This window comes from Paenarthrobacter sp. NPDC090520 (assembly GCF_044769205.1).
Taxonomy (GTDB): Bacteria; Actinomycetota; Actinomycetes; order Actinomycetales; family Micrococcaceae; genus Arthrobacter.
In genome coordinates this window covers 1-56,495 of sequence record NZ_JBIVXM010000015.1, presented here as the reverse complement: position 1 = coordinate 56,495, position 56,495 = coordinate 1, and the positions used below count along the sequence as shown (strand labels likewise).

General features: G+C 64.8%; 54 protein-coding genes (1 of these 54 running past the window's edge). 19 read left to right on the top strand and 35 right to left on the bottom strand.

The features are described 5' to 3' along the window. The 3 genes in view from ACIQTZ_RS17175 to ACIQTZ_RS17165 are tightly spaced (each overlapping or abutting the next) and all read right to left on the bottom strand, a layout consistent with a single transcriptional unit that may run on beyond the window. Positions 1-1,407: the 5' portion of a molybdopterin-dependent oxidoreductase gene (locus ACIQTZ_RS17175; RefSeq protein ID WP_402982472.1), read on the bottom strand. It extends 141 nt beyond the left edge of the window; only the first 1,407 of its 1,548 coding nucleotides appear in the window; it begins with the start codon at positions 1,405-1,407; its stop codon lies off the left edge, out of view. Next, positions 1,404-2,594, bottom strand: coding sequence for a sensor histidine kinase (locus ACIQTZ_RS17170; protein WP_402982470.1), 1,191 nt, complete (start codon positions 2,592-2,594; stop codon positions 1,404-1,406). Before ACIQTZ_RS17170 ends, ACIQTZ_RS17175 begins: the two co-directional genes overlap by 4 nt. After that, on the bottom strand, positions 2,581-3,315 hold the full coding sequence (locus ACIQTZ_RS17165) for a response regulator transcription factor (protein ID WP_400331466.1): 735 nt from the start codon (positions 3,313-3,315) through the stop codon (positions 2,581-2,583). The genes ACIQTZ_RS17170 and ACIQTZ_RS17165 overlap by 14 nt, the downstream gene beginning before the upstream one ends. A 180-nt stretch (positions 3,316-3,495) precedes the next feature. On the opposite strand from ACIQTZ_RS17165, the gene moaA reads away from it, so the two are divergent. Continuing rightward, entirely contained in the window at positions 3,496-4,617 is a 1,122-nt protein-coding gene (gene moaA / locus ACIQTZ_RS17160) for a GTP 3',8-cyclase MoaA (protein ID WP_402982468.1), read from the top strand. 4 nt (positions 4,618-4,621) lie between these two features. After that, on the top strand, positions 4,622-4,888 hold the full coding sequence (locus ACIQTZ_RS17155) for a MoaD/ThiS family protein (protein WP_400331460.1): 267 nt from the start codon (positions 4,622-4,624) through the stop codon (positions 4,886-4,888). A gap of 3 nt (positions 4,889-4,891) precedes the next feature. On the opposite strand, the gene ACIQTZ_RS17150 is transcribed toward ACIQTZ_RS17155, so the two are convergent. The 8 genes from ACIQTZ_RS17150 to truB form a co-directional block, all read right to left on the bottom strand. Next, positions 4,892-5,383 (bottom strand): DUF1579 domain-containing protein, encoded by a 492-nt coding sequence (locus ACIQTZ_RS17150; protein ID WP_400331458.1) that lies wholly within the window; start codon positions 5,381-5,383, stop codon positions 4,892-4,894. Positions 5,384-5,475: 92 nt separating this feature from the next. Then, entirely contained in the window at positions 5,476-6,819 is a 1,344-nt protein-coding gene (locus tag ACIQTZ_RS17145) for a M16 family metallopeptidase (RefSeq protein WP_402982466.1), read from the bottom strand. 76 nt (positions 6,820-6,895) lie between these two features. Next, positions 6,896-9,145: a polyribonucleotide nucleotidyltransferase gene (locus tag ACIQTZ_RS17140; RefSeq protein WP_402982464.1), complete on the bottom strand. Its 2,250-nt coding sequence runs from the start codon at positions 9,143-9,145 to the stop codon at positions 6,896-6,898. 236 nt (positions 9,146-9,381) lie between these two features. Next, the gene (gene rpsO, locus ACIQTZ_RS17135) at positions 9,382-9,651 is read right to left on the bottom strand and encodes a 30S ribosomal protein S15 (RefSeq protein WP_387433932.1); all 270 of its coding nucleotides are present in this window, start codon (positions 9,649-9,651) and stop codon (positions 9,382-9,384) included. Positions 9,652-9,808: 157 nt separating this feature from the next. Continuing rightward, positions 9,809-10,792 carry a bifunctional riboflavin kinase/FAD synthetase gene (locus tag ACIQTZ_RS17130; protein ID WP_402982462.1) on the bottom strand — a complete coding sequence of 328 codons (984 nt, stop codon included), beginning with the start codon at positions 10,790-10,792 and terminating at the stop codon, positions 9,809-9,811. A gap of 105 nt (positions 10,793-10,897) precedes the next feature. Further along, positions 10,898-11,344: a hypothetical protein gene (locus ACIQTZ_RS17125; RefSeq protein WP_402982460.1), complete on the bottom strand. Its 447-nt coding sequence runs from the start codon at positions 11,342-11,344 to the stop codon at positions 10,898-10,900. Positions 11,345-11,346: 2 nt separating this feature from the next. Beyond that, positions 11,347-11,700, bottom strand: a complete 354-nt coding sequence (locus ACIQTZ_RS17120) for a hypothetical protein (RefSeq protein ID WP_400331445.1) — start codon at positions 11,698-11,700, stop codon at positions 11,347-11,349. 2 nt (positions 11,701-11,702) lie between these two features. After that, on the bottom strand, positions 11,703-12,650 hold the full coding sequence (gene truB / locus ACIQTZ_RS17115; RefSeq protein WP_402982458.1) for a tRNA pseudouridine(55) synthase TruB: 948 nt from the start codon (positions 12,648-12,650) through the stop codon (positions 11,703-11,705). Between the two features lie 34 nt (positions 12,651-12,684). Here truB and ACIQTZ_RS17110 point away from each other — a divergent pair, with 34 nt between their 5' ends. Continuing rightward, a complete protein-coding gene (locus ACIQTZ_RS17110; RefSeq protein ID WP_402982456.1) occupies positions 12,685-13,839 on the top strand; it encodes a pyridoxal phosphate-dependent aminotransferase in 1,155 nt (384 codons plus the stop codon). Positions 13,840-13,880: 41 nt separating this feature from the next. Here the strand turns inward: ACIQTZ_RS17110 and ACIQTZ_RS17105 are convergent, their stop codons facing one another. From ACIQTZ_RS17105 to rimP, 6 genes are all read right to left on the bottom strand, one after another. Then, positions 13,881-14,363, bottom strand: coding sequence for a nucleoside deaminase (locus tag ACIQTZ_RS17105; protein WP_402943907.1), 483 nt, complete (start codon positions 14,361-14,363; stop codon positions 13,881-13,883). Between the two features lie 75 nt (positions 14,364-14,438). Beyond that, the gene (gene rbfA / locus ACIQTZ_RS17100; RefSeq protein WP_402982454.1) at positions 14,439-14,942 is read right to left on the bottom strand and encodes a 30S ribosome-binding factor RbfA; all 504 of its coding nucleotides are present in this window, start codon (positions 14,940-14,942) and stop codon (positions 14,439-14,441) included. Between the two features lie 78 nt (positions 14,943-15,020). Next, positions 15,021-17,879 carry a translation initiation factor IF-2 gene (infB, locus tag ACIQTZ_RS17095; RefSeq protein ID WP_402982452.1) on the bottom strand — a complete coding sequence of 953 codons (2,859 nt, stop codon included), beginning with the start codon at positions 17,877-17,879 and terminating at the stop codon, positions 15,021-15,023. A 152-nt stretch (positions 17,880-18,031) separates the two neighbouring features. Continuing rightward, a complete protein-coding gene (locus tag ACIQTZ_RS17090) occupies positions 18,032-18,448 on the bottom strand; it encodes a YlxR family protein (RefSeq protein WP_402982450.1) in 417 nt (138 codons plus the stop codon). 77 nt (positions 18,449-18,525) lie between these two features. Continuing rightward, the gene (gene nusA, locus ACIQTZ_RS17085) at positions 18,526-19,506 is read right to left on the bottom strand and encodes a transcription termination factor NusA (RefSeq protein ID WP_397323982.1); all 981 of its coding nucleotides are present in this window, start codon (positions 19,504-19,506) and stop codon (positions 18,526-18,528) included. Continuing rightward, on the bottom strand, positions 19,506-20,117 hold the full coding sequence (rimP, locus tag ACIQTZ_RS17080) for a ribosome maturation factor RimP (RefSeq protein WP_400271339.1): 612 nt from the start codon (positions 20,115-20,117) through the stop codon (positions 19,506-19,508). Before rimP ends, nusA begins: the two co-directional genes overlap by 1 nt. Positions 20,118-20,222: 105 nt before the next feature. Here rimP and ACIQTZ_RS17075 point away from each other — a divergent pair, with 105 nt between their 5' ends. Genes ACIQTZ_RS17075 through ACIQTZ_RS17065 form a run of 3 tightly spaced genes read left to right on the top strand, consistent with a single transcriptional unit; the run spans position 20,223 to position 23,097 of the window. Then, positions 20,223-21,275, top strand: coding sequence for a DUF4439 domain-containing protein (locus tag ACIQTZ_RS17075; RefSeq protein ID WP_402982448.1), 1,053 nt, complete (start codon positions 20,223-20,225; stop codon positions 21,273-21,275). Between the two features lie 51 nt (positions 21,276-21,326). Further along, entirely contained in the window at positions 21,327-22,055 is a 729-nt protein-coding gene (locus ACIQTZ_RS17070) for a VIT family protein (protein WP_402982446.1), read from the top strand. A gap of 49 nt (positions 22,056-22,104) precedes the next feature. Next, complete coding sequence (locus ACIQTZ_RS17065) at positions 22,105-23,097, top strand: aminoglycoside phosphotransferase family protein (protein WP_402982549.1); 993 nt, start codon at positions 22,105-22,107, stop codon at positions 23,095-23,097. Between the two features lie 3 nt (positions 23,098-23,100). Here the strand turns inward: ACIQTZ_RS17065 and ACIQTZ_RS17060 are convergent, their stop codons facing one another. Beyond that, the gene (locus ACIQTZ_RS17060) at positions 23,101-23,895 is read right to left on the bottom strand and encodes a sulfite exporter TauE/SafE family protein (protein ID WP_402982444.1); all 795 of its coding nucleotides are present in this window, start codon (positions 23,893-23,895) and stop codon (positions 23,101-23,103) included. Further along, entirely contained in the window at positions 23,892-25,703 is a 1,812-nt protein-coding gene (locus tag ACIQTZ_RS17055; protein WP_402982442.1) for a proline--tRNA ligase, read from the bottom strand. Before ACIQTZ_RS17055 ends, ACIQTZ_RS17060 begins: the two co-directional genes overlap by 4 nt. Before the next feature lie 472 nt (positions 25,704-26,175). On the opposite strand from ACIQTZ_RS17055, the gene ACIQTZ_RS17050 reads away from it, so the two are divergent. The 3 genes from ACIQTZ_RS17050 to ACIQTZ_RS17040 are packed head-to-tail and all read left to right on the top strand — an operon-like array spanning position 26,176 to position 28,318. Continuing rightward, entirely contained in the window at positions 26,176-26,967 is a 792-nt protein-coding gene (locus ACIQTZ_RS17050; protein WP_402982440.1) for an ABC transporter ATP-binding protein, read from the top strand. 8 nt (positions 26,968-26,975) lie between these two features. Continuing rightward, a complete protein-coding gene (locus ACIQTZ_RS17045; RefSeq protein WP_402982548.1) occupies positions 26,976-27,719 on the top strand; it encodes an ABC transporter permease in 744 nt (247 codons plus the stop codon). Beyond that, positions 27,716-28,318 carry a TetR family transcriptional regulator gene (locus ACIQTZ_RS17040; protein ID WP_400331410.1) on the top strand — a complete coding sequence of 201 codons (603 nt, stop codon included), beginning with the start codon at positions 27,716-27,718 and terminating at the stop codon, positions 28,316-28,318. Before ACIQTZ_RS17045 ends, ACIQTZ_RS17040 begins: the two co-directional genes overlap by 4 nt. A gap of 67 nt (positions 28,319-28,385) precedes the next feature. On the opposite strand, the gene ACIQTZ_RS17035 is transcribed toward ACIQTZ_RS17040, so the two are convergent. The 6 genes from ACIQTZ_RS17035 to dxr all read right to left on the bottom strand — a co-directional run bounded on the left by ACIQTZ_RS17035 (position 28,386) and on the right by dxr (position 34,189). Beyond that, positions 28,386-29,132: a hypothetical protein gene (locus ACIQTZ_RS17035; RefSeq protein ID WP_402982438.1), complete on the bottom strand. Its 747-nt coding sequence runs from the start codon at positions 29,130-29,132 to the stop codon at positions 28,386-28,388. A gap of 88 nt (positions 29,133-29,220) precedes the next feature. Beyond that, positions 29,221-30,099: a DUF4081 domain-containing protein gene (locus tag ACIQTZ_RS17030; RefSeq protein WP_402982547.1), complete on the bottom strand. Its 879-nt coding sequence runs from the start codon at positions 30,097-30,099 to the stop codon at positions 29,221-29,223. Beyond that, positions 30,062-31,228, bottom strand: a complete 1,167-nt coding sequence (gene ispG / locus ACIQTZ_RS17025) for a flavodoxin-dependent (E)-4-hydroxy-3-methylbut-2-enyl-diphosphate synthase (protein WP_387433889.1) — start codon at positions 31,226-31,228, stop codon at positions 30,062-30,064. The genes ACIQTZ_RS17030 and ispG overlap by 38 nt, the downstream gene beginning before the upstream one ends. Positions 31,229-31,274: 46 nt before the next feature. Further along, complete coding sequence (locus tag ACIQTZ_RS17020) at positions 31,275-31,568, bottom strand: YciI family protein (protein ID WP_397323971.1); 294 nt, start codon at positions 31,566-31,568, stop codon at positions 31,275-31,277. A 59-nt stretch (positions 31,569-31,627) separates the two neighbouring features. Further along, a complete protein-coding gene (locus tag ACIQTZ_RS17015) occupies positions 31,628-32,959 on the bottom strand; it encodes a M50 family metallopeptidase (RefSeq protein WP_402982436.1) in 1,332 nt (443 codons plus the stop codon). A 45-nt stretch (positions 32,960-33,004) separates the two neighbouring features. Next, the gene (gene dxr, locus ACIQTZ_RS17010; RefSeq protein WP_402982434.1) at positions 33,005-34,189 is read right to left on the bottom strand and encodes a 1-deoxy-D-xylulose-5-phosphate reductoisomerase; all 1,185 of its coding nucleotides are present in this window, start codon (positions 34,187-34,189) and stop codon (positions 33,005-33,007) included. A 100-nt stretch (positions 34,190-34,289) separates the two neighbouring features. On the opposite strand from dxr, the gene ACIQTZ_RS17005 reads away from it, so the two are divergent. Then, positions 34,290-35,741 carry a lipase maturation factor family protein gene (locus ACIQTZ_RS17005; RefSeq protein ID WP_402982432.1) on the top strand — a complete coding sequence of 484 codons (1,452 nt, stop codon included), beginning with the start codon at positions 34,290-34,292 and terminating at the stop codon, positions 35,739-35,741. 16 nt (positions 35,742-35,757) lie between these two features. Here ACIQTZ_RS17005 and ACIQTZ_RS17000 read toward each other — a convergent pair whose 3' ends face one another. From ACIQTZ_RS17000 to ACIQTZ_RS16990, 3 genes are all read right to left on the bottom strand, one after another. Further along, a complete protein-coding gene (locus ACIQTZ_RS17000) occupies positions 35,758-37,134 on the bottom strand; it encodes a hypothetical protein (protein WP_402982430.1) in 1,377 nt (458 codons plus the stop codon). Positions 37,135-37,187: 53 nt separating this feature from the next. Continuing rightward, on the bottom strand, positions 37,188-37,550 hold the full coding sequence (locus ACIQTZ_RS16995) for a hypothetical protein (protein WP_402982428.1): 363 nt from the start codon (positions 37,548-37,550) through the stop codon (positions 37,188-37,190). Positions 37,551-37,732: 182 nt separating this feature from the next. Continuing rightward, on the bottom strand, positions 37,733-38,791 hold the full coding sequence (locus ACIQTZ_RS16990; RefSeq protein WP_402982426.1) for a LacI family DNA-binding transcriptional regulator: 1,059 nt from the start codon (positions 38,789-38,791) through the stop codon (positions 37,733-37,735). Between the two features lie 210 nt (positions 38,792-39,001). On the opposite strand from ACIQTZ_RS16990, the gene ACIQTZ_RS16985 reads away from it, so the two are divergent. From ACIQTZ_RS16985 to ACIQTZ_RS16955, 7 genes are read left to right on the top strand one after another with little or no spacing between them, the layout of a single operon-like run. Next, entirely contained in the window at positions 39,002-40,330 is a 1,329-nt protein-coding gene (locus ACIQTZ_RS16985) for an extracellular solute-binding protein (protein WP_402982424.1), read from the top strand. Next, complete coding sequence (locus ACIQTZ_RS16980) at positions 40,327-41,256, top strand: carbohydrate ABC transporter permease (RefSeq protein ID WP_402982422.1); 930 nt, start codon at positions 40,327-40,329, stop codon at positions 41,254-41,256. Before ACIQTZ_RS16985 ends, ACIQTZ_RS16980 begins: the two co-directional genes overlap by 4 nt. A 1-nt stretch (position 41,257) precedes the next feature. After that, entirely contained in the window at positions 41,258-42,163 is a 906-nt protein-coding gene (locus ACIQTZ_RS16975; protein ID WP_402982420.1) for a carbohydrate ABC transporter permease, read from the top strand. Between the two features lie 12 nt (positions 42,164-42,175). Continuing rightward, on the top strand, positions 42,176-43,420 hold the full coding sequence (locus tag ACIQTZ_RS16970) for a Gfo/Idh/MocA family protein (protein ID WP_402982418.1): 1,245 nt from the start codon (positions 42,176-42,178) through the stop codon (positions 43,418-43,420). Next, the gene (locus tag ACIQTZ_RS16965) at positions 43,417-44,421 is read left to right on the top strand and encodes a sugar phosphate isomerase/epimerase family protein (RefSeq protein WP_402982416.1); all 1,005 of its coding nucleotides are present in this window, start codon (positions 43,417-43,419) and stop codon (positions 44,419-44,421) included. The genes ACIQTZ_RS16970 and ACIQTZ_RS16965 overlap by 4 nt, the downstream gene beginning before the upstream one ends. Positions 44,422-44,455: 34 nt before the next feature. Next, the gene (locus ACIQTZ_RS16960) at positions 44,456-45,157 is read left to right on the top strand and encodes a ThuA domain-containing protein (RefSeq protein WP_400331373.1); all 702 of its coding nucleotides are present in this window, start codon (positions 44,456-44,458) and stop codon (positions 45,155-45,157) included. After that, the gene (locus tag ACIQTZ_RS16955; protein WP_402982414.1) at positions 45,142-46,263 is read left to right on the top strand and encodes a Gfo/Idh/MocA family protein; all 1,122 of its coding nucleotides are present in this window, start codon (positions 45,142-45,144) and stop codon (positions 46,261-46,263) included. Before ACIQTZ_RS16960 ends, ACIQTZ_RS16955 begins: the two co-directional genes overlap by 16 nt. An 83-nt stretch (positions 46,264-46,346) precedes the next feature. Here ACIQTZ_RS16955 and ACIQTZ_RS16950 read toward each other — a convergent pair whose 3' ends face one another. From ACIQTZ_RS16950 to ACIQTZ_RS16920, 7 genes are read right to left on the bottom strand one after another with little or no spacing between them, the layout of a single operon-like run. Further along, positions 46,347-47,186 (bottom strand): HpcH/HpaI aldolase/citrate lyase family protein, encoded by an 840-nt coding sequence (locus ACIQTZ_RS16950; protein ID WP_402982412.1) that lies wholly within the window; start codon positions 47,184-47,186, stop codon positions 46,347-46,349. Positions 47,187-47,214: 28 nt separating this feature from the next. Then, positions 47,215-47,727, bottom strand: coding sequence for a MaoC family dehydratase (locus ACIQTZ_RS16945; protein ID WP_402982410.1), 513 nt, complete (start codon positions 47,725-47,727; stop codon positions 47,215-47,217). Next, complete coding sequence (locus tag ACIQTZ_RS16940; RefSeq protein ID WP_400331653.1) at positions 47,724-48,470, bottom strand: CoA transferase subunit B; 747 nt, start codon at positions 48,468-48,470, stop codon at positions 47,724-47,726. The genes ACIQTZ_RS16945 and ACIQTZ_RS16940 overlap by 4 nt, the downstream gene beginning before the upstream one ends. Positions 48,471-48,478: 8 nt before the next feature. Next, entirely contained in the window at positions 48,479-49,261 is a 783-nt protein-coding gene (locus ACIQTZ_RS16935) for a CoA transferase subunit A (RefSeq protein ID WP_402982408.1), read from the bottom strand. 20 nt (positions 49,262-49,281) lie between these two features. Beyond that, complete coding sequence (locus tag ACIQTZ_RS16930) at positions 49,282-50,445, bottom strand: acyl-CoA dehydrogenase family protein (RefSeq protein ID WP_402982406.1); 1,164 nt, start codon at positions 50,443-50,445, stop codon at positions 49,282-49,284. Beyond that, a complete protein-coding gene (locus tag ACIQTZ_RS16925) occupies positions 50,442-52,571 on the bottom strand; it encodes an acetyl/propionyl/methylcrotonyl-CoA carboxylase subunit alpha (protein ID WP_402982405.1) in 2,130 nt (709 codons plus the stop codon). The genes ACIQTZ_RS16930 and ACIQTZ_RS16925 overlap by 4 nt, the downstream gene beginning before the upstream one ends. 2 nt (positions 52,572-52,573) lie before the next feature. Further along, positions 52,574-54,184 carry a carboxyl transferase domain-containing protein gene (locus ACIQTZ_RS16920; RefSeq protein WP_402982403.1) on the bottom strand — a complete coding sequence of 537 codons (1,611 nt, stop codon included), beginning with the start codon at positions 54,182-54,184 and terminating at the stop codon, positions 52,574-52,576. A 150-nt stretch (positions 54,185-54,334) separates the two neighbouring features. Here ACIQTZ_RS16920 and ACIQTZ_RS16915 point away from each other — a divergent pair, with 150 nt between their 5' ends. Both ACIQTZ_RS16915 and ACIQTZ_RS16910 read left to right on the top strand, forming a co-directional pair. Beyond that, positions 54,335-54,985 carry a TetR/AcrR family transcriptional regulator gene (locus ACIQTZ_RS16915; protein WP_400331650.1) on the top strand — a complete coding sequence of 217 codons (651 nt, stop codon included), beginning with the start codon at positions 54,335-54,337 and terminating at the stop codon, positions 54,983-54,985. A gap of 195 nt (positions 54,986-55,180) precedes the next feature. Beyond that, positions 55,181-56,473 (top strand): HNH endonuclease, encoded by a 1,293-nt coding sequence (locus tag ACIQTZ_RS16910; RefSeq protein WP_402982546.1) that lies wholly within the window; start codon positions 55,181-55,183, stop codon positions 56,471-56,473. Positions 56,474-56,495: the final 22 nt, after the last annotated feature.

The window sequence follows — 56,495 nt, the reverse complement described above, 5'->3', positions numbered from 1 at the left end:
CAGTTGCCACTGGTACCACGTGTCGTTGGAGATGCCCGCTGCGAGCGTTGCCTGTTGCCAGGCTCCCCTGTTGACGCGCAGTTCCACGCGGCTGATCCCGCGATGTTGTGCCCACGCTACGCCGCCAAACCGGACTGTTCCGGCCTTGGCCGTCCGGCCGCTGCGGGGTACGTCGATCCGTGATTGCGTCTTGATGGGTCCGTGGTCGCTCCACCCCCGCGTGGACCAGTATGCGGTGTCGTCGGCGAAGCGGGTCACTTTGAGTTCCGTGAGCCACTTGGTCGCCGAGACGAATCCGTAGAGTCCCGGCACGATCATGCGGACGGGGAAGCCGTGCTCCAAGGGCAGCGGCTCGCCGTTCATGCCGACGGCCAACAAGGCGTCCCGGTCATCGGTGAGGACCTCGAGCGGCGTGCTCGCGGTCCATCCATCATTGCTCGTGGAGAGCACCATGTCCGCTCCGGGTTGGGGGCCTGCCATGGCCAGGAGTTCACGGACCGGCCAGCCGAGCCACAGTGCGTTGCCGATCAACTCTCCCCCCACCTCGTTGGAGACGCACGCGATGGTGATGTGCCGGGCCGTCATGGGTTTGGTGAGCAGCGTGGCGAAGTCGATGTCGACTTCCCGCTCCACCATTCCCGTCACTTTCAGCTTCCAGGACGGTGGATCAATGGCCGGGACGGTCAAGGCAGTGTCGATCCGGTAGAAATCCTCGTTGGACGTAACCAAGGGGCTGATGCCGTCAACGGCCAAGGAGGCTCCAGCGGGGACCGGCTGCGGTGCGGTCACGGCGGACGGCAGCGTCAGCGAGCCACGGAAGCCCGAAGCGACCGCGGTGGCCCGGGTGAGGACCACTGTGGCGACGCCCGCCACGGCAGCGGCTATGGAGGTCACGGCCATGGCATTGAGGAAGCTGCGGCGCGCCAGCGGTCCAGGCTCTCCGGCAGGCTCCTTCCGGTCCTCCGGCGGCGCCCATTCCAGCAGCCGCCGCACGAGCGTCCGGAGCAACACCATGGTCACCACGGCGGCAACGATCGGGGCAAACCCGGCTTGCGGAGTGGATTGGGCCCGCGTCAGGACGGCCGTGAGCCCGGCGATGCCCGCCAGGCCCGCCAAGGCCAGTCCCAGGCCCTTCCGACGGCGTTCCAGCACGCCTGCCACCGCGGCAAGGACCGCAGCCACGAGCACAATCGAGGCCACCAGCACGATTTTGTCCGCCGTTCCGAAGAGCTGGATCACCACGTCCTTCACTCCCGGGGGAACGGCGTCGATCACCGCGCCGCCCAGGGCAGTGACCGGCGAGACCAACGGACTCAGCAAGCCTGCAGTGAGCTCCCCTGCGGCAATCCCGGCGGCACCGGCAACAACTCCTGCCCCGGCGGCCCACCTTCCGGCCCTTCTTCTCATGATGTCCCTCCCTGGACGTTGTTCGCCGCAGTACCTCCGCCAGCCGGCAGTGAGAGTGCGAAGCGGCAACCGCCGTCGACGTTTTCCACGCTGACCCTTCCACCGTGGGCTTTCACGATCCCTGCCACCATGCTCAAACCGATCCCGGCCCCGCTGTAACTCCCCTGCAGTCCGGCTGCGCTCCCCCGGGCGGGGTCCTTCTGCCAACCGGTCTCGAACAGATGTGGCAGGTCATCGGCCGGGATTCCCCCACAACGGTCCTGCACGGCGACCACCGCGTGGCCGTCGTCCCGACCCACGGTCACATGCACGTCCGTATGAGGCTTGCTGTAGATGATGGCGTTCAGCAGGACGTTCCGGAGCGCCCTTGCCACGCTCGGACCGTCAGCGACCGCCATGCATTCCCGGTCGCCACCGCCGTCCAGCGTTATGCCGCGTTTCGCCGCCAAAGGAGCCACATCGGACAAGGCATCGCTCACGAGGTCGTAGAGGTCCAGTGGTTCGGCACGCAACTGGAGCGAGCCGGCCTGGATTTTCGACAACTCGAGGAGGTCGTTGACCATGGCAGTCATCTGCTCGGTTTGGCCGATGATCTTCCGGTAGTAGGCCGAAACGTCCGAGGCCATGCCGTCCTCCAGGGCTTCGGTCATGGCGCGCATGCTGGCGAGCGGGGTCCGCAGGTCGTGGGAAATCCAGGAGACCAGCTCCCGGCGGGCGGTCTCGATCGCTGCTTCGCGTTCCCGGGACTCCGCCAGGCGCCTGCTGCTGGCCTCCAATTCCTGCGCGAGCCCGGCCAGCTCGGACGTCATGGCCGGGGCGGCCTTCTGCTGGTTGTCCGCGGTCTCCAGGGTTTCCCCGCGGCCCAGCCTGCGGGCGGCGTCCACCAACCGGGCCGCGTTCCGCGAGACTCCGGCACCCAGCATGAGGGACAACGACACCGCGACCACCGAGGCCATGGCAAGGATGTACCACATGACTTCGAGGTCCCTGGCGGAGATGAACATGGCATTGAAGGCGCTGACCATCCCCGCCACGAGCACGGCGACGGTAGCCACCACCACCAGGCAAATCTGAACCAGGACCGAGGCCCGCCGCAGGGCGCGGAGCAAGAACAGGGTGGCCGTCCCGATCACCACCGCCCAGAGAAGCACCCATGCGAGGATGGTGGCCAGGTCATTGCCCTGCAAGGCCGTCTCCTGAATCGAACCGGTAGCCGACGCCCCACACCGTCTTGAGCAGTTCGGGTTTGGTGGGATTGTCCTCGATCTTTTCCCGGAGCCGGCGCACATGGACCGTCACCGTGGAGAGGTCCCCGAAGTCCCAGCCCCACACGGCTTTGATGAGCTCCTCGCGGCTGAAGACCTGGTTGGGCCTCCGGAGCAGGAACGCCAGCAGGTCGAATTCCCGCACTGTCAACGTCAAGGCTGTCCCATGGTGGGTGACCGTTCGGGATGCCGGGTCCAGGACGAACCCGGCCAACTCCACGGTGGGTTCGGGCGCGTACTCCTTGACGCTTCGGCGAAGCACTGATTTCACGCGGAGCACGAGCTCCCGCGGCGAAAACGGCTTGGTCACGTAGTCGTCCGCTCCCATTTCCAGGCCCAGGATCCGGTCGTCTTCAGTGCCGAGCGCCGTCACCATGATGACGGGCACGCTCATGCTCAAGCGCAGCCGGCGGCAAACTTCCACGCCGTCAAGTCCGGGCAGCATCCGGTCGAGGATGACCAGGTCCGGCTGCCGGCCCGCTGCAAGTTTGAGGGCAGTGAAGCCGTCCCCGGCGATATCCACCTGGAAGCCCGCTTTCAGGAGATAGTCACGGACCACTCCGGCGATGGTCTCTTCGTCCTCCACCAGGAGGATGCGGCGGTTTCCGGTTTCCGTCGCTGGTGCTGCCGATTGCGTGCTCACGCTTTCAGCATAGGTTCGCTGCCGGGGCGCGGCACCCGAATCCGGGCCGGCGACAGCAAGCGTACGGATTCCGTAAGAACTGGCAGTTCCAGCCGGATATGACTGCCTGCGCAGGTCCAATGCGTGGACTGCGAAGTGGCCGGTGTCACGGATCACGTCCGCTTGACGTAGCCTTGATATATGAGTGTTCAGCTGGGGATGCCGCCGCTTCCCGGAGGGAACGGCGCGGGTCCGGTACCGCCGCCGCGTCCGGTCGGCACGCCTGCAGGGCTCTGGGACCGCTACGGCCGCCGGGCCACTGACATGCGGCTGTCCCTGACCGACAAATGCAACCTGAGGTGCACCTACTGCATGCCCGCCGAGGGCCTGGAGTGGCTTTCCAAACAGGCCGTCATGACCAAGGATGAGATCGTCCGCATTGTCCGCGTGGGCGTGAGTGCCTTGGGCGTGCGGGAACTGCGGCTCACGGGCGGCGAACCGCTGGTCCGGGCGGACCTTGCAGAGATCATCACGGCCTTGCGCAGCGAGCATCCGGACCTGCCCATCTCGATGACCACCAACGGTGTTGGGCTGGACAAGAAGGCCAAGGCCCTGAAATCCGCAGGCCTGACCCGCATCAATGTCTCCCTCGATTCCCTGCACGAGGAAACCTTCACCAAACTGACGCGCCGGCCTTTCCTGGACCGTGTCCTGGCCGGCGTGGATGCCGCCTGGGCAGCGGGCCTGGGACCGGTGAAGCTGAACGCCGTGCTGATGCGGGGAATCAACGACGCCGAATCCCCTGACCTGCTCGCCTGGGCGTTGGACCGCGGCTATGAACTGCGCTTCATCGAGCAAATGCCGTTGGACGCCGACCACGGCTGGACCCGGCGCAACATGATCACGGCGGCCGAGATCCGCGGGTTGATGTCCGAGCGCTTCGTGCTCAGTGCCGATCCCCGCGAACGCGACGGCGCGCCTGCCGAACGTTTTGAAGTACGACGCCGGGAGGCGGCTTCCGGCGAAGCCACCGGACCGGTACTGGGCACCGTAGGTATCATCGCCTCTGTCACGGAACCCTTCTGCGCCGACTGCCGGCGCACCCGCATCACCGCCGAAGGCAAGATCATGAGCTGCCTCTTCTCCCACGAAGAATTCGACCTGCTGGGCCTTCTTCGCCAGGGCGCCACGGACCAACAGCTCGCCGAACGTTGGCAGGATGCCATGTGGATCAAGCCCAAGGCCCACGGCATGGACCACACCGGCCTGGGTGCACCCGACTTCGTGCAGCCGGACCGCAGCATGAGTGCAATCGGAGGCTGAACCCTTGCTCGTCCGTTACTTCGCAGCCGCACGCGCGGCAGCGGGACTCGAAGAAGAAGTACACCAACTGCCGGAAGGCAGCAGCCTGGAGGCATTGCTGGAAGCGGCACTCGCCGTCGAACGTCCGCAGCCGCCGGAAGGCACTCCGTCATTGTCCCGGGTGGTTGCGCGCAGCAGCTTCCTGCGCAACGAAGTGGCTGTCCGTGACCATTCGGCGCCGCTGGGCGCCGACGACGTCATCGATGTCCTGCCTCCCTTTGCAGGCGGCTAAGGATCAGTCCCTCCGGAAGACGCTTTTCAACAACGGCCTGAATGCCGGCCTGCCCTCCCCTCGCTTCGCTTCCAGCCGGAGCTCCGCGGTGTGCACCAGGACATCGTCCTCGATGCGGAACGTGTGGCGCGCGACGCCGTCGTCCGTCCTGCGTTCCAGGGTCAACACGCCCGCCGACCACAGTCCCCGAACGGGAGCGGCAGGCGGACGTCCCATACTGTCCACGTAATACCACAGCGTGCCGCCGTGCCCAGGGTCCACGGTAAACATGCCGTGCCCCTCCAGGTGGCCGCCATCGGGTTCACGATGGCGGTAGCTCTGCACCACTGCATGCCCACCGGCCGCCACGGTGAAAACGACTTCGGCTTCCGCAGTGCGTGCCGGACCCCACGGAGAAGACGCAATCTCGGTCAGTCCACGCCAATGCCCGATGAACGGGCGCAGCAGCTCAGCAGCGCGTCCGGCGTCCGGATGGTCCCGGGGTGGCTGGCCCATGGCGACTCCAACGTTCGGCCTTAAAGGACAAGGCAGCATGATCGTGTGATCATGCTGCCTTGCCGGAAGTCCTGAGTCCAGAGGTCCACGGCCTAAAGGCCGAATGTCTCGTTCTCTTCGAAAGGACCGACGACGGTAATGGTCCGGGGGGCTGCGGCGAGCTCTCGGGCGAGTTCCTGGACTTCATCCACCGTGACGGCCTTGATCCGGTCCAGGGTCTCGTCAATGTCCTGGAATTCTCCGGACACCAGTTCGGCCCTGCCCAGGCGGGACATGCGCGAGCCGGTGTCTTCCAGTGCCAGGACAATTCCGCCGCTGAGCTGGCCCACGGCCTTGCGCAATTCTTCTTCCGTGATTCCGTCGGCGGCCAATTTTTCCAGCTCCACGCCCAGGAGTTCCAGGACCTGGGTGACCTTGGACGGGGTGCAGCCGGCGTACATACCGAAGTAGCCGGCATCGGCATACGCGGCCGTGAAGGAATAGGTGGAGTAGACGAGTCCGCGCTTCTCCCGGATTTCCTGGAACAGGCGCGAGGACATTCCACCGCCCAGGACGGCATTGAGCACGCTCATCACGAACCGCCGGTCATCGGTCGCCACGATCGTGGAGCACCCCATGATGATGTTTGCCTGCTCCACGGGACGCTTGACGACGTGGAGGCCGGCCGTACCGGTAATGACGGCGCGGTCCGTGGCACGGCGGTCAACGGGGGCGGCTTCGGTGTCCAATTGCCAGCCCGCCGATTCGAGCGCTTGCTGCACCAACTCGCAGACGACGTCGTGGTCCAAGCCGCCGGCTGCCGTAATCACAAGTTCCTCGGGGCGGTAGTACCGCTGGTAGTGCGCCCACACCGAGTCCCTGGCCACGGCTTTGATGGCGTCCGGAGTTCCACCGATGGGACGGGCCAGCGGGTGGCTGCCCAGGACGGCAGCCACGAATTTCTCGTGGGCCACATCCGTGGGGTCGTCGCTGTCCATGGCGATTTCTTCGAGGATGACGTCCCGTTCCTGCTCCAGTTCGGCGGGATCCAGGACGGCACCGGTGATCATGTCCGCGATCACGTCAATGGCCATGGGCAGGTCGGTGTCCAGGACCCGCGCGAAGTAGCACGTGCTTTCCTTGGCCGTCGCTGCGTTGGATTCGCCGCCGACTTCGTCGAAGGCCGAGGCTATTTCCAGTGCGGTGCGGCGCTTGGTCCCCTTGAACAGGAGGTGCTCCAGGAAGTGGGTAGAGCCGTGCTGGCCCTCGGCCTCATCGCGCGAACCTACTGCCACCCAGAAACCGATCGTGGCCGAACGCTGTCCCGGCATCGCTTCCGTGAGGACACGCACGCCGCCGGGGAGGACCGAGCGCCGCACGACCGAACCGCCTTCGGCGCCATGGATCAATTCTCCGCCCGGAAGCGTCTGCTGCAAGGGCAGGGGTACGACAGTCATTCAAACCTTTCAGATAAGCCGGAAGGGCCGGTGGACCTTTAAGCCCACCGGCCCCTTCAGGGTACTGCTTTGCAGACTACTCTGCGGACGCCTCAGCGGCCTCGGCCGGAGCGTCCTCGGAAGCGCCTTCTTCTTCGGCAACCACCGGGGAGAGGGACAGCTTGCCGCGGTCGTCGATCTTGGTGATCTCGACCTGGACCTTTTGGCCCACCGAGACGACATCCTCCACGTTGTCCACGCGCTTGCCGTTGGCCAGCTTGCGCAGTTCGGAGATGTGCAGGAGGCCGTCCTTGCCCGGGGTCAGGGAAACGAACGCGCCGAACGTGGTGGTCTTGACCACGGTGCCCAGGTAGCGCTCACCGACTTCCGGAACCTGCGGGTTGGCGATCGCGTTGATGGCCGAACGTGCGGCGTCGGCGGACGGGCCGTCGGTTGCACCGATGTAGACCGTGCCGTCGTCCTCGATGGAGATGTCCGCGCCGGTGTCTTCCTGGATCTGGTTGATCATCTTGCCCTTGGGGCCAATGACCTCGCCGATCTTGTCAACGGGGATCTTCACTGCGATGACGCGCGGTGCGAACTCGGAGAGCTCGTCCGGGGTATCGATCGCTGCGTTGATGACCTCGAGGATGTGGAGGCGGGCCTCGCGGGCCTGCTTCAGGGCAGCGGCCAGGACGGAAGCCGGGATGCCGTCGAGCTTCGTGTCCAGCTGGATGGCCGTGACGAACTCGGAGGTGCCGGCAACCTTGAAGTCCATGTCGCCGAAGGCGTCTTCGGCGCCGAGGATGTCAGTCAGCGCTGCGTAGCGGGTCTGGCCGTCAACCTGGTCGGAAACCAGGCCCATGGCGATACCTGCGACAGCGGCCTTCAGCGGCACGCCTGCGTTGAGCATGGACAGGGTGGAAGCGCAGACCGAACCCATGGAGGTGGAGCCGTTGGAGCCCAGTGCCTCGGAGACCTGGCGGATGGCGTACGGGAATTCCTCACGGGTGGGGAGGACCGGAACCAGGGCGCGCTCAGCGAGGGCACCGTGGCCGATTTCGCGGCGCTTCGGGGAGCCAACGCGGCCCGTCTCACCGGTGGAGTACGGCGGGAAGTTGTAGTTGTGCATGTAGCGCTTGCGCGTTACCGGTGACAACGAGTCGATCTGCTGCTCCATCTTGAGCATGTTGAGCGTGGTGACACCCATGATCTGGGTCTCGCCGCGTTCGAAGATGGCCGAACCGTGAACGCGCGGAAGAACCTCGACCTCGGCGGTGAGCTGGCGGATGTCCGTCAGGCCGCGGCCGTCGATGCGGATCTGGTCCTTGAGGATCCGCTGGCGCACAACGTGCTTGGTGACCGAACGGAAAGCAGCGGAAAGTTCCTTCTCGCGGCCTTCGAAATCTGCGGCGAGTGCGCCGAGGACTTCATCCTTGAGCTCATCCGAAGCGTTGTCGCGATCCTGCTTGTCGGCGATCTGGAAGACGGCAGCCAGCTTGTCGGCGGCGGCAGCTTCCACAGCGGCGTAGGCGTCATCCTGGTAGTCGAGGAAGACGGGGAACTCCACCGTGGGCTTGGCGGCGCGGGCAGCCAGGTCGGCCTGGGCCTCGCACAGTGCCTTGATGAACGGCTTGGCAGCCTCAAGGCCCTCGGAAACAACCTCTTCGGTGGGAGCGGTTGCACCCTGTTCCTTGATGAGGTTCCAGGAGTTGTCCGTGGCTTCCGCTTCGACCATCATGATCGCGACGTCGTCGCCTGCGATGCGGCCGGCGACAACCATGTTGAAGACAGCGTTCTCCAGCTGCGAGTGCTTGGGGAAGGCCACCCACTGCGAACCCTGCTCGTCGGCGATGAGGGCAACGCGGACGCCACCGATCGGGCCGGAGAACGGCAGGCCGGAAAGCTGGGTGGACATGGAGGACGCGTTGATGGCCACGACGTCGTAGAGCTCGTCCGGGTTGATGGCCAGGACGGTGACCACGATCTGGACTTCGTTGCGGAGGCCCTTGACGAAGGCCGGGCGCAGCGGGCGGTCCATGAGGCGGCAAGCCAGGATGGCTTCGGTGGACGGACGGCCTTCGCGGCGGAAGAACGAGCCCGGGATGCGGCCCGCGGCGTACATGCGCTCTTCGACGTCCACCGTCAGCGGGAAGAAGTCGAAGCCTTCACGCGGCTGCTTGCCCGCAGTAGTGGCGGAGAGGAGTGCGGTGTCGTCGTCGATGTAGACCATCGAAGCGCCGGCGGCCTGCTTGGCAAGGCGGCCGGTTTCGAAGCGGATGACGCGCTTGCCGAAACGGCCGTTGTCAATGATCGCTTCGGAGAACTGGATTTCGGGACCCTCCATGAGAGTCACCTCCGTTTCTGTTAGCGGAAGTCCGCCGCATCAACCCAGGCCCCTTCTTTATTACTGGCCTGTACTACACCCGGTCATCGATCGAGACCCACGGGCTGCACCGTCTCCGGCGCCCATCCCGGGAATCACTACCGAGGACCGCGAATGCGCGATGCGGTTGATTCCTGTTTTTAGTTGTTGAAGAAGGCGGCCCGTTCCGCGAGGGACCGGGCCGCCCGAAAGGCAGACTAGCGGCGCAGGCCGAGACGCTCGATGAGCGAACGGTAGCGGGCGATGTCAGTGTCCTTCAGGTAGGAAAGCATGCGCTTGCGGCGACCAACCAGTGCGAGCAGGCCGCGCTGGGTGTGGAAGTCGTGCTTGTGCGCCTTCATGTGCTCAGTCAGATCCTTGATCCGCTGGGTCAGGACTGCAACCTGGACCTCGGGCGAACCGGTGTCGCCTTCAGAGGTTGCGTATTCCTTGATGATGGACTGCTTTACAGCGGCGTCAAGTGCCACGTGAACTCCTAGAGTTGTGCCGTGCTTCCCGATGCAGCAATTCGCTGACGGGTTGCTTCCAGTGCGTCACCGCACATAAAAACAGGTCCAGCTGCCACGGACTGCGGCTGGAACCATTCATCAGTTTACCGGCAGGTCAGCAGTGTTGTCGAAAACGCTAGTCCTGGGCCAAAAGCTCGTGGGCCTGGGCAACGTCGAGGTTCATCTGTTCCACCAGCGCTTCCGGCCCCCGGTAGGCCACCATGCCGCGCAGTCGCTGGGTGAATTCCACTGCCACGGTCTGTCCGTAGAGGTTGAAATCCTCCACTTTCTCGTGCGGACGATCTATCACGTGGGCCTCCACCTGCCGGCTCACGCCGTCGAAAGTGGGGTTGGAACCAACGGAAATCGCAGCCGGCCACCGGGTGCCCGCCTGGTCGATCAGCCACCCCGCGTAAATCCCGTCAGCCGGTACATAGCCGGTGGAATCGTGGGCCAGGTTGGCCGTGGGGAAGCCAAGGTCACGGCCGCGTGCGGCACCATGGACCACTTCACCCCGCATGCGGTGCGGCCGGCCCAGCACTGCGGCCGCCGTGACGACGTCGCCCTCGGCCAGGGCATCACGCACCCAGGTGGAGGAACAACGGCGGTCGGCATCGCCGTCGTGATGCACCGGGAAGCCTCCCGCGCCGAACTCGTTGACCACCTGCACGCTGAAGCCCAGCTCGTCGCCGAGTTCCTGCATGGTGTCCACGTCGCCCACGTTGCCCGCACCGAAGCGGAGATCGTGCCCCACCACCACGTGGGCTGCGCGAAGGCCGTCCACCAGGATGTCCCGGACGAACTCCAAGGGAGTCATCGCCGCAAGGTCAAGCGTGTACTTCATGACCAGGACGGCATCCACGCCCGTGGAGCCAAGGGCGTCGAGCTTGTCCTGAAGGCCCATGATGAGCTCCGGCGCGGACTCGGGCCGGTGCACCTGCGCCGGATGGGGATCGAAGGTGACGGCAACGGCAGGAATGCCATGGCGCTTGGCTGTCCGGGTCAGTTGGGCGAGAACGTGCTGGTGGCCCCGATGGACGCCGTCAAAGTTTCCGATGGTAACGACAGTCGGTCCGAAGTCCGCGGGGACTTCGGTGGGATCGTTCCAGATGTGGACCATCAACCTCGCCTTTTACTGCTCATTTTCGTTGCACCCGGCAACCATCCGGCGCCGGAACATTCTAAGGTTACCCGCAATGCCCCACTGCTGAGGGACGGTCGCGGATCAGGAGGGCCGGCGGCGGTTCAGCCAGAGCAGGCCCAGCACGGGAAGGACCAAGGGGACGAAACCATAGCCGCGGCCGAAGAGGGACCACACAGTATCGTGCGGGAACGCCACCGGATCGAAGAGGCTCACGGCCCCCACCACCAGGACGCCCACCAGTTCCACCAGCACGGCGACCAAGGACACCTTGAACCAGGTGCGTCCGGGCTTGGCCAGCGAGATGGTGGCCACGATGTACACGAAGGCAGCAAAGGCGGAAAGGATGTGCGCCAAGGGCGCCTCGGAGAACTTGGTGGCAATCTGGTACCCGGCACGGGCCGTGGCCGAGAGGGCAAAGACGGCGTAGACCGCGATCAGCAAACGGCCCGGACCCGTGTTGCGGGTGTCCTTCTTCTGCTTTCCGGAGGCTTCGGTCTCGGTTCCAGTCACGTTGTGTTCTTCTTTCAAGGTCAGTACCAGATCTGGTTCATGCGCGCGGCCATGACCAGGGCGGTGACGCCCACGGCAGCCAGGACAAAGTTGCTCCACCGGGTTCTTTCAAGGATGGACCAGTACACGGCACCCAGCGGGATCATGAGCGCGGTGATGAGGTAGCCCCAGAATTCCCAGGGCTCCCCCGCCATCTGCTCCCCCAAGGCCACCCGGACGATCGAGCCAACGAGGTACACCAGCAAAGCGACTTCGACGGCCAGCACCGAAAAGATGGTGACGTCATTGGGGGCCTTCTTCAACAGGCCTGCCACCACGCACGTGATGGTGGAAACCAGCCCGACGATCAGGATGGAGTAGAAATACCAGTCCATGATTAGTTGTCCGACCCCGTTCCGGCGCCGGCATTTGTTCCCTGGCCCGTTCCCGGCGCGAAGACCAGCACCGGCTTGGCGAAACTCCCTGTATCAGCCAGGAGCGCAACAAGCTCTCCCGACGGCGCGAACGCTGCGGCAGGATTCTCCGAGGTAGCAGCCGCAGCCGTTCCGGCGCCCGGGCCGGCAGCAATGCGGCGGCCGAACGAAATCTCAGTGGTTTCGTCCTCGGTGAGGTCGCGGTTAGCCATCAGGGCGCGTGCCGCGACGGACATCTCCAGCACATCCAACTCTTCGGCGAGCTGCTCAAGCGTGTGGGCCTGCCCAATGCCGTACGGACCAACCTGCGTGCGTCGGAGGGCCGTCAAATGGCCGCCCACGCCCAAGGCGTTACCGAGGTCGCGGGCCAACGCCCGGATGTACGTTCCGGAAGAACATTCCACGGTGACGTCGACGTCCACTACCCTGCCGCCGTCGATCCTTTCGATGCCGTGGACCTCAAAACGGTGGATGGTCACCGGCCGGGCGGCCAGCTTTACTTCCTCGCCGGACCGGACGCGGGCGTACGAACGCTCGCCGTTGACCTTGATGGCGCTGACACTGCTGGGCACCTGCTGGATGGGTCCGGTCAGGGCAGAAACACCTGCAGCGATCGCGTCGTCGGTGACGTCCGCGGCGCTCCGTGCCTCAGTGACGTCGCCTTCGGCGTCGTCCGTGATGGTGCTTTCGCCGAGCCGAATGGTGGCGGTATAGGTCTTTGACGTGCCCACGATGTACGTCAGGAGGCGCGTGGCCTTATTGATGCCAAGGACGAGGACCCCGGTAGCCATGGGGTCGAGCGTGCCGGCATGGCCCACTTTCCGGGTACCGGCCAGCCGCCGCATCCGTCCAACCACATCATGGCTGGTCCATCCCTGCGGTTTGTCAACGATCACCAGTCCAGAAAGCACGCTTACCAGTATATGGGTGGCTAGGATGGCTCCCATGCCTGAGCTTGCCGAGCACGTCCGAGACGTCCCCGTGAACCAGATCCGCGAAATCACCGAGGCGGCGTGGTCCACGCCCGGCGCGATCGTCCTGAGCATCGGCGAACCCGGGTTTCCGCTGGCCCGGCACGTCCTGGATGCCGGAATCGCCTGCCTCGACCGGGATGAGACCAACTACACTCCCAACGCCGGCATCCCGGCACTGCGCGAAGCGTTCGCCGCAAGGTTCCGGGCGCACCAGCACGTGGACGTCCAGGCGGACCGCGTCTACGTGGTTGATGGCGCCCAGCAGGGCCTGCACTTCGTGATGAGCATGCTGCTCTCCCCCGGCGACGAGATCCTGATCCCCAATCCCGGCTACCCCACGTTCGCCATGACGAGCCACCTCCTGCATGCGGAACCCGTGCATTACCCGCTGTATCCGGAGAACGACTTCCAGCCGCATATCGAGGACATCGAGGCACTCATTTCGCCGCGCACCAAGGTCCTGATGCTGAATTCGCCCTCCAACCCCTTGGGCGCGGTGATCAGCGAGGACGCGATGCGCCTGCTGGTGGAACTGGCCGCAAAGCATGACCTGTGGGTCATCTCGGACGAATGCTACGAGGCCTTCACCTTCGACGTACCGCACGTGAGTCCGGCCCGCTTCGACAGCGATGTTCCGGGCAAGGCCCGCGTCTTTACGTCACTGACCCTCTCCAAGACCTACGGACTCACGGGCCTCCGCATTGGCGCGCTGGTCTGTCCACCAGGCTTGGAGAAGACCATGAACAACGTCATGGAGTCGATCGTCTCCTGCGTCGCTTCACCATCCCAGTACGCGGCCTTGGCGGCTTTGACCGGCCCCCAGGACTATGTCGAAGAAGCGCGCAGGCACTACCGGGGAAACCGTGACGCGGCCTCGGCCATCCTTGCGGCCAAGGGAATTCCGTTCCTGGGAGCCCAGGGCGCCTTCTACCTGTGGGCCGATGTGTCCCATGTGAGCGGCGGCAACGTCCGGGCCTGGGTGCGCAGCTTCCTGGCCGAGTCCGGCGTCGCCTTCGCACCCGGGACGGCTTTCGGGTCCATTGGCGAAGGCTGGATCAGGGTTGCGTTGTGCGGCAGCCAGGCGGACCTGCTCGACGGCGTCCGTCGCCTGCCTGCCCGGGCGTAATTGGCGCCGGGCTGCTGAACCGGGACGCCGCCGTCGAGCCTTCAGTAGTCGGTGCGTCCGGCGTTCCGCCGCCACGCGTCGAATGGCGAGTCTGCTGAGGCCAGCGGCGAATGCTCCACGGGGAGCAACCCAGGGCGTTCGCCCGCAAAGTATTCATAAAACAGGGCGTCGTCGAAGCCTGCACGCGCGGCACCGTGCCGGTCCGCGGCAAAGTACACCCGCCCGATCCTGGCCCACAGGGTGGCGGACAAGCAGAGCGGGCACGGTTCGCAACTGGCATAGAGCACCGAACCACTGAGATCGAACGTTCGGGTCTCCGCTGCTGCGCGGCGGATCGCCACGACTTCCGCGTGGGCGGTGGGATCGTTGTCCCGGGTGACACGGTTCACTCCCTCATGCACTGTGCCGTCCGGCGTCACCACGACGGCGCCAAATGGACCACCGCCGTCGGACACGTTCCGGACGGCAAGCCCGATGGCACGTTCAAGGTATTCGTTCCGCTGCTGGTCACTGTGAGCCGACATGCACTGATCTTAGCGATGCCGGGCAGCAGAAAGGCCGGCTCCCTGCACGGGGAACCGGCCCTTGGATGCTGCTTGCTAGCGGTTGGCGTCCTCGTCGAGGTCGTCGTCGTCGGAGAGGTCCGTGTCCTCTTCGTCGAAGTCGTCTTCGTCGATCTCCTGCGCGGAGTCGCCCTTGTAGGGATCGGCCTCGCCCGCGTGCTTTGCCCCGGCAGCCAAGGCGGCTACTTCGGCGTCGCGGCGCTTGGCCTCGCGCAACAGTTCCTCAAGGTTCGAGGCGTTGACCGGAATCTGGTCGGCCACGAACTCGAGGGTGGGGGTCAGCCGCACCGTGATGTTGCGGCCGACTTCCTGCCGCAGGACACCCTTGGCCTTCTCCAAGGCCTTTGCGGCATCCGTGTGGGCAACCTCGTCGCCGAACACCGTGTAGTAGACGGTAGCGTGCTGGAGATCGTTGGTGACGCGGGCGTCGGTTACTGTGATGGGATCGACGCGCGGATCCTTGACCCGACGGCCGAGTGCCTCGGCAACCACCACCTTGATCCGTTGTGCCAACTTGGCAGCGCGTGCCGGATCAGCCATGACTTCCTCCTGGAAAGTAGAAACGGGAACGGAACGGGCCCGCCGGGACAACCCTGGCGGACCCGCTCCGAACGGAACCTAGACGCGCGGCTTCTCGCGCATCTCGAAGGTCTCGATGATGTCGCCTTCGGCGATGTCGTTGTACGAGCCCAGGCCAATACCACACTCGAAGTCGGTACGGACTTCGGTGGCGTCGTCCTTGAACCGCTTGAGGGTCTCGACGGTGAGGTTGTCACCGATGACCTTGCCGTCGCGGCTGACGCGTGCCTTGGTGTTACGGCGGATGATGCCCGTGCGGACGATCGAGCCGGCGATGTTGCCGAACTTGGAAGAACGGAACACTTCGCGGACCTCGGCGGTGCCCAGCTGGACTTCCTCGTACTCCGGCTTGAGCATGCCCTTGAGGGCCATCTCGATGTCATCGATTGCTGCGTAGATGACGGAGTAGAAGCGCATGTCCACGCCTTCGCGGTCGGCCAGTTCGGCCACTCGCTCGGCAGGCTTGACGTTGAAGCCGATGATGATGGCGTTGTCCACCGTCGCCAGGTTGACGTCGTTCTGCGTGATGGCACCCACACCGCGGTGGATGACACGGAGCTGAACGTCGTCGTCTCCCACGTCGATCTTGAGCAGGGCGTCTTCGAGGGCTTCCACGGCACCGGAAACGTCACCCTTGAGGATGAGGTTGAGGGTGTCGATCTTGCCTTCGGCGACTGCCTGGTCGAAGTCTTCCAGGCTGATGCGCTTGCGGCGCTTGGCCAGGGCAGCGTTGCGGTCCGCAGCTTCACGCTTCTCGGCGATCTGGCGGGCAGTACGCTCGTCCGGCGTCACCAGGAAGGTGTCACCTGCACGCGGCACGTTGGACAGGCCGAGGACCTGGACCGGGCGGGACGGCAGGGCGACATCGAGTGCCTCGCCGTTCTCGTCGAACATCGCACGGACACGGCCGTGGGCCGTGCCGGCAACGATCGTGTCGCCGACGGCCAAGGTACCGGACTGCACCAGGACGGTGGCCACGGAACCGCGGCCCTTGTCCAGGTTCGCTTCGATGGCAATGCCTCGAGCGTCCTTGTCCGGGTTGGCACGCAGGTCCAGGGCAGCGTCCGCGGTGAGGAGGACGGCTTCGATCAGTTCGTCGATGTTGAGGTTCTGGCGGGCAGAGACCTCCACGAACATGGTGTCGCCACCGTATTCCTCGGGAACCAGGCCGTACTCGGTCAGCTGGCCCTTGACCTTGTCAGGGTTGGCGCCTTCCTTGTCGATCTTGTTCACGGCAACCACGATCGGCACCTCGGCGGCCTGGGCGTGGTTCAACGCTTCAACCGTCTGCGGCATGACGCCGTCGTCGGCTGCGACAACCAGGATCGCGATGTCGGTGACCTTGGCACCACGGGCACGCATGGCGGTGAACGCCTCGTGACCCGGGGTATCGATGAAGGTGATGTCGCGCGGAGTGCCCTCGTGGACGTGGCTGATCTGGTAAGCACCGATGTGCTGGGTGATTCCACCGTGCTCGCCGGCCACAACGTTGGAGTTGCGGATGGCGTCAAGCAAGCGGGTCTTACCGTGGTCAACGTGGCCCATGACGGTCACTACCGGCGGACGCGCCTCAAGGACGTCGTCGCCTTCGGCATCCAGTTCACCCTGGAGGTCGATGTCGAACGAGTCGAGCAGCTCGCGCTCTTCGTCTTCCGGCGAGACAACCTGCAGCTTGTAGCCGAGTTCGGCACCGAGCAAGGCGAAGGTGTCTTCGTCGAGGGACTGGGTAGCCGTTGCCATTTCACCGAGGTGGAACAGCACGGTCACCAGCGAGGCCGGGTTGGCATCGATCTTCTCGGCGAAGTCGGTGATGGAGGAACCACGACGCAAGCGGATGATGGTCTGGCCATCGCCGCGGGGTACGGTTACGCCGCCCAGCGACGGAGCGCTCATCTGCTCCAGTTCCTGGCGCTTTGCGCGCTTCGACTTGCGCTGCTTGCCACGGCCTGCGCCGCCCTTGCCGAAGGCACCCTGCGTGCCACCGCGACCGCGGCCACCCTTGCCGAAGCCACCGCCGGCGGGAGCTCCGCCACCGGTGCCTCCACCAGGAGCGCCACCCGGACGGCCGGGACCACCCGGACGGCCGGGGCCACCGGGACGGCCACCCGTGGGGGCCGGACGCTCAGTGCGGTTGGGCATCATGCCCGGAGTAGGACGGTTTCCGCCAGGGCCACCGCCGGGACGCGGAGCTCCCGGGCGGGGAGCGCCGGGACGCGGAGCACCGGGACGCGGGCCACCGGAACCGGCTGCCGGACGGGGACCGCCTGCACCGGCCGCGGGACGCGGACCACCGGGGCGTTCGCCTTCAGTGCGGCCGCCCGGACGGGGCATGCCCTGGGACGTTGCAAACGGGTTGTTGCCCGGACGCGGCGGACGCTCGCCATCGCCACCACGGCCGCGGGGCATGCCCTGCGAGGTGGCGAACGGGTTGTTTCCGGGGCGCGGACCACCGGGGCGTGGAGCCTGGCCGCCGCCGGAACGTCCCTGGGCCGGGGCGTCTGCCTTGGGAGCAGGACGGGCACCGGGCTTTGCGGACACCGGCGTGGAGGCTGCCGGGGCTGCCGGTGCTGCCGGAGCCGACGGGGCGGGAGCAGCAGGAGCTGCCGGGGCCGCCGGAGCCGAAGCGGCCGGAGCCTTGGGGGTTGCCGGACCCGGCGCCGGAGCGGCCGGACGGGACGGAGCCGGCGCTGCGGGACGGCTTGCAGCGGGGGCGGCGGGTGCTGCCGACTTTGCGGCACCTGCACCCGGGTAGGCGTCGCGAAGCTTCTTCACGACGGGGGCCTCAATGGTTGACGAGGCGGAGCGAACGAATTCGCCCAATTCCTGCAGTTTGGTTACTGCATCTTTGGAAGTGATACCGAGCTCTTTGGCGAGCTCATGTACGCGGACCTTGGCCACATTTCTCCTGTCTCGGTCCGCACCGAGCCAGGCACGAACCGTCTACTTCTTACTGCGGGCCCTTGCCGCTTCCACGGCGGAAAGGCCCTTTGCAGAGCGCAACAAAGTTGTCATCGTTACGCACTCATCGCTGGGAACTCATCGGGTTTCCATCAGATTTCTGACCCGCTTTCAGGTTTGGACGGTTTTCCTGTGGCGGCCGGAGCCTCCACAAGTGGCATGCCGGACACGAAACGGCGTTCGACGGCGGTGATTTCGGTTACGCCCGCAAGGGCCCTCCCGAAAGCGCGCCGCTTGATCGCCAATGCCAGGCACTTTTCGTTGGGGTGCAGCCACGCACCCCTGCCGGCCATCCGGCGTCGTTCATCCACTACGACAACGGGAGAACCGCTGCCCTGGGCGACCAGCCGGAAAAGCTCGGACCGGGAGCCATGCTTCCGGCATCCGATACAGGTGCGCACGGGCCCAGCCGCGTGGCCATCGCCGTGCTCAGGCAGTTCAGCCACGATGTGTCCCACAGCTGCGCATGCCCCTCTACGAACGGATACCGGACGTAAGCCCGGTTCCATCTATTCTAGCCCCCTGCCCCTGACAGCCGAAACCGAGGGTCGGTCCAGCGCGGCGCAGACGCGCCGCACCGGCTCTCCTAGTCGGTCTTCGCCGGCGCAGCGTCAGAGACGATGTCGATCCGCCAGCCCGTCAGTTTCGCCGCGAGCCGGGCGTTCTGGCCTTCCTTGCCGATGGCCAGTGAAAGCTGGTAATCCGGGACTACCACGCGGGCTGAACGGGTGGCCTCGTCCGTAATGGTGACCGAAGTCACCCTTGACGGCGACAGTGAGTTGGCGATGAAAGTGGCGGCGTCGTCGCTGAAATCGACGATATCGATCTTTTCGTCGTTGAGTTCGGTCATGACAGCGCGGACACGTGAACCCATTTCACCGATGCAGGCACCCTTGGCGTTGACGCCGGCAGCGTTGGCCTTCACCGCGATCTTGGTGCGGTGGCCGGCCTCGCGGGCCAGGGCCACGATCTCCACCGAACGGTCCGCGATCTCCGGAACTTCCATTTCGAAGAGCTTGCGGACAAGCCCCGGGTGCGATCGGGACAAGGTGATGGACGGCCCCTTGGCCCCGCGGTGGACGTCCACCACGAAGGCACGGAGACGGCTGCCGTGGAGGTACTTCTCGCCGGGGACCTGTTCCGGCGGCGGAAGCAGCGCCTCAACGGTGCCGAGGTTGACCTGGATCATGTGCGGGTTGTTGCCCTGCTGGATCATGCCTGCGACGAGCTCGCCCTCGCGGCCCTTGAATTCACCCAGCACGTTGTCATCCTCAACATCGCGCAGTCGCTGGAGGATGATCTGGCGTGCGGTGCTGGCTGCGATCCGGCCAAAGCCGGCCGGGGTGTCCTCGAACTCGCCCACGGCCTCGCCGTCGTCGTCCAGCTCGGTAGCCCAAATGGTGACGTGGCCACTCTTGCGGTCCAGTTCGGCACGGGCCTTCTCAAAGGCGCCGGGCGTCTTGTGGTAGGCCACCAGCAAGGCTTGCTCGATGGTGGGAATCAGGAGGTCCAGCGGGATTTCACGCTCACGCTCCAGGAGCCTCAGTGCGCTCATATCAATATCCATTAGGCCTCCTCGGAAGGTCCATTGTGTTCGTCTGCCAGCCCGGCCTCGTGGAGGTGGCTGAATTCAATCTCGACTTTTCCGTGGCGGATCCTGTCGAAAGGAATGGTGATGGGGTCACCCTGCTTGGGTTTCATGCCCTTCTTGACCTCATGCTCGGGGATGAGCGTCACGGCATCATCCTCCACCGAGGCGATGCGGCCGGTGAGGTTCTCGCCCTGGATGACGTTGACTTTGACCATCCGCCCGCGGGCGCGGTGCCAGTGGCGGGGTTCGGTCAGAGGGCGGCCCACGCCGGGTGAGGAAACCTCGAGGTCATAGGGGCGCCCGTCGTCCTGGGGGTCGTTGTCCAGGATGTCGGACAGGCCGCGGGAAACGTCCGCGATCGCATCCAGGCTCACTCCCCCGGTTTCTTCCTGCGGGAGGTCCACCACGACGTGGACGGTGCGGTGCGAGCCTGCAACGTGGATGGCAACATCCTCGAGGTAGAGCCGGTTGGCCAGGACAGCCGGTTCGAGCAGGGCCTTGAGCCTGCTTTCTTCCGGGTTGCGGATGGTGGCCGTCGAGTTGGTGTCAGTACGGTCTGTTGAAGTCGTGGCTTCCGAGTCACTCACGCTGCCCGCCGCCTCCCGATAGATGTTGTTGTGACTACTAGCCTAACGATTTTCAGAACAACATGGTGCACGGAGTTCGCCGCACACGTGACACCATGGTGTGTTGTGAACGAGCAAACAAGTGAAAAACGGCCACCCCGCCGCTGGGTCCGGATTGCGCTCGTTGCGATCGTCGCCCTGCTCGTGATCGGCACGGGCATGGTCCTTGTTCCCCGGGATTCCGGGGCTCCGGCGGCCGTTTCGTTCACGGAGGCAGCACGGAGCAGCGCTTTCAACGACGCCCTCGCGCTTCGTGATTCGGCCTCCTCGCTCGCTGCCTCGCCCTCCTCCGGTGTCGGAGCGGGCACCTGGACGGGTTCTGTGACATTGCTGACAACGCATGCCCGGGCCCTGTTGTCCCCGGTAGTATCCGGCCCTTCCTCCCCTGTTTCCAGCAGTGCCAGGGCCGCGGAACCAACGGCGCCTTCCTTCATCGCGGACCTGGCCGCGAGCGGCCGGAAGCGGCTCGAGGACGCCAAGCAGGCCGACGCCGGAATCGCCCGGCTGCTCGCCGCCGTCGGGACCGCCCAGGTCCTGGACGCCGAACGGCTGGCAAGCCTGTTGAAGCTCCCCCTTCCCACCGCTGGTCCGGAGACCAAAGCAACAGCGTCCGCGCAGGCAAGGACCCCGTGCCCCTCGGTGAGCCCGACGCCGGAGCCCACAGCAGCCACGACGGACGCCGCCCTGGCCGCCGCAGTGCGGTCCGAGCACCAGGCCGTCTACGTCCACCAGGTAGCACTCAAGCGCCTGGATGCAACGGCAGCGGTGACCGCCGCCAAGGCGCTCACCACCCATGAGCGCCTCTTGGAACAGGCTGAATCCCTCATCCGGCTCACTTGCGGAGACGTTCCCAACCGGGAGGCCGGCTATAGCCTCTCAACGCAGTTCGCCGGAGACCCTGCCGCGGCACTGGGCACTTTGGAAATCGAATCCCTGCCGGTGTTCGGCGATCTCGTGGCCCTGTCCACCGGTCCCACCCGCGAGTGGGCCGTGGAATCGCTCCTGGCCGCTGCCCGCCGCGGCGCGGCATGGGGCTCTGCCCAGCCCCCGCTGCCGGGGCTCAAGCTCGACGACGGCGACCTGCCGCAGCTGCCTACCCCCGCATCCACGCCGGGGTAGGCCAGCCTTGCCATGCTGGCGGAGACGGCATGGCGGTGCTTGGCTTGGAGCATGGCTTCAACAGAACCTGCCACGATGCACGAGAACGAACCACACCGCGACGACCTCGCCCACCGGCTCAATTGGTTGCGCGCCGGCGTCCTCGGGGCCAATGACGGAATCGTTTCGGTTGCAGCGATCGTGGTGGGCGTGGCCGGTGCTACCACCAACACTGGCAGCATCCTGGCCGCCGGGACTGCCGGGCTGGTAGGTGGTGCGATTTCCATGGCCCTGGGCGAGTACGTCTCGGTGAGCAGCCAAAGCGACACCCAGAAGGCCCTCATTGAAAAGGAGCGCAGGGAACTCGCCGAACAGCCTGAGGAAGAGCTGGAGGAGCTCACTGCGATCTACCGGGCCAAGGGCCTCAGCGCTGCGACCGCCCGCACCGTGGCCCGCGAGTTGACCGAGCATGATGCCTTGGCCGCCCACTTGTCCGCCGAGCTGAACATTCAGGAGGACGACATCGTCAGCCCTTGGAATGCTGCCCTCGCTTCCGCGGTCGCCTTCACGCTCGGAGCCATCCTCCCGATGCTGGCCATCCTCCTTCCGCCTCCCGGCCTCCGGGTGCCGTTGACGTTCGCCGCAGTGCTGCTCGCCCTGGCGGTCACGGGTGCCGTGGGCGCGTGGATCGGCGGCGCATCCAGGTTCCGGGCGGCTGCGCGGGTGGTCCTGGGCGGTGCCTTGGCGCTGGCAGCCACGTTCTCCATCGGCAGCCTGTTGGGCGCCAGCGGCGTTTTCTGACAGCACGGGAGCTCCGCGGCGCTAGGCTGATCGCGTGAGAATCCACGCCATGATCCCCATCCCGGGCGACCTGCACGCCAGGTACAACCGCGACTCCGCGGGACGTGACTGGCTGGCAAGCCTGCCTGGGCTCATCCGGGACTCCCTGGACCGGTGGGACCTGACGGTTGACCTGGCCCCCGGAACCGAACCCTGGAGCGGCCACGGTGCCTTGGTTGTTCCTGTCCTCCGGGACCGCGTCCAGGGCGCCCTCAAGATCGCCTACCCCCACGACGAGGCGTTGGTGGAGCGCCATGCGTTGACCCTGTGGAACGGCCACGGGGCCGTACGGATGCTGGAGTCGGATGCCGGCAGTTGCTCCATGCTGCTCGAGCGCCTTGATGCTTCTGCGTGGCTGCAGGACGTTCCCCTGGACGTGGCCCGCGACGCCTGGGGTGGCATTGTGCGGCGCCTCTCCATCAGCCCCGACGAGCGGCCACAGTGGCGGGCGTTCGAGCACGTGGCCGCGACGGCGGAGCGTTGGAGCGATGAACTGCCGCAGGACTGGGAACAGCTCAACCGTCCGTTTCCCCGCTGGCTGCTGGAGGCAGCCCTCGAGGTCTGCCAGACCCGGGGAGCGGTTGGCCGCCGTTCCGGCAGGGATGTACTGGTACACACCGACCTGCACTACATGAACGTCCTGGCGGAGCACGACGGCGGCGAATACCTCGCGATCGACCCGCAGCCGCAGGTCGGCGAAGCCGAGTTCGCGGTTGCGCCTGTCCTGTGGAACCGTATCAAGGACCTCCCGCGCAGCTATCCCGAGGCAGCTTTGCGGGAACGGTGTGCCGACTTCAGCCTCGCCGCGGGCCTGGACCCGGAAACTGCCCGGCAGTGGGGTGTTGCACGGGAGGTTGGGAATGCCCTGTGGTACGCCCGGAAACCACGGCATGCCGGCGATCTGGCCCGTTCCCTCTGGGTGGCCAGTACGCTCGCCGGAAAAACACTGGCGGGTCTCCCGTCCGCGCACGACCTCCCTGGTCCGGGCGAAGCGGTCACCTGAGCCCTACGCGAAGTTGTCGTTCCAGATGTCCACGCCAAGCTTGATGATGAGCGCGGCAACCACGATCAGGAAAACAATGCGGACAAAGCTGCTTCCCCTGCCGACGGCCGTCCGGGCACCGAGGTAGCCGCCGGCCATGTTGGACACGCCCAGCACCAGCCCGAGTCCCCACAGCAGGGAGCCATGCGGCAGGAAGAAGATCAAAGCCCCGGCGTTGGTGGCCATGTTGACGATCTTGGCCTTGGCGCTGGCTTCGAGGAACGCGTACCCCATGGCCGACACCAGGGCGATAACCAGGAACGAGCCCGTTCCGGGGCCAATCAGGCCGTCATAGAAGCCGATGGCTGCCCCGATCAGGCATGCCACCACATAATGCTTGTGGCCATCGTGCCGGAGCGCCGTCAGCTCGCCGGCATTGGGGCGCAGTGCCGTGAAGACCGCGACGGCGATGAGAGCCACCACGATGATGGGCTTGAAGACGCTGGACGGCAATGACGCAGCCAGGATGGCTCCGCCAAAACTTCCGGCCAAAGCGATAATGGCCATGGGGATGGCCGTCTTAAGGTCGGGACCGACACGCCGGTAGAAGGTCACGGCACTCGTAGTAGTGCCGAAGATGGAGCCCATCTTGTTCGTGGCCAGGGCGTGGACGGGCGTGATGCCCGGGACCAGGAGCAGTGCCGGAAGCTGGATCAGTCCTCCGCCACCCACCACCGCATCAACCCAGCCGGCAGCGAATCCAGCCACCACGATCAGGATGACCGTGGTGAGCTGGATCGACTCGAAGCCGGAGATCAACGGCCGCGGACGGCGTTGACCACGTAGTCCACGGCCTTGTCCACCGAAACGTTCTCGGCGTCGCCGCTGCGGCGGTCCTTGATCTCCACGACGCCGTCAACCAGTCCGCGGCCGACGGCCAGGATGGTGGGGACGCCCAGGAGCTCGGCATCGCCGAACTTCACGCCCGGGGAAACCTTGGGGCGGTCATCGTAGATGACGTCCAGTCCGGCGTCCTGCAACTCGGCGGACAGCTTCTCCGCGGCCTCGAAGATTTCGTCGCCACGGCCAACGGCCACCACGTGGACGTCGGCGGGGGCCACCGTTCGCGGCCAAACCAATCCACGGTCATCATGGTTGGCTTCGGCGAGGGCTGCGACGGCGCGAGTAACACCCACGCCGTAGGAGCCCATGGTCACCACTACCTGCTTGCCGTTCTGGTCCAGGACCTTGAGGTCCAGCGCTTCGGCGTACTTGCGGCCAAGCTGGAAGATGTGCCCCATCTCGATGCCACGTGCGGTTTCCAGCGGGCCGGAGCCGTCGGGGGCCTCGTCACCGGCACGGACCTCCGTGCTTTCGATGACGCCGTCCCACGTGAAGTCGCGGCCGGCAACGAGCCCAAAGACGTGCTTCCCGTCCTGGTTGGCGCCGGTGACCCAGGCAGTTCCGGAGACCACACGGGGGTCAACCAGGAACAGGAGCTTCGAGGAACCTTCCAGGCCAAGGACGGGTTCTGCCAAGGACAGACCCGGGCCGATGTAGCCCTTGACCAGCCACGGCAGCTTCTTGAGGTCTTCCTCGTTCGCAGCCTCGAGCTGGATCTCGCCGGCGATCGGCAGGAAGGCCCCGATGTTCGCTTCAACCCGCTTGAGGTCCACGGCACGGTCGCCCGGAACGCCGATGACCACGATCTGGCGCTCACCCGTGGGGAGCGTGACGGCGAGGACGACGTTCTTGAGCGTGTCAGCGGCAGACCAGGCGCCGCCGTCGGCCTCGCTGCGGGGCGCGAGCTGGTTGGCTGCGTTCACCAGCGTTTCGATGGTGGGAGTATCCGGGGTGTCCAACACCTCCGCTGCGGGGGCGTTGCTGAAGTCGATGTCGGCCGGAACAACCGTGGTGACGGCCTCGACGTTGGCGTAGTAACCGCCCGCCGAGCGCACAAAGGTGTCCTCGCCGATCTCCGTGGGGAACAGGAACTCTTCGCTCTTGGAGCCGCCCATGGCACCGGCCGTGGCCGCGACCGGAATAACCTCCAGGCCGAGCCGTTCAAAGATCTTGAGGTAGGCAGCACGGTGGGCCGCATAGCTGGCGTCCAGGCCGGCGTCGTCGACGTCGAAGGAGTATGAGTCCTTCATGATGAACTCGCGGCCGCGGAGGAGGCCCGCCCGGGGACGTGCCTCATCGCGGTACTTGTTCTGGATCTGGTAGATGCTCAGAGGCAGGTCTTTGTAGGACGAGTACAGGTCCTTGACCAGCAGCGTGAACATCTCCTCGTGCGTCGGTGCCAGGAGGTAGTCGGCGCCTTTGCGGTCCTGGAGGCGGAACAGGCCTTCGCCGTATTCGGTCCAGCGGTTGGTGGCCTCATAGGGTTCGCGGGGAAGGAGCGCCGGGAAATGCACTTCCTGCGCACCGATGGCTGCCATCTCCTGGCGGACGATTTCCTCCACCTTGCGCAGCACGCTCAGGCCCAAGGGCAACCACGTGTAGATGCCGGGGGCAGCGCGGCGGATGTAGCCGGCACGGACCAGGAGCTTGTGGCTGGCCACCTCGGCGTCGACGGGATCTTCGCGCAGGGTGCGCAGGAACAACTGGGAAAGGCGAAGGACCACGGGTACCTATCCGTTTCTATGGCAGTCAGGGCAAAAAGAACTGTGTACTAATCTACCGGCTGCGCGGCGCCCCTCTGGAACGCGGGACACAGAAGAGCCACGCCCTCGCGTCTGGAAGCCCCTGGCCGAATCCGGCTGGTCATCCTGCAATGGCGTGGCTCAACGGCCGGCCGGCCGCAGACTCTGTCCTGGGACTAGTCCCCCATTCCCTCCAGCGGAATGGGATCGCCTGCGACTGGGAAGCATTGGTCATTGCCGAACTCACGGATGGCGCGGCTGCGCGTGGCAACCTTCAAGGTCAAAGTCATGTTTCCCCCTAGCCACCCGCACCCCAACGACACGGCTAGGGACGAATGTATGTGATTGGAGACACCTTTTCAAGGATTCCCGGGCATGATCCAGCCTTGACCGGGGAGGCACACGGACATACTTTTATTTCATCAGGTGGTGAATTATCGGTGCGGAGGTCGCCATGTCCCGGGTTGCAAAGCACGCTGGAGGGACGCAGGCCAGTGCGATCGAAGCATCAGGACTTCACATCTCCCGTGGCCGGACCAGGATTATCCGCGGTCTCGATTTCACCGTTGGCAGTGGTCGGATCACGGGGCTCCTCGGCCCATCCGGCAGCGGCAAGACAACGCTCATGCGCGGCATAGTCGGCGTCCAGCGCCTCACCCACGGCTCCCTGACCGTCCTGGGACTGCCTGCCGGGAGCGCGGCACTGAGGCACGACGTCGGTTACGTCACCCAAGGCGCCAGCGTCTACGGGGACTTGAGTGTTGAGGGCAACGTCAGGTACTTCGGAGCCATGCACAGCGCGACGGCGGCCGACGCCGCCGGGGCGATTGCCGCCGTCGGGCTCCAGGACTTTGCCCGTCGGAAGGCCGCCGACCTGTCCGGTGGACAGTTCAGCCGTGTGTCGCTGGCGTGCGCGCTGGTGTCCCGCCCACAACTGCTGGTCCTGGACGAACCGACTGTGGGGCTGGACCCGGTGCTGCGCGCGGAACTTTGGGAACGCTTCGCTGCCATGGCGGAGACCGGCACCACGCTGCTGGTGTCCAGCCACGTCATGGAAGAGGCATCTCATTGTTCCTCGCTCCTGCTGCTGCGCGACGGACTGCTGTTGGCACAACTGACTCCGGACCAACTCGCCGAACGTGGTCGGAGCAAAGACCTGGAACGGGCGTTCCTGACCCTGATCAAGGAAGGGCCGGGGACTTCGGCCCCTGCCCTGGGCCGTCACGAAAGGACAGTGGCATCATGAATCCGCGCATGACGTTGGCCACCGCTGCCAGGGTCCTGGGCCAATTGCGCCACGACCACCGCAGCGTTGGCCTCATCCTGGTGGTGCCGGCCCTGCTGCTCGCGGCGGTGTACTTCCTTTTCGAGAATGAAACCCTGCCTCCGGGCGTCCCGCGCACCTTCGACCGTGTTGGGCTCATGATGCTTGCAATCTTCCCCTTCGTGGTCATGTTCCTGGTCACGTCGATCACCATGCTCCGCGAGCGGACGTCGGGGACGCTGGAACGGCTGCTTACCACGCCCATCCACAAGGCCGACCTGCTGTTCGGCTATGCCCTGGCATTCTCCATCATGGCCGCGTTGCAGTCGTTGGTGGCCACGGCAGTGGCCTACTGGGTCTTCAATCTGGACATCAAGGGCAGCCCCGGTTTGGTGGTGATGATCGCCGTCATCAACGCCGTGCTGGGCGTTGCCTTGGGACTGCTGTGTTCAGCCTTCGCCCGGACCGAGTTCCAAGCCGTGCAGTTCATGCCGGTTGTGGTGGTGCCGCAGATCCTGTTGTGCGGCCTGTTCGTGGCACGCGACCACATGAATGACGTCCTCGACGCCATCTCCGGAGTCCTGCCCTTGACCTTCTCCGTGGACGCGCTGCAGGAGATCGCCGGGAATACCGACGCAACACAGGTACTCTGGCAGGACACGCTGGTGATGGGAGCAATCGTGGTGGGAGTCCTGGTCCTTGCCTCACTGACACTACGGAGGCAGACTGCATGAGCCTGCAGCCCCTGCGCCGGGGCCGACGGGGAGCCGGCGACCATTCCAGGGAGGCGATCCTCACGGCTGCCCGCAAGCTGTTCGCCGAGCAGGGATTCGATGGCACCAGCCTGCGCCAGGTTGCCCGAGAAGCTTCCGTGGATCCGGCCATGGTGCACCACTTCTTCAAAGGCAAGGACGAACTTTTTGCCGCGAGCGTGGAGTTGCCCGCCAACCCCGCCGAGGTCCTGGCCGGCGTCGATGCCCTTGACCCTTCCGCCCGCGCCGAGGCAATCGTCAAAGCGATCCTGCGGCTGTGGGAAGGGCCCGCGCAGCACGCTTTGGTGGCCTTCGTCAGGGGCACCATCGGCTCCAAGGCAAAGACGGCACTCCTCCGCGAAATGGTGAGCAGGACGGTCCTGGCCCGGATCGCCACAGGCCTTCCCGTGGACGAGCAGGAAGCCAAGCTCCGCGGCAACCTGGTGGCCTCGCAGCTGATCGGCCTCATGGTGGCCCGCTACGTTGTACGGCTGGAGCCCTTGGCATCGGCCACTGAAGAAGACGTGGTGCGCATGGTGACTCCCACCATCCACCGGTACCTCACGGGCGAACTGGACTGAGCAGCTCAAACGCAGCAGCACATGCCGTCCTGAATCCTTGACGGCATGTGCTGCTTAGCGGTTGGCGTTACTTGATGAGGTCCGCGGCCTGGTCCAGCATCCCCTCGAGTTTGGGAAGGTCCGTGTCGGCAACCTTTGTACCCGTGGACTGGGCAACCAACACAACACCGCTCTTGACTGCCGAGAGGAACAGCTGGGTCTGTGACAGCCCAGCCCCGGAGGAGACAGTGAGGTAGGCAACCGCGCCGGGAGTCTTCGCGGAGGTGGGCAGGCTCTTGGTGGTGGCCTCAACCGTTTGCCCCATCACGCCCATCTGGATGGACGCGCACGATTCCAGTTCCTTGGCTTTGTTCTGCGCCACAGCCTTGACCTTGTCTTCGGCCACGCCGGAGAACAGCGACAGGAGTTGGGCAGATTCGGCCGTCGAACTCGCCGAAGCGCCGATGCTCAGCGTCGCCCCCTCCTGGAGTTGAACCCCGCCACCCGTGACGAAATCGGCACACATGGCCGGCTCCACGGTGGCGTTGGCAACGAGGTCCTTGACCTGCTTCAAGGTGTCCGTCATTCGATCCTCAGGCATCACCATGAGCCGGGTGTCCTTGCTGTCGCGGACGTCGCCCACGATGCTGGCCAACTCCGCCTTGGTGTATGACCGGAACGGCACTTCCGTTGGCGACGGCGTAGGTGTCGCAGTCGCCGGTTCGCTGGCGGGAGCGGATGCTGCATCCGTGGACGTGCCTGCCCCGCCACATGCGGTGAGCCCCATGACCAACAGTCCTGACACGGCGAATCCGCGCAGAGCATTCTTATTCATTTGTTCCCCAAAGGAAAGTCGAGTGATGTGCTGACGAACGTCAGCGGGATAAGACTACAAGTTGCAACGCGCGGAAAAGGAACCGGGCCTAGAACAACACAGTCGCGAACGTTCCCACTTGCTTGAAGCCCACCCGCTCGTAGCTTGCCCGGGCCTTCGAGTTGTAGTCGTTCACGTAAAGGCTCGTCACCGGAGCGAAGGTCCGGGAAAGATTGACGACGGCGGCCATGTAGCCTGCGCTTTGGCCGCGGCCACGGAGTTCCGGATTCATCCAGACGCCCTGCACCTGCGTGACGTCCTGCGTGACGGCACCAAGTTCGGCCTTGAACACCACGGTGCCCCGGGCATCGATGTGAACCAGGGAATGGCCTTGCCGGATGAGCCCTGCGACACGCCGGCTGTAGAAGTCCTGGCCGCCCAAATACGGCGAGTACCCCACTTCTTCCTCGAACATGGCGGCGCAGGCCGGAAGGATGAGCTCGAAGTCCGCCATGGTACCGAATGTGAGCGACGGGTTGGCTGGAATAGCCGGCGCACCCGAAATGGTCAGGAGCGGTTGCCGGGAACGGACCTCATGGGCATAGTGGCCCAATTGTTCAAACCGTGAGTAAAGGGCCAGCACGGTTTCCGCAGGCCCGAAGATAGATGCATAACGGCGACCCGATTGATGGGCTGCTGCTGCCACGTCGCCCACCCATTCTGGGTCCAGTTGCACGGGAACCAGGTTGGCCCCCGCCCAACAAGCTCCCAGGAGCCGGTCGTCGTCGAAAACGCCGATGACGCTGGCTCCACCGCTGGTGGGCGCAGCCGTCCCCACGCTGTCCAGGTGGGCGAGGATGAAGACATTGGCTACGGGATCTTGGTTCGCAAGCGCGCGAAGGGCCAGGGTGTCGGCACCGCCGAGCACCCTGACGCCCAGGCCAGTCCCGTTACGAGACGCTAACCACGGGGCTACCTTTGACAGCATCTTCGCCATCGGCCTCCCCCATCTCTTCGGCGATGCGCATCGCCTCTTCGATCAGTGTCTCAACAATTTGGCTTTCGGGCACGGTCTTGATGACTTCGCCCTTCACGAAGATCTGTCCCTTGCCGTTGCCTGAGGCCACGCCAAGGTCTGCTTCGCGGGCCTCGCCCGGTCCGTTGACCACACAGCCCATGACGGCCACGCGCAACGGGATCTCCATGCCTTCCAGGCCGGCGGTCACCTGCTCGGCCAAGGTGTAGACATCCACCTGGGCGCGGCCGCACGACGGGCAGGACACAATCTCCAGCTTGCGCGGACGCAGGTTCAGGGACTGCAGGATCTGGTTGCCCACCTTGATTTCCTCCACCGGCGGTGCGGAGAGGGAGACGCGGATGGTGTCGCCGATGCCACGGGACAGCAAAGCTCCGAAGGCGGTGGCCGACTTGATGGTTCCCTGGAACGCCGGGCCGGCTTCAGTAACGCCGAGGTGCAGGGGCCAGTCGCCCTTCTCTGCGAGCATCTCGTAGGCGGCAACCATCACCACGGGATCGTTGTGCTTCACGGAGATCTTGAAGTCGTGGAAGCCGTGTTCCTCGAACAGCGAGGCTTCCCAGACTGCCGACTCAACCAATGCTTCAGGAGTGGCCTTGCCGTACTTCTTGAGGATGCCGGGCTCCAGCGAGCCGGCATTCACCCCGATCCGGATGGACGTGCCGTGGTCCTTGGCAGCGGCCGCGATTTCCTTGACCTGGTCATCGAACTTGCGGATGTTTCCCGGGTTGACGCGGACCGCTGCGCAGCCTGCCTCGATCGCGGCGAACACGTACTTCGGCTGGAAGTGGATGTCCGCGATCACGGGGATCTGGGACTTGCGGGCGATGATCGGCAACGCCTCGGCGTCGTCCGCGGACGGGCACGCAACCCGGACAATGTCGCATCCGGAGGCCGTCAACTCGGCGATCTGCTGGAGCGTGGCGTTGATGTCCGTGGTGGGCGTGGTGGTCATGGACTGCACGCTGATGGGGTAATCGGAGCCAACACCAACGGATCCAACCTTGATTTGCCGCGTCTTACGGCGTGGGGCAAGGACGGGTGGTGGGGCTGCTGGCATTCCCAGGCTGACCGAGGTCACGTGGACTCCTTGGGTTTGGGGTGTATCTGGTGGTGGGATGCCCGGACTAGGACACGTGGTCCGAGAGGAGGCCGATGATCGGGGACCATTCAGTGGTGCGGATTCCGGCGATGGCACCAGCGTCCGCGAACGGATCCTTCTTCAGGAGTTCATTGAGTTCGGCCTCATCCTGGGACTTGAAGACGAGGAGCGCGCCTGCGCCGTCACCGTACGGGCCGCTTGCGAGGAGCTTGCCCTCTTCAGCCAAGTCGCCGAGCCAGGCTCGGTGGGCGGGGCGGGCTTCATCGCGGAGGGCGCCGGATTCGGCGACGTACACATACTCAACAGCGAAAACAGTCATGGAGTTAGCCTATCCCGGTCCGCCGCATGATCCGCCATCGGAAGGCCCCGCCAATCGGCCTAGCCAAAGATGTTGACCGGCTTGACGATGTCCGCGTAGATCAACAGCGCACCCATGGCCATCAGGAGCGCGGCCACGACGTAGGTCGCCGGGAGGAGCTTGGCGATGTCGAACGCCCCGGGGTCAGGCTTGCCGCGCAAGGTGGCCACCCGGCGTCGAACGCCTTCATAGAGCGCACCGGCCACATGGCCGCCATCCAGCGGAAGCAAGGGGATGAGGTTGAAGATCGCCAGGGCGAAGTTGAGGCCCGCAAGCAGCCCCACCAACGTTCCGATCCGGGCCTGCAACGGCACCTGTTCCATGGCTGCGACCTCGCCGGCCACGCGGCCCACGCCCACCACGCTGATGGGGCCGTTCGGGTCCCGGGGCTCTTCGCTGAAGGCGGCCTTGGCGACACCCACCACTCTGGCGGGCAGGTTGAAGATCACACCGGAGATCTGCTTGATGTTCTCCCCGGCCATGGGCAAAACGCTCGACGCCGGTTGGGGCACCAAGGCGCTTTGGGCGCCAATGCCCAGGAACCCGACCTCTTGGTGTTTCAGGACGCCGCTGGCGTCCTGCTCCTGGCGGCCGTCGGTACCGATGACCGGGCGGGACGAGAGTACCGGAGTGACTGTGGTGGAGACGACGGACCCATTGCGTTCCACCGTGATGGGAACTTCCTTGCCTGCGGAAGCCCGGATCCAGCCAGTGAGCTCGTCCCAACTGGTGACCTGTTTTCCGTCGAAGGTCTTGACGGTGTCGTTGGGCTGGAGTCCTGCCGCCGCGGCCGGGGTGGGCTTGCAGTCGGCGGAATCCGGGTCCACGGTCTGCCCTGCGGCCACCTGGCATTTGGAGACGTCGGCGATAGTGGTGGTTGCCTGCGCGGTACCGAATCCCATGAGGAGGACGGCCGTGAGCACCAGGCCAATGAGCATGTTCATGGCGGGACCGCCGAGCATGATGATGATCTTTTTCCACACCGGCAGCTTGTAGAACACCCGGTTCTCGTCGCCGGGGCCAACTTCCTCGTGCGCCACGGAGCGGGCTTCGGAAGCCAAGGTCTGGAACATGCCCGTACTGGACGGGCGGACACCGCCGTCTTCCTTGTTGGGCGGGTACATGCCGATCATCGCCACGTATCCGCCGAGCGGAAGTGCTTTGAACCCGTACTCGGTTTCACCCTTCCTGCGGGACCACAGGGTGGGACCGAAGCCAATCATGTACTTGGTCACGCGCACCTTGAAGAGCTTCGCGGGAACCAAGTGGCCCACTTCGTGAAGCGCGATGGAGACAGCGACGCCGATGGCGACGAAAACGACTCCGAGGATGAAGAGAAGGACGGGACTCATGCGGCTGGGACTGCTTCCATCAAGGCTGGGTAGGTATGGCTATGGCTATGAGGTGCTGGTGGCTAAACGATCGTGGGTACGGGCGCGTGCCCACACCTCAGCATCCAGCACCGACTCCACTGTTAGCTCGGAGGACCCTGCATGTTCGCTGAGGACGGACTCCACAGTATCCACGATGTCCGTGAAGCGGATTCGGCCGGCATGGAACGCCTCCACGGCTTCCTCGTTGGCTGCGTTGAACACCGCCGGGAACGTACTCCCCTGCTTCGCGGCGTCCTTGGCCAGGTCAACGGCCGGAAACGCCACAGAGTCCAGGGGCTCGAAGGTCCAACTGGTGGCTTGCGTCCAGTCACAGGCCTGGGCAGCGCGTGGCACCCGGTCCGGCCAGCCAAGGCCCAACGCTATGGGCAGGCGCATGTCCGGCGGTGAGGCCTGCGCGATGATGGAGCCGTCAACGAACTGGACCATGGAGTGGACCACCGACTGGGGATGTACCACCACGTCGATCCTGTCCAGGGGAACATCGAAGAGCAGGTGCGCCTCGATCACTTCCAGCCCCTTGTTCACCAGGCTGGCGGAGTTCGTAGTGACCATCAGGCCCATGTCCCAGGTGGGGTGGGCCAGCGCTTCCCGCGGTGTGACCTCTTGGAGTTGCTCCCGCGTTCGTCCGCGGAACGGACCACCGGAAGCCGTGAGGATCAGTTTGTCCACTTCGTCGGCCGTGCCGGAACGCAGGCACTGCGCGATGGCGGAATGCTCCGAATCCACGGGAACAATCTGGTCCGGCCGGGCGGCCGCCTTCACCAAGGCGCCGCCAACAATCAAGGACTCCTTGTTGGCGAGCGCCAGCGTGGCGCCCGACCCCAGGGCCGCCAGCGTTGGGGCAAGCCCAATGGATCCGGTAATACCGTTAAGGACCACATCGCAGGCGATGGCGGCAATGTGGGTAGACGCGTCCGGCCCCACGTATATGTCCGGTTCATAGGCACCCAGTCCCGCGGAGGCCGCGAATGCGGCGATCAGCTGCCGCAGCTGGCCGCCGTCGCCGGTGGCGATTCCAACGGCTTGGGCGCGGACATGGACGGCCTGCTGCGCGATCAGTTCGGGGTTCCCGCCACCGGCGCTCAGGGCCACTACTTCGAAGAGGTGCGGCGCGGCGTCGATCACCTCGATGGCCTGTGTGCCGATGGAACCGGTGGACCCGAGGATGACGATCTTTCGCGGCTGCATGCTTCCAGTATCCCAGTAGCCGCGGTGCCCGGTGAACGCCACGGCACCCGCAGGTGGACACCCTGTTGACCGCCGGCCCCGCGGGCGTAGCGTGGGGATCGTGGAGTGGCTTTCCTGGGTCGACGCACGGGATTACGAGCTCGCGAGGCAGGTCCTGCAACGTGGAACCGCCGCGCTGTACTTCCTCGCCTTCCTGTCCACGTTGAACCAGTTCCCGGTACTCCTGGGCGAGCGCGGCCTGCTTCCGGTTCCGGACTTGGCGCGGCGGATGGGCAGGCCCACCCTCTTCCGCTGGCGCTACTCGGACCGGCTGTTGCGCCTGGTCTGCTGGGTGGGCCTGGCGGTCTCGGCGACGCTTGTGCTCGGTGTCCCACAGGCAGGGCCGCCGTGGGTGCCCATGCTGGCGTTCCTTGCCGTGTGGTTCCTGTACATGTCGATCGTGAATGTGGGCCAAACCTTCTACGGTTTCGGTTGGGAGATCCTCCTGTTGGAGGCAGGTTTCACCGTGGCGTTCCTTGGCTCGGACCAGACTCCCCCACCCACCACCGTCCTGCTCCTGATCGTTTGGCTCGTTTTCAGGCTGGAGTTCGGCGCCGGCATGATCAAGATCCGCGGCGGAAGGGAGTGGCGGGACATGACCGCCATGTTCTACCACCACGAGACCCAGCCCATGCCCGGGCCGCTGAGCCGCCAGGCCCACCTGCTCCCGCGGCCCTTGCACAAGGTGGAAGTGGCCGGCAACCACATCGCCCAACTGGTGGTCCCTTTCTTCCTGTTCGCACCCCAGCCACTGGCAGGCATCGCCGCAGGGATCATCATCGTCACCCAGCTATGGCTGGTGGCCAGCGGCAATTTCGCCTGGCTCAACTGGGCGGCCATCGTCTTGGCGTTCGCTGCCGTGAGCGACCCCGTGGCGCACGCGGTGTTCCCCTTCATTCCACTTGAGTGGCACCCGGGCGCCCAATCCCCGATCTGGTGGACCGGCGTCGTACTGGCCGTGACGGCACTGTTGCTGGTGCTCAGCTACCGCCCGCTCCGCAACCTGTTTTCGCGCAGGCAGCTCATGAATGCAAGCTTTAACCGGTGGCGCCTGGTCAACGCCTACGGAGCGTTCGGGACGGTCACCAAGCAACGCGTCGAGGTGGTGGTGGAGGGGACGCTGGACGAGCAACCGGACGCGCCGGACGATCGATGGCTGGAGTACGGATTCAAGGGCAAGCCCGGTGATGTCCGCCGGTTGCCGCGGCAGTGGGCGCCTTATCACCTCCGTCTGGACTGGCTCATGTGGTTCCTGCCCCTGCGAACCGTCCACGAGGACTGGTTCTACGCTTTCCTGGACAAGCTCCTGGCGGCCGACGCGCCGACGCTGGGACTGCTTCGCCATGACCCCTTCGACGGCGAACGGCCGCGCTGGGTGCGGGCGCGCAGCTTCCTGTACCGTTTCGCCGGCCGTGCCGAGTTCAGGGAAACCGGCCAACGCTGGGTGCGCGTGCCCCTCTACGAGGCCATCCCGCCTTTGTCACTGGACACGCGACGCCGGCGGCTTCCTTAGTTGCCCGCACCAAGGCCTACACCACAGCGTCGGCCAGCCCCGCGGCTCCGTGGACTGTGGCCTCATCCGGTGCAGCCTCCCCCGCGACGGTTTCATCCACCGCAGCACGCTTGCTGCTCCGCTTGCTGGTTGGTACCGTCACGGCTTTCCGCTCCACCGCTTCGGCCGCGATATAGAGGCCTTCGCGGTTGAGGTGCCGTGAGTAGCTCGAATCCAGGTACAGGGTGGGGAATGAATCCTCGCTGTTCATCTCCGCAGCCTTGGCCAGGAGAGCGCTGTACAGGTACTCCTTGACAGCTCCGGCCCCGGCTCCCCCGCCATAGACGTAGGCAACCTCCGTGGTGGCGCCTACCACGGCCAAGACCCGGCCGAACTGCTCGGCAACTTCCTTCGCGAAGAACATGGTCTCTTCGTCGACGAATGCCTTGACGCGGTCGTAAAAATTCAGCTTCAACCGCGACGGCCCGGCATGCAGGTACTCCGAGAGTTGCTTGCGGGAGGTGAACCCGGTCTGGAATCCGCGGTCCCGCATGGCCTTCATGGCATCGGTCAGCACCGATCCGTAACCCTTCTTGAACGTCGTGGACGCATCGGCGTTGAACTGGCCCGCTGTGAAAACCGGAAAATTCACGGTTCCTTCGCCAATGTCGATGCCGATGGTGTGCTGCGCGGCCAGGACATCTCCCGGAGTGATGCCGTCCAGGGCAAGGCCCCGACGGCGGACATCGGCAAGCATCGCTTCCATCAAGGGCTCGCCCTTGGCGGTGATCGCGTATTGGGCGGAGGCGCCTTCCGGTATGACCTGCACGTCCATGAAGCGCAGCTTGACGGTCACGGGCGTCTCGAAATTGTGCACCGTCACCGTGTGGACGCCGTTCATGAACTCCGCGGCATAGCTGGTCCGGTGCGAAAGGTATTCATCGATGGGCAGCGCCAGTGCCACCCGTGCACGCACACTCAGGACTTCCTCACCCGGGGGCAATGAGCCGTTGGCGCGCACGTGGTCACGGACCGCCTTGGCTGCGAACACGCCCATGACCAGGATCTTGCTCAGTTCCTGCTGGGCTTTGCTCCGATGGCCAATGACATCGAATTCCTCAAACGCTCCTTGGGCGCTCAGGGCCCTCAAGCCGAAGAGGCGCCGGTACGTGTCGCCGATCAGTGTCGATTCGAAGCTCACATCCAATTCGTTGTAAAAGTCGCCCTCCATCCGGGCCGGCGCTTCCCGGTCCGGTGTTGGCAGCGCATTGGAACGGGTGATAAGTGCCACGCCGCTGGGAAGGTCGATCTCATCGCCATCGGAGCCACCGGAACCCAGCGGTCCGCGGATGATTCCTTTGACGTAGCCATTGCCTACGTCGATGCCGCCGGTGAGATTGGTCGAAATGGTCATGGGAAAGTCCCTTCAGTGTGCGTGGGTGTGGTTCGGGTTGCGGCGGGGCGCCATTATCGCCGCAGTTGGGCGAAGAGGTGGTTGACGTCAACTGGCGCCGCCGCAGGCGGATTGTCCGGTGCGGCTCCGGGATCGGCGGGGGTTGGCGTGGGCTCCCCCGGCGCGGCGTCGGAAGCTTCACTGGAGATGCTGTCGACGGGACGGTCTCTGCCGGCGGGGAGTTGCACGACGGGCCTGTTGACGATGTCCACATAGCCTTGACGGGCAATGCCCTCCCGGATCAGCATGCGGATGGACAGCGACTGGTTGTCCTGCAGTTCCAGCCACGCGATGACGGCTTCATCCGCGTGGGGCACCGTCAAACGGTAACGGTGCGGCGGCTGCTTCGCGGCCCCCGGGGTTCGAAGATCGGTCACGTGGTTCTCCTTCGCTGGCTTTCACCTGTGCGATCAAACCCGTCCCGGGATTGACCTGCCTGTGGTCAGGACTGGCCAAGATCGCACCGGTCACAACCCAGAAGTGGCCGCGATGACCCGATCGTGACGCAACACGCGGCGAAGGATCGCAACTGAGCCTGAAGGATCACCGGAGGTTGAGGTCAGCGGACGGCCGAGCCCACCTGAGACGTACGCGGCGGGGCCGTGGACTCGCGGACCACCAAGTGGGTGGCGAGTTCCACCCGGCGGGAGTCGATGTCCTCGCCATGCATTTGACGGAGGATGAACCGCAGGGCCGAGCGCCCCATTTCCTGCAGTGGTTGGGAGACGGAGGTCAACGGCGGTACGGACTGTTCAGCCTGGTGCGTCCCGTCGAATCCCACCAGGCTCATGTCGTCCGGAATCCTGACGTGCTGCCTCCGCGCCTCCGCCAGGACGCCCAGGGCAATGCTGTCGCTCCCGGCAAAGATGGCCGTGGGTGGGTTGTCGAGGGCAAGCAAGGTTTTCATGGCGCGGACGCCGTTGGACGGCCGGAACGCACCGGCAGAGACGTACTCGTGGTCCACGGAGATGCCTTCAGCCATCAGCGCGGCCATGTAGCCGTGCAGGCGGGCCTGGCTGCACTCGGCCTCACTGGGACCACCGATGAAGGCGATGTGCCGATGTCCCAACTCCAGCAGGTGCGTGGTGGCGGCCTTTCCGCCGGCCCAGTTGCTGGCACCCACACTGCAGACATCCGCCGGTGGCGGATTGAGGGGATCGACGACGGCGATGGGAATCTGCCGCCGTTGGAAGGCCTCCAACTGTGCGGAGTTGTAGGCCGAGGTCACCACAATCATTCCGCTGCGGCCCTCGTCGATCATCCGCTGGGCACGCTCTTCCGGACCCAGCGGTGAGGAACCTTCCCGGCTGGTGACCGAGAGGATCACCTCCATGTCCGATGCCGCGGCGTGTTCCATGATCCCGTTGAGTACTTCCACGGAGTAGGCCGAATTCAGTGAATCGAAGACCACCTCCACGGCCCGGCGTTCCCAAACTGCCCGGCGCTGCAGCGGCGATTTGTAGCCTGTGCGTTGCAGGGCTGCGAGGACCCTCGCCCTGGTCCCTTCGGCCACGTCTTCGCGGCCGTTGACCACTTTGGAGACCGTTGGAGTAGAAACTCCGGCTTCCTTGGCAACGGCGGCCAGCGTCAACTTGGCCGACTCCCTGCTGTTTCCCATGAATCCTGCTTTCGAAAAAATTTCGATGTGCTTCGATCATCGTGCACCAACGCCAGTGAAGCAACATCCTCCAGAAAATGAGAAGAGGAGCTCTTGACGAGCACACGTTTGCGCTTTAGTTTAGACCGCAACCTAAATCAGGTGAGCGAAACTTTTCGAATCATTTCGAATACTCCCTTGTTCAATCATGCGAAAACACATGGAGAAGCAATGAAGCAATTCCAGTCCTCCCGCCGTTCCTTCCTGGCCCTCGCTGCCCTCACGCCCTTCGCGGCCATGGCAACCACCGCCTGTGGAACCTCAGGTCCCGGCGGAACGGGCGCAGGTGGCGGCGCCAGCATGTGGTTCCTGACGGGAGAGCCGAACCAGACCATCATGCAGAAGGCGGCGGATGCCTTCGGCGCAGCCAATGCCGACAACAAGATCAGCGTCACGTACTTCCAAAACGATGCGTACAAGACAAAAATCAAGACCGCCATCGGCGCCGGCCAAGCACCGACCATCGTTTACGGCTGGGGCGGAGGCGGCCTCAAGACCTACGCCGAGGCCAACCAAGTGGAAGACCTGACTGCATGGTTCGAGGCCAACCCCGACCTGAAGAAGAAGTTCTTTCCCTCGTCCTTCGGAGCGGCCACCGTCAACGGCAAGATCTACGCCCTGCCCAACCAGGCCGTCGCACCGATCGTGCTCTACTACAACAAGGACCTGTTCGCGAAGGCCGGAGTCCAGCCGCCCAAGACCTGGGACGACATCATGTCCTTGGTGAAGACGTTCAATGACATGGGTGTGGCGCCCTTCTCCCTGGGCGGCCAGTCCCGCTGGACGTCGATGATGTGGCTGGAGTACCTGTTGGACCGCATCGGAGGTGCAGAGGTCTTCAATGCGATCTTCGAAGGCAAGGCTGATGCCTGGAAGCACCCGGCCGTCATCGAAACGGGTACCAAGATCCAGGAACTCGTCTCGGCCGATGGCTTCATCAAGGGCTTCTCTTCCATAACCGCGGATTCCAAGGCCGACCAAGCCCTCCTCTTCACCGGCAAGGCCGCCATGATGCTCCATGGTTCCTGGACCTACGGATCCATGAAGAAGGACGGACAAAACTTTGTCCAGGACGGCAAGCTCGGCTTCGTTCAGTTCCCCACGGTGGCTGGCGGCAAGGGCGATCCCAAGAGCGGCGTAGGCAACCCGGCGCAGTACATGTCCATTTCGTCGAAGGCCTCCGACAAGGAAAAAGAGACAGCCAAGAAGTTCTTCAAGGACGGCATCATGACTGACACGGTCATTGACGCCTACATCAACTCGGGTTCCGTACCGATCGTGAACGGTATTGAAGGCAAGCTTTCGTCCTCTCCGGACAAGGACTTCCTCAACTTCGTCTACGACCTGGCCAAGAATGCGCCCACGTTCCAACAGTCCTGGGACCAGGCACTAAGCCCCACCGCGGCCGAGGCCCTCCTTAACAACATCGACCAACTCTTCCTGAAGTCGATCACCCCGCAGCAGTTCGCCGAGAACATGAACGCAACCCTGGGCAAATGAGCACCTCCACTGCAGCCAGGACGGCGGCCCGCCGGACTGTGGACGCATCTGAGGGCCGGAAGAACTCCGCACTTGCATGGCTTACCGTGCCTGCGCTGCTCTTCTTTGTCATCTTCGCTCTGGTCCCCCTGGTGGGTGTCTTCTTCCTGAGCTTCGCCAACTGGGACGGCATCGGGGCGATCGGTGCCGCCGGGCTGGACAATTGGTTCAGCGTCCTTGTCGATCCCGGCTTGTACAACGCGCTCGGTCTCACCTTCCTGATCATGATCGTTTCATGGCTCGTCCAAACCCCCATCAGTCTCCTGCTGGGCGTCTTCACCGCCGGGAGCCAGAAGTACCGGGCCGCCCTGGCGGTCCTCTACTTCCTGCCGCTCCTGTTGTCCTCAGCAGCCGTTGCCATTGCCTTCAAGGCCCTCCTCGACCCGAACTTTGGCCTGGCCATGGGCCTGGGCCTGCCCTTCCTTGCGCAGGACTGGCTCGGTGTGCCGCACCTTGCCCTGGGCCTGGTCATCTTCGTCATCGCCTGGCAGTTCGTCCCCTTCCACACCTTGATCTACCAAGGCGGCGTGCGGCAGATTCCCAAGTCCTTGTACGAAGCCGCCCAGATCGATGGCGCGGGGACCATCAAGCAGTTCTTCCACATCACGCTCCCGCAGCTGAAATACACCATCATCACGTCCTCAACCTTGATGGTGGTGGGATCCCTGACGTACTTCGACCTGATCTTCGTCCTGACGGGCGGCGGCCCAGGCAACTCCACGCGGATCCTGGCCCTGGACATGTACCTGCGCGGCTTCCGGGCCAACCTCATGGGTCCGGCCAGCGTCATCGCCGTCATTCTCGTTGTCATCGGCCTGGTACTGGCGCTCTTTCTCCAGCGGCTCGGAGGCAAGGACAAGCAAGGCAGCCAATTGGAAGGTATGTAGCGTGAGCACAGTTCTGACACCCCAACAACAAACGCCGGTTGCAGGCTCGCCCGCGAAACCCCCAGCCAACCGGCAAGGCCTGCTGACCCGTATCCGGCGGCTCAACCTTCCGGGCGGCCTTGGCGGCTGGCTCTGGCTCGCCGTCATCATCATTCCGGTGTACTACATCGTCATTACCAGCCTGAAGACGTCAGAGGGCTACTTCGGCCAGAACCCCTTGGCGCCACCTGCCTCGCCCACGTTCGAGAACTACCAGCTGGTCCTCGAATCCGATTTCGCCAGATACTTCATGAACAGCGTGATGGTCACCTTAGGCGCAGTGGTCCCGACAGTCCTGATCTCCTTCATGGCTGCCTTTGCGATCGTTCGTGGCCGCGGCCGGTTCCTCAAACTGGTGAATGGCATGTTCCTCATGGGGCTGGCCATCCCGCTGCAGGCGACGATTATCCCGATCTACCTGATGATCATCCGCTTGAACCTCTATGACAGCCTCCTGGCCATCATGCTGCCCTCGATCGCCTTTGCCATCCCCCTGACGGTCCTTATTCTGTCCAACTTCATCAGGGACGTTCCCAACGAGCTCTTCGAATCAATGCGGCTTGATGGCTGCAGCGAATGGCAAACGATGTGGCGACTGGCGCTGCCTCTCACCCGGCCCGCAATCGTCACCGTGTCCATCTACAACGGGCTCCATGTGTGGAACGGCTTCCTGCTGCCCTTGGTGCTCACCCAGAGCCCCAACCTGCGTGTCCTCCCCTTGGCCTTGTGGACGTTCCAGGGCGAATACAGCGTCAACATTCCGGCCGTCCTGGCTTCGGTGGTGCTGAGCACCCTCCCCATCCTGGTGCTCTACGTCGTAGGGCGCCGCCAGCTGCTCAGTGGCTTGACCGCCGGATTCAGCAAATAGAAAGGAATTCCCATGGCAGACAGCAAACCCTTGCGGGTAGGCATGGTGGGCTACGCCTTCATGGGGGCCGCGCACTCCCACGCCTGGCGGACCGCGCCCCGCTTCTTCGACCTTCCGCTCGCTCCACAGCTGACGGCCGTCGCCGGCCGCAATGAGGACGGCGTCCGGGCTGCGGCGACCAAGTACGGATGGGACTCGGTGGAAACGGACTGGCGCCGGCTCATCGACCGGGATGACATCGACCTGATCGATATCTGCACGCCGGGCAATACCCACGCCGAGATCGCCATCGCTGCCCTTGAAGCCGGCAAGCACGTGCTCTGCGAAAAACCGCTGGCCAATTCTGTGGCTGAGGCGGAGAAGATGACTGTGGTGGCCCAGGCCGCTGCTGAACGCGGCGTGCTCTCCATGTGCGGTTTCAGTTACCGCCGGACGCCGGCCCTCGCGTTGGCCAAAAGGATGGTGGAGGAAGGACGCCTGGGTGACATCCGCCATGTCCGGGCCCAGTACCTGCAGGATTGGTTGACCGACGCCAACGCCCCGCTCACGTGGCGCCTGGACAAAGCCAAGTCCGGGTCCGGTTCCCTCGGTGACATCGGGGCGCACAGCATCGATGCTGCCCAGTGGATCACCGGCATGGACATCACAGGTGTTTCCGCGCTCCTGGAAACGTTCGTTAAGGAACGCCCCCTCGCGGGCGACTTGGTAGGCCTCGGCGGACAAGGCGGCCCGGACGGGCCCAAGGGTCCGGTCACGGTGGATGACGCGGCGCTGTTCACGGCCCGTTTCGCGCCAAAGCACGACGGCGGCAGGCCCTCCGGCGCGCAAGGCACCGACGGCGGATCACGCCAAGGTCCCATCGGCATCTTCGAGGCCACCCGGTTTGCGCTGGGGCGCAAGAACGCCATGCGCCTGGAACTCAACGGAACCAAGGGATCCCTGGCCTTCGACTTCGAGGACATGAACTCCCTCCAGTTCTACGACGCCTCACTGGAGCCGGACGCAGGCTTCAGGAAGATCATGGTCACCGAGCCGACGCACCCCTACACGGCCAACTGGTGGCCCACGGGCCATGGACTCGGCTATGAGCACGGATTCACGCATCAGGTGGTGGACCTCGTGAATGCCATCCACGCCGGAGAGCAGCCCTCGCCGTCGTTCGCTGACGCGCTGCAGGTCCAAAAGGTGCTCGCCGCCGTCGAGGAAAGCGCCAACAACGCCAGCCGCTGGGAAAACGTCCACAAGGAGGCATCATGAACCGGCCCGTCACGCTGTTCACCGGGCAATGGGCAGACCTGCCGTTCGAGGAAGTCGCGCGCCTGGCCGGCGAATGGGGCTTCGACGGCCTGGAGATCGCCTGCTGGGGAGACCACCTGGATCCGCAGCGGATCGTGGAAGACGATGCCTACCTGCAAAGCAAGCTGGACATCCTGGACAAGCACAACCTCTCAGTCCATGCGATCGCCAACCACCTCACGGGACAGGCAGTGTGTGACGATCCCATCGATGAAAGGCACAGGGATATCCTCTCCCCCGCGGTCTGGGGTGACGGCGACCCTGAGGGTGTCCGGCAGCGCGCCGCGGAAGCCATGAAGACCACGGCCCGCGCGGCTGCCAAGCTGGGCGTCAAGACGGTCACCGGCTTCACGGGTTCCTCCATCTGGAAATGCGTGGCGATGTTCCCACCGGCGTCGGAGGCAATGATCGAGCGCGGCTACCAGGACTTCGCCGACCGGTGGAATCCCATCCTGGACGTCTTTGACGAGGTCGGTGTGCGCTTCGCCTTGGAAGTCCACCCCTCCGAGATCGCCTACGACTACTGGACTGCGAAGCGGACGTTGGAGGCGATCGGACACCGGGAGAACTTTGGGCTGAACTTTGATCCCTCCCATTTCATCTGGCAGGACCTGGACCCGGTGATGTTCCTCCAGGACTTCGCGGACAAGATCTTCCACGTCCACGTGAAGGAATCCGTCCGCCAACTCAATGGCCGGAACGGTCGCCTGGGCTCGCACCTGCCGTGGGCCGACCCCCGACGCGGCTGGGACTTCGTCACTGCCGGCCACGGCGATGTGGCCTGGGAACCCATCTTCCGGACCCTCAACGCGATCGGCTACGACGGACCCACCAGCATCGAATGGGAAGACGCCGGAATGGACCGACTGGTCGGTGCCCCTCAGGCATTGGCCATGGTCCGTGACCTCGCCACGATCCAACCTCCGGCCGCGGCTTTCGATGCCGCCTTCGCCACGCGATAGACACCAACGGATACGCCCCGAAACGAAGGAAACCATGACAAACAACACCAAGAGCGCCCTGGTGGTCCGCGGCGGCTGGGACGGACACCAGCCCGTCGAGGCCACCGAACTCTTCATCCCCTACCTCAAAGCCCAAGGATTCGAGGTCCGCGTCGAGGAGTCGCCCAAGATCTATGCCGACCCCGAATACATGGCCTCAGTGGACCTGATCGTGCAGTGCATGACCATGTCCACCATCGAGAAGGACGAGTTCGAAGGCTTGCGGACAGCGGTAGAGAACGGCACCGGACTGGCCGGATGGCACGGTGGCATTGCCGATTCCTACCGGAACAACTCTGACTACCTCCACCTGATCGGTGGCCAGTTCGCTTGCCATCCCGGCAAACACCCGGAGGAACGTGTCGGAGAACAATCAGACAACTACGTCCCGTACACCGTGAACCTGCTGCCGGCCGCCGCAGGACACCCCATCACCGCCGGCCTGTCCGACTTTGACCTGGTCACTGAGCAATATTGGGTCCTCGCCGACGACTACATCGACGTCCTGGCAACCACTACGCAGAAGGTCCGCGAATGGGACCCGTGGAACCGCGAAGTCACCTCACCCGCCATCTGGACCCGCCAATGGGGCAAAGGCAAGATCTTTGTCTGCACCCCCGGGCACCGCGTCGAAGTCCTTGAGGACACCAACGTCCGCACCATCATTGAAAGGGGCATGCTGTGGGCAACCCGTTGAACAGCGGTACTGACCTCAACGTCGGCATCATCGGCTGCGGCAAGATCGTGGAGCAGTACCTCACCAACTTCCGCCGCCTCGAATCGATCAACCTGGTGGCCGTAGCCGACCTCGATTCCTCCCGCGCCCAGGCCGTAGCCGACTCCTACGATGGTGTCCGGGCCGTGTCCGTGGAAGACCTCCTGGCAGCAGATGACATCGACCTGGTCCTGAACCTGACCATCCCGGCAGCCCACGCCGAGATCGCGCTGAAGGCCATCGCCGCCGGGAAATCCGTCTACGGCGAAAAGCCCTTGGCTGCCACCACCTCCGAGGCGCGCCAGGTCCTCGAAGCCGCCCGCGCCGCGGGCGTGGTGGTGGGCTGCGCGCCGGACACCGTCCTGGGTACAGGCATCCAGACGGCCCGCAAGGCGATCGACGACGGCCTGATCGGCGCCCCGGTTTCGGCCACCGCCACCATGGCCACACCGGGCCACGAGCGGTGGCACCCGAACCCGGACTTCTACTACCAGCCCGGCGGCGGACCCCTCCTGGATATGGGCCCTTACTACGTCTCGGCGCTCGTGACGCTGCTGGGTCCTGTGGTCTCGGTGCTGGGCGCGGCAAGCCACACGCGGACCGAGCGGACCATCGGTTCCGGTCCCCGCGAAGGCCAGCAGGTTCCCGTGGACATCGACTCGCATGTGACCGGAGTCCTGGTCCACGCTTCCGGTGCCCTGTCCACGCTCTTCATGAGCTTCGACGCGGTCAAGACCAAGAGCCCCAACATCGAAATCCACGGCGAAAAAGGCTCGCTCGTGGTGCCGGACCCCAACCATTTCGACGGCGAAGTGCAACTGTTCGCCCTTGGCGCCGAGGATTGGGAGACGCTGCCGGTCTCGGCCGGCTACGTGGATTCGGGCAGGGGCTTCGGCATCGCCGACCTCGCCGCAACGCCGTCCGGCCACGAACCCCGCGCGGGCGGCGAATTGGCGTTCCACGCGCTGGAGGTCATGGAATCCGTGTTGGAATCCGCCAAGTCAGGAGTGGCAGTGCCCATCACCAGCACGGTGCAGCGCCCGGCCGGCGTCCCCCTGACGGAGCTCGCAACGACCGTCCGGGCCTAGCACTCCGCTAACACCCGCCGAGGTGGCAGTTGGTGACAGTGTTTCCGTCAAACACTGTCAACGCCTGCCATCTCGCGCGCTGGTCAGCGGCCCGCCCGGCGCAGCACCGACTCTGCGTGCTTCAGGATGGGTCCGTCGATCATCTTTCCCTTGAACTGGAACACTCCTGAGCCTGCAGCAGTTGCGGCTTCAAGCAACTCCGAAGCGTGGGCGACCGCTTCCGGGGCAGGGGCATAGGCCTCCCGCACCACCGCCACCTGGTTCGGGTGAATGCAGGCCTTCGCTCCAAAGCCGCTGGCCACGGCGTCCTCCGCCTCGGCAGAGAGGCCGTCCAGGTCAGGGATGTTCACGTACACGGCATCAATGGCTTCCTTGCCTGCGGCCTTCGCTGCTAGCAGCACAGCGGAACGGGAGTGCAGCGCAACCGCCCGGTACCCGCCGTCGTCGTTCCTGCTGGACAGGCCACCCAGCGACGCGAGCAGGTCTTCGGCGCCCCACATCAGCGCCACCACGTTCGGTTGCGCGGCGATGGATGCAGCGTTGACCACACCGGCGGCCGTTTCACACAGGGCAATGACGCGGTAGCCCTCCAGCGCCTTCACCTGGGAAGCGTCCTCCGCCTTGGCGAGCATGACGGTCCGGTAGGGCGTCTTCTCCAAAGCCGCGAGGTCGAGCTCAAAGTCGGGCGACCCCACCGGATTCACGCGGACAATGGTCCGGGACGGCTCCAAGCCGCCGGCGCCCTGCTGCGCGAGAACCGCTTCCCGTGCACGCTGCTTGTCCGCGGGCGCCACGGCGTCTTCCCAGTCCAGGATGACGGCGTCGGCGCGATCCGCTGCCTTGCCGAACCGCTCCGGACGATCGGCCGGGCAGAACAATAGGGCCGGACCCATGGTGAAGGGAATGGCAACGGAAGAGGGCATTAGGATTCCTTGCTGCTGGGCGGACGTTCTACGGCTCGGAAACGGACGATTGGGCCGCGTGAGCGTCCTTGGTCCACATCAGGCAGGTCCTGGTTACCAAGGCCACCACATCGCCGTCCTGGTTGCGGCCAGTGTGTTGCATGGTGACCAGCCCTTGTCCGGGCCGTGAGGAGGAGAGCCGTTTGCCGCTGACCACCGTTTCCGTGTACAGCGTATCCCCGTGGAAGAGCGGGTGTGGGAACGTGACATCCGTGAGGCCCAACTGCGCAACGATGGTTCCTTGCGTCAATTGCGCCACGGACTGACCCACCATGGTGGACAACGTGAACATTGAGTTCATGAGCCTCTGCCCGAACGGTTGCGTTGAACTCCATGCCGCATCCAGGTGGAGGGCCTGGGTATTCATGGTGAGGGTCGTGAACAGCACGTTGTCCGCCTCCGTCACTGTCCTGCCGGGTTTGTGGGCGTACACGACGCCCTCCTCCAACTCGTCAAAGTAGAGCCCCCGCTGCTCGACCACCCGTGGCGTGGTGTCCGTCATACGGTCAGTTCCTGGTCTTCTTCGAACAGCTCAGCCCCTGTGGCGGCCAGGACGTCGTCGAGCGTGACATTCGGCGCCAGTTCGCGGAGCACCAGCCGCGGCTCGCCTTCGTCCTTGACGACGTCGATCACCGCAAGGTCCGTGATGATGCGGTCCACGCAGCCCTTGCCGGTCAACGGCAGGGCACAGTCCTGCACGATTTTCGGCCGGCCGTTGCGGTCCACGTGTTCCATCATCACGATGACCTTTTTGGCACCGAACACCAAGTCCATGGCCCCGCCCATGCCCTTGACCATCTTGCCCGGAATCATCCAGTTGGCGAGGTCGCCGTTGGCCGCCACCTCCATGGCCCCAAGGACCGCCACGTCCACGTGGCCTCCCCGGATCATGCCGAAGGAGGACGCCGAGTCGAAGAACGCGGCACCGGCGTTGGTGGTCACGGTTTCCTTGCCCGCATTGATCAGGTCCGGGTCAACCCGGTCCTCGGCAGGATACGGACCGACGCCGAGGATCCCGTTCTCCGAGTGCAGGATGACTTCCACGCCGTCCGGAATGTAGTTCGGTATGAGGGTTGGCATGCCGATCCCCAGGTTCACGTACTGGCCGTTTTCCAGTTCCTTGGCAACGCGGGCGGCCAGTTCGTTCCGGGTCCACCCTTTTGCCTCGTGGTGCTCGACGTCGGCACGCCGGTATTCGTGCCGCACGGCTTCGGGACGGGGCGGGACATCCTGCAGGCTGTTCATCTCCACGGCTACGCTCCCGCCTGGTTGGTGTCGGCCGGGGCGGACAGGGCCACCGTCCGTTTCTCGATCCGTTTCTCTGCCGTCGGCGCGAGGACCACGCGTTGGACGAAGATACCGGGGGTGTGGATGTGCTCCGGGTCCAGTTCCCCCGGTTCCACGAGCTCTTCCACCTCAGCGATGGTGGTCCGCGAGGCCATGGCACAGAGCGGATTGAAGTTCATGGCCGCCGCGTGGAACACCAGGTTTCCGTGCCGGTCTCCTTTCCAGGCGTGGACCAGCCCGAAATCGGGAGTCAGCGATTCCTCCAGCACGTAGTCGGCGTCGTTGAAGGCGCGCACCTCCTTCGGTGCCGAGGCCACCGCGACGTTGCCCTCGGCGTCGTACTTTTGCGGAAGGCCACCCTCGGAAACCTGGGTTCCCACACCGGCCTTGGTGTAGAACGCCGGGATGCCCGCGCCGCCGGCCCGAAGCTTCTCGGCGAGCGTGCCCTGTGGGGTGAGCACCACTTCCAGTTCACCGGCGAGGTACTGGCGGGCGAATTCCTTGTTCTCGCCCACATAGGAGCTGATGGTCCGGCGGATGCGGCCATCTTTGAGGAGGATGCCAAGGCCCCAATCGTCCACGCCGCAGTTGTTGCTCACGGTTTCCAGTTCCGTGGTTCCTTGCTGGTGGAGCGCGTCTATCAGCGCGACGGGAATCCCGCACAAGCCGAAACCACCGACGGCGAGCGAGGCACCGTCCGGGATGTCCTTCACCGCTTCCGCGGCGCTGGCAACAACCTTGTCAATCATCGTTGATCCTTCCCCTGCGGTTACAGACCCAGCTCGCGGGCGATGAGCATCAACTGTACTTCCGTAGTGCCCTCACCGACTTCAAGGATCTTTGAGTCGCGGTAATGACGTGCCACGGTGAACTCGTTGATGAAGCCATAGCCGCCGAATACCTGGGTGGCATCCCGCGCGTTGTCCATGGCTGCCTCGCCTGCGACCATCTTAGCGATGGCCGCTTCCGTCTTGAACGGCTTGCCTGCCAGCATCCTGGCCGCTGCGTCGTAGTACGCCAGGCGTGCCGTGTGGGCCCTGGCCTGCATGCGCGCGATCTTGAACTGGATGGCCTGGTACTTGGCGATGTTCTGCCCGAAAGCACTGCGTTCCTTGGCGTACTTGACGGAAAGGTCCACGCATCCCTGGGCAGCGCCCGTGCCCAGGGCGGCAATGGCGATGCGGCCCTCGTCCAGGATGGACAGGAAGTTGGCGTAGCCGCGGCCGCGCTGGCCCAGGAGATTGGCTTCGGGCACGCGCACATTGTCCAGGGTCAGCGGATGGGTATCCGAAGCATTCCAGCCCACCTTGTTGTACGGCTTTTCCGCCTTGAAGCCGGGCGTTTCGGTGGGGACGAGAAGGGTGGAGATTTCCTTTTTGACGCTGCCGTCCGGACGCTCTTCCTTGCCGGTCACAGCCGTGACGGTGACCAGCGTGGTGATGTCAGTCCCGGAGTTGGTGATGAACTCCTTGTTCCCGTTGATGACCCACTCGCCGTTCTCCACGTGGGCGTGGGTCTTTGTGCCGCCGGCGTCCGAACCCGCTTCCCGCTCCGTCAGCCCGAAGCCGGCGAGCGCGCTGCCGGAAGCAAGCTGGGGCAGCCATTCCCGCTTCTGCTCCTCGGTCCCAAAGCGGTGAACCGGCATGGCACCCAGCGAAACGCCGGCTTCCAGGGTGATGGCCACGGACTGGTCCACCCGGCCCAATTGTTCCAGGGCCAGGGCCAGGGCGAAGTAGTCCCCGCCCATGCCGCCGTACTCCTCGGGGAAGGGCAGGCCAAAGAGGCCCATCTCCCCCATCTGCTTCACGATCGCGTAGGGGAAGCTGTGTTCTTCGTCGTGCTTGGCGGAGACGGGGGCCACCACTTCGTCGGCGAACTCCCGGACGGAATCGCTGAGGTCCTGGTACTCCTCGGAGAGGTCAAAAGTGCTCATGGCTGGATTTCCTTGTCTGTGGCGGCCGCCGGATCTTCGGCGGGTGCTGCACTGTGGATGGTTGCGAGGAGCTGGTCTGCTTTGACCTGGTCGCCGGTTGTGGTGGTCAGGTGGACCGTTCCGGACACGGATGCCACCAGTTGGTGTTCCATCTTCATGGCTTCGACGGCGAGCAGCACTTGTCCTTCCTGCACCGGGTCGCCGTCTGCAACGGAGACGGAAACCACGGTTCCGGGCATCGGCGAGCGCACCTCCGGATCGGCGGTGCCTTCTTCACGCTGGATTCCGGCCAGCATCCGCCGCAGCCTCTCGGCCCGTCCCAGTACCTCAAGGCGGCAGGACCAGCCGTCGTTGCCGAGGTAGAGGGCACCATCCGCGGAGCCGAGGGCGAAGGTAACCTCGACGCCGTCGATCTCCAGCTCCAGCCGGTCTGCACCGTGGTCACGCACGGTCACCGGTGTGGCGGCGCGCCCGACGCCAGCACCGCCGTCGACCCTGACACTCAGCTGCCCCTGCTCCTCGGTGACCCAGGCGGTGGCGGTTGCCCCGCCTGGCAGGCCGAACGTGGCGCTCCATGCGGCGGGGGCACCCAGGCGCCACGAGTCCGGGCTGGCCCAGGCGCGTCCGGTCTGCAAGGAACCGGACCGCTCCAGCCACCGGGCCACCCCGGCGGCCGTCAGCTCGTCGGCACCAACGTGCCGAAAAACCATGCCCGGCAGCTTGCGCTCGATCAGCCCCGTGTCCAGGTGCCCTCCACGGACCTGCGGATCGTTGATCAACAAGCGCAGATATTCCACATTGGTGTCAACGCCTAGGAGTGTGTATCCGGCCAGGGCGGCGTCGAGCGCGTCCAAGGCTTCCGCGCGGTCCGGACCCCAGGCGATCACCTTGGCGAGCATGGGATCGTAGTCACCGGTGATCTCGAGTCCGGTCCGCATGGCCGAGTCGATCCGGACTGCCGGGTCCTTGCCGCCCTCGTCCAGCAACTCCACCCGCCCCATGGAGGGCATGAAGTTCCGCTCGGGCACCTCCGCGTAGACGCGCGCCTCCACTGCGTGGCCGTCAAGCACGACGTCGGGCTGCGTCACCGTCAGGGGCTCGCCGGCGGCGATCCGCACTTGCCATTCAACGAGGTCGATACCCGTCACCATCTCCGTGACCGGGTGTTCCACCTGGAGCCGCGTGTTCATCTCCATGAAGAAGAACTCATCCGGGTGCTCGTCGGAGACCAGGAACTCCACGGTGCCGGCGCCGCTGTAGTTGACCGACCGGGCCGCATTGCAGGCTGCTTCCCCGATCTTGACCCGCAGCGCTGCCCCGTCCGGAAGCGAATCGAACAGTGCCGAGGGAGCTTCCTCGATCACCTTCTGGTGCCGGCGCTGGAGCGAGCATTCCCGCTCGCCGAGGTGGATGACGTTGCCATGGTTATCGGCCAGGACCTGGACTTCGATGTGGCGGGGTGCACTGACCAAGCGTTCCAGGAACAACGTGTCGTCCCCGAAGGCGGAGGCTGCCACGCGGCGGGCCGTTCCAAGGACCGAGGGAAGGTCCTCCGGCCGCTCAACCACATGCATGCCTTTGCCGCCGCCACCCGCGGAGGGCTTGATCAGGAGGGGAAAGCCGACGCCGGGAGCGGCGTCGATGAGGTCCTGGTCTGTGAGGCCCGGCCGCGCGATGCCCGGCGTGCACGGGACACCGAAGCCCATCACGTGGTTCTTGGACCGGATCTTGTCCCCCATGACCTCGAGCGCCTCGACACCGGGGCCAATGAAAGTAAGGCCCGCGGCGCCCAGGGCCTTGGCGAAGTCCACGTTCTCGGACAGGAAGCCATAGCCGGGATGCACGGCTTCCGCGCCGGTCCGGCGGCAGGCGTCGATGATGGCGTCGATCTTCAGGTAGCTCTCGGACGGGGACGTGCCGCCGATGGCCACGGCGGTGTCCGCGAGCGCAACGTGCTTGGCGTGCCTGTCCGCATCGGAGTACACGGCCACCGAACGAATTCCCATCTCCTTCAGGGTTCGGATTACCCGGCAGGCGATCTCGCCGCGGTTTGCGACGAGGACGGTGGTGAAGGGTGCGGTGCCGGCCCTGGTCAGGGGTTTTGCGGCGGGTGCTGGCAGTGTCATGGTCACATCCTGAAGAGGCCGAAAGAGGTCTCGGGCAATTGCTGGCGGGACACCACGTCCAAGGCCATGCCCAGGACCCGGCGGGTGTCCGCGGGATCGATGATGCCGTCATCCCAGAGCCGGGCCGTGGAGTAGTAGGGACTTCCTTGGTCCTCGTATTGCTGTTTGATGGGCGCTTTGAACGCCTCTTCCTCCTCGGCGGACCATTCCTCGCCGCGGGCCTCGTATTGTTCGCGCTTAACGGTGGCAAGGACGCTGGAAGCCTGGTTGCCGCCCATCACCGAAATCCGCGCGGCCGGCCACATCCACAGGAACCTTGGGGAGTAGGCGCGCCCGCACATCGAATAGTTTCCTGCCCCGAAGCTTCCGCCGATCACCACGGTCAATTTGGGCACCCGGGCGGTGGCCACCGCGGTGACCATCTTGGCTCCGTTCTTGGCTATGCCGCCCTGTTCGTAGTCCTTGCCCACCATGAATCCGGAGAGGTTCTGCAGGAAGATCAAGGGAATGCCGCGCTGGTCGCACAACTCGATGAAGTGGGCCCCTTTCAGGGACGATTCGCTGAACAGCACCCCGTTGTTGGCCACGATCCCCACGGGATGACCGTGCAGATGGGCGAAGCCGGTGACCAGGGTGGTGCCGTAGTCCTTCTTGAACTCGTGGAATTCCGAACCGTCGACGAGCCTGGCAATCACCTCGCGGACATCGTACTGGGCGTTGACGTCTGTGGGAACCACGCCGTAGATCCCGGACGGTTCGACGACGGGCGGCAGGACGACGTCGAGCACGTCCCAGACCGGAGAGGCCGGCTTGGGCAACGTGGCCACAATGTCGCGGACGATTTCCAGTGCGTGCTGGTCGTTCTCGGCCAGGTGGTCCGCCACACCGGAGATTCTGGCGTGGACCTCGCCGCCGCCGAGTTCTTCTGCGGTGACGATTTCACCGATGGCCGCCTTCACCAAGGGCGGGCCACCCAGGAAGATGGTGCCTTGGTTGCGCACGATGACCGTCTCATCGCTCATCGCCGGCACGTAGGCTCCGCCTGCGGTGCACGAGCCCATCACCGAGGCTATCTGCGGAATCTTGGCGGCGGACATTCTGGCTTGGTTGTAGAAGATCCGCCCGAAGTGTTCCTTGTCCGGGAAGACCTCGTCCTGTTTCGGCAGGAACGCTCCCCCGGAATCCACGAGGTAAATGCACGGGAGCTTGTTTTCCAGGGCGATTTCCTGTGCCCTGAGGTGCTTCTTGACGGTCATCGGATAGTAGGTGCCGCCTTTGACCGTGGCGTCGTTGGAAATCACCAGGACGTGGCGTCCGTGGACCAGCCCGATCCCGGCGATGACTCCGGCGCCGGGGGAATCGTCGTCGTACATGCCATTCGCGGCCAGGGGTGCGATTTCCAGGAACGGGCTGCCCTCGTCCAGCAGGTAGTCGATGCGCTCGCGCGGAAGGAGCTTGCCGCGGGCGACGTGCCGTTCCCTCGACTTTTCCGGTCCGCCAAGGGCTGTCCGGGCGAGCCGCTCCTTCAAGTCCTTCACGAGCGCCGTTTGCGCTTCCTGGTTGGCGTCAAAGGAGCCTGTTGGGGCACCTGCCGTGCTGGCAATTGTCTGCATCGACCACTGATCCATTCCCGGCCCGCTTTCTGAGGTGCGGACCATTTCGGTTAGTGCCACGTAACTGAAATTTAGGTTAGTCTGTATTAACTGTGATGTCCAGCACAGCCCGCCGGGGCAGCCGGCGCCGAGGAGGAAAACGTGGTTGGAATGCCCCCTGCCGAGGTGGACGGCACCCGTGCCGCCACCACGCAGCGAAGCCAGGCCAAGGAAGAACGGCGCCTGGCGTTGCTCTCAGCAGCGGCCAGCCTCTTCGCCGAGAACGGATTCAGCAGGGTCTCGCTCGAAGACCTCGGGGCTGCCGCCGGGGTCAGCGGCCCAGCGGTGTATCGGCACTTTCCGGGCAAGCAGGCGGTGCTGGCGGAATTGTTGCTCAGTGTCAGCCGCAACTTGGTGAGCGGTGGGCAGAAAGTCATTGCGGAGGCCGATGACCGTTCCTCGGCATTGCGGGGGCTGATCGCGTTCCACGTCGACTTCGCGCTGAAGAATCCCGAGGTGATCCGCGTCCAGGACCGGGACTTCGGAAGCCTGGGCGAATCCGACCAGGCGGAGGTCAGGTCCCTCCAGCGCTCCTATGTGGAAATGTGGGTCAAAGTCCTGGGGCAGCTCCATGCCGGCGTAGACACCGCAGACCTCCGCGTCCGTGCACACGCCGCCTTCGGCTTGATCAACTCCACCCCGCACTCTGTCCGCCAGCACGGCCGGAAGATAGCAGCCAGGACCGCCCGGCCAATCCTTGAGCAGATGGCGTTCGCTGCGCTGATGGCTGGGGAGCGCTATGATCCAAGGTTGTCCACATAGGCCAGAGTCGGCCTGCTGCTGGCCTCAGCCGGCTGAAAGACTTAAGGCATGGACGGAGCTCAACTGCTGCAGGCGACAGACACAGAACGGTCGTCGCCTGCCCCTGAGTACGCTCGCGTCCTGACAGCAGGGGTTGAGTCACTTCACGGCCCAGAAGCAGCCCCCACCACCGCGCAGCTCCTGACCGATATTGGCATGCTGCAGATTGCCGCAGACAGCAAAATCATGGTCGATCAGTTGCGGGTTCTTGAGGACATGAAGTCGGCGATCTCAGCCTTGCAAGCCAAGATCGCCGTGGCGTTCGACCTGGCCCAGCGGCAAGAACAAGCCGACGCCGGGGTCCCCGCCAGCGAGCAGGGCCGCGGCGTGGCCACCCAAGTGGCCCTGGCCCGCCGCGAATCACCCAACAAAGGCTCCCGCCTCCTGGGCATGGCCAAAGCACTCGTCACCGAAATGCCCCACACCCTCACAGCCCTCGAAACAGGACAACTCAACGAATGGCGCGCCACCCTCCTCGTGAAGGAAACCGCCTGCCTCTCCGCCGACGACCGCTGCGCCGTCGACGACGAACTCGCCCCGGACACCGGCACCTTCAACGGCGCCGGGGACAAAACCATCATCGCCGCCGCCAAAGCCGCCGCCTACCGCCGCGACCCACGCTCAATCACCCAACGCGCAGCCCACGCCACCACCGAACGGCACGTCAGCCTCCGCCCCGCCCCCGACACCATGACCTACCTCACCGCACTCCTGCCCCTAGCCCAAGGAGTCGCCGTCTACAAAGCACTCACCAACGCAGCCAGCACCGCACGCTCCGACGGCGACACCCGCACACGCGGCCAAATCATGGCCGACACCCTCACCGAATGCATCACCGGCAGGCGCCAAGGATTCTCCGGCATCGACCTGCAACTGGTCATCACCGACCGCACCCTCCTCCAAAACGACTCCGAACCAGCACGCCTGGACGGCTACGGCACCGTCCCCGCCGAATGGGCCAGAAACCTCCTCACCCCAAACCAACCAGGCACCGACCACAGCCCCAGCAAAGACACCAGCACCAGCAACCCCAACAGCAACGCCGAGCTCAACATCTGGCTCCGCCGCCTCTACACCGCACCAACCACCGGCGAACTCCTCGCCATGGACTCACGAGCCCGCTTCTTCCCAGCAGGCCTGCGCCGCTTCATCCAAACCCGCGACAACCTCTGCCGCACCCCCTACTGCGACGCCCCCATCCGCCACCACGACCACATCATCCCCTGGTCACAAGGCGGCAAAACCACCCTCACCAACGCAGCCGGACTCTGCGAACACTGCAACCACACCAAAGAAAACCCCGGCTGGAGCGCGAAGCCCGAACCAGGCAAAAGACACCAACTGACAGTCACCACACCCACCGGCCACCACTACTCCTCAACCGCTCCCCCATTGCCCGGGAGTGCAGCCAGGAGCCAAAGGCACCACCCAAGCCTTGCCAACGCCTGAGCAGTCCACCCGCGCCTGTGCT

Bases quoted from the DNA above. Each gene is read 5' to 3' on its own strand.
- ACIQTZ_RS17110 (WP_402982456.1), top strand. From the start codon at position 12,685: ATGCCTGAGCTTGCCGAGCACGTCCGAGACGTCCCCGTGAACCAGATC.
- ACIQTZ_RS16980 (WP_402982422.1), top strand. From the start codon at position 40,327: ATGAGCACCTCCACTGCAGCCAGGACGGCGGCCCGCCGGACTGTGGAC.
- ACIQTZ_RS16935 (WP_402982408.1), bottom strand. From the start codon at position 49,261: ATGATTGACAAGGTTGTTGCCAGCGCCGCGGAAGCGGTGAAGGACATC.
- ACIQTZ_RS17035 (WP_402982438.1), bottom strand. From the start codon at position 29,132: ATGAATAAGAATGCTCTGCGCGGATTCGCCGTGTCAGGACTGTTGGTC.
- ACIQTZ_RS17050 (WP_402982440.1), top strand. From the start codon at position 26,176: ATGTCCCGGGTTGCAAAGCACGCTGGAGGGACGCAGGCCAGTGCGATC.
- ACIQTZ_RS17070 (WP_402982446.1), top strand. From the start codon at position 21,327: ATGGCTTCAACAGAACCTGCCACGATGCACGAGAACGAACCACACCGC.
- moaA (WP_402982468.1), top strand. From the start codon at position 3,496: ATGAGTGTTCAGCTGGGGATGCCGCCGCTTCCCGGAGGGAACGGCGCG.
- ACIQTZ_RS16950 (WP_402982412.1), bottom strand. From the start codon at position 47,186: ATGCCCTCTTCCGTTGCCATTCCCTTCACCATGGGTCCGGCCCTATTG.
- ACIQTZ_RS17150 (WP_400331458.1), bottom strand. From the start codon at position 5,383: ATGGGCCAGCCACCCCGGGACCATCCGGACGCCGGACGCGCTGCTGAG.
- ACIQTZ_RS17030 (WP_402982547.1), bottom strand. From the start codon at position 30,099: ATGCTGTCAAAGGTAGCCCCGTGGTTAGCGTCTCGTAACGGGACTGGC.
- ACIQTZ_RS17000 (WP_402982430.1), bottom strand. From the start codon at position 37,134: ATGACCATTTCGACCAATCTCACCGGCGGCATCGACGTAGGCAATGGC.
- ACIQTZ_RS17120 (WP_400331445.1), bottom strand. From the start codon at position 11,700: ATGGACTGGTATTTCTACTCCATCCTGATCGTCGGGCTGGTTTCCACC.
- rbfA (WP_402982454.1), bottom strand. From the start codon at position 14,942: ATGGCTGATCCGGCACGCGCTGCCAAGTTGGCACAACGGATCAAGGTG.
- ACIQTZ_RS16910 (WP_402982546.1), top strand. From the start codon at position 55,181: ATGCTGCAGATTGCCGCAGACAGCAAAATCATGGTCGATCAGTTGCGG.
- ACIQTZ_RS17045 (WP_402982548.1), top strand. From the start codon at position 26,976: ATGACGTTGGCCACCGCTGCCAGGGTCCTGGGCCAATTGCGCCACGAC.
- ACIQTZ_RS17020 (WP_397323971.1), bottom strand. From the start codon at position 31,568: ATGACTGTTTTCGCTGTTGAGTATGTGTACGTCGCCGAATCCGGCGCC.
- ACIQTZ_RS17040 (WP_400331410.1), top strand. From the start codon at position 27,716: ATGAGCCTGCAGCCCCTGCGCCGGGGCCGACGGGGAGCCGGCGACCAT.
- ACIQTZ_RS16970 (WP_402982418.1), top strand. From the start codon at position 42,176: ATGGCAGACAGCAAACCCTTGCGGGTAGGCATGGTGGGCTACGCCTTC.
- nusA (WP_397323982.1), bottom strand. From the start codon at position 19,506: ATGGATATTGATATGAGCGCACTGAGGCTCCTGGAGCGTGAGCGTGAA.
- ACIQTZ_RS16930 (WP_402982406.1), bottom strand. From the start codon at position 50,445: ATGAGCACTTTTGACCTCTCCGAGGAGTACCAGGACCTCAGCGATTCC.
- ACIQTZ_RS16965 (WP_402982416.1), top strand. From the start codon at position 43,417: ATGAACCGGCCCGTCACGCTGTTCACCGGGCAATGGGCAGACCTGCCG.
- ACIQTZ_RS17105 (WP_402943907.1), bottom strand. From the start codon at position 14,363: ATGTCGGCTCACAGTGACCAGCAGCGGAACGAATACCTTGAACGTGCC.
- ACIQTZ_RS17145 (WP_402982466.1), bottom strand. From the start codon at position 6,819: ATGACTGTCGTACCCCTGCCCTTGCAGCAGACGCTTCCGGGCGGAGAA.
- dxr (WP_402982434.1), bottom strand. From the start codon at position 34,189: ATGCAGCCGCGAAAGATCGTCATCCTCGGGTCCACCGGTTCCATCGGC.
- ACIQTZ_RS16990 (WP_402982426.1), bottom strand. From the start codon at position 38,791: ATGGGAAACAGCAGGGAGTCGGCCAAGTTGACGCTGGCCGCCGTTGCC.
- ACIQTZ_RS16960 (WP_400331373.1), top strand. From the start codon at position 44,456: ATGACAAACAACACCAAGAGCGCCCTGGTGGTCCGCGGCGGCTGGGAC.
- ACIQTZ_RS17140 (WP_402982464.1), bottom strand. From the start codon at position 9,145: ATGGAGGGTCCCGAAATCCAGTTCTCCGAAGCGATCATTGACAACGGC.
- ACIQTZ_RS16920 (WP_402982403.1), bottom strand. From the start codon at position 54,184: ATGCAGACAATTGCCAGCACGGCAGGTGCCCCAACAGGCTCCTTTGAC.
- ACIQTZ_RS16915 (WP_400331650.1), top strand. From the start codon at position 54,335: ATGCCCCCTGCCGAGGTGGACGGCACCCGTGCCGCCACCACGCAGCGA.
- ACIQTZ_RS16925 (WP_402982405.1), bottom strand. From the start codon at position 52,571: ATGACACTGCCAGCACCCGCCGCAAAACCCCTGACCAGGGCCGGCACC.
- ACIQTZ_RS16945 (WP_402982410.1), bottom strand. From the start codon at position 47,727: ATGACGGACACCACGCCACGGGTGGTCGAGCAGCGGGGGCTCTACTTT.
- ACIQTZ_RS16940 (WP_400331653.1), bottom strand. From the start codon at position 48,470: ATGAACAGCCTGCAGGATGTCCCGCCCCGTCCCGAAGCCGTGCGGCAC.
- ACIQTZ_RS17015 (WP_402982436.1), bottom strand. From the start codon at position 32,959: ATGAGTCCCGTCCTTCTCTTCATCCTCGGAGTCGTTTTCGTCGCCATC.
- ACIQTZ_RS17090 (WP_402982450.1), bottom strand. From the start codon at position 18,448: ATGGAACCGGGCTTACGTCCGGTATCCGTTCGTAGAGGGGCATGCGCA.
- ACIQTZ_RS17130 (WP_402982462.1), bottom strand. From the start codon at position 10,792: ATGGTCCACATCTGGAACGATCCCACCGAAGTCCCCGCGGACTTCGGA.
- ACIQTZ_RS17065 (WP_402982549.1), top strand. From the start codon at position 22,105: ATGATCCCCATCCCGGGCGACCTGCACGCCAGGTACAACCGCGACTCC.
- ACIQTZ_RS16985 (WP_402982424.1), top strand. From the start codon at position 39,002: ATGAAGCAATTCCAGTCCTCCCGCCGTTCCTTCCTGGCCCTCGCTGCC.